This window comes from Saprospira sp. CCB-QB6 (assembly GCF_028464065.1).
Classification (GTDB): Bacteria; Bacteroidota; Bacteroidia; order Chitinophagales; family Saprospiraceae; genus Saprospira.
This window is the reverse complement of record NZ_CP116808.1, coordinates 57,672-115,342: the sequence shown is the minus strand read 5'-3', so window position 1 is coordinate 115,342 and position 57,671 is coordinate 57,672. Positions and strand designations below refer to the sequence as shown.

Genomic DNA, 57,671 nt, shown 5'->3' with positions numbered 1-57,671 from the left:
AGATAAAAATGATTTAGATGTTTTTTTGAACCTTGCAAAGGAAAAAGGTGCAAAACGGTTGCTTAAAAGATATTATAAGGATTTTCAAATTCTTGTTGAAATTGATTGTGTAGATGTAAGATTTTCAGAGTTTAAGAATGAAATGAAATCTTTGTATCCAATTTTTTTGTATAAAAAAAACAATAAGTTGTTTAGGTTTGCCCCTGTTAATGTAAAATGTAAAAAATGTAGTTTTGAAATTTATGGAGGATTAGTTTCTTCTTTTGATGTCCAATTGGGAATTGAAGATAAAAAACATTTTTTGAAACAACAGTCTGAATTAAAAGACGTATATTGTCCTAGTTGTGGGGTGGTGCTAAAAGGCATTAAATTTTTATTCTCTGACTTATGTCAGAATAATAAGCCTGTATTCTAGAGGCCTGCCGCCTTAGGCGGCCGGGCTGTTTCGCAGCTCGCTGTTCGCTCGGCCCTTCGGCGCTTTCAGCGCCTTGGTCTGGCCTAACGGCCACTGCTGCCCATCGGTTACTCCCTTTGGTCGTCGAACTGCGGCTTTCAGCCTTGTTGTGGCCAGTCGCTTCGCTCCTTCTAGACGCAGGAAATTAGCCTTTCTAGTTATGGGCCGATGGTTTTAACCTTCGGCTCATTTTATTGTGCTTAGTATGGCCGCTTTTGTTGCTGTGGGTTTCAACCTACAGGTATATATATCCATTCTACAGGCGGCGAAGCCGCCGCAGGCCTAGGGGCCTGCAAGGGTGCCGCGCAGCGGCAGACCCAGCCAGCTTGCTGGCGCAGGGCCGAGCAGCCCTGCGAGCCCTGTAAGGGCCCGGCCGCCTTAGGCGGCCGGCCCCAAAAAAAGGATAAAAAATAGTATCTTTAGACCTCGTTCTTTGAAATAAAATGAGCTGGGCCGCTACGAGCTGTCCAACCACCTAGGCAACGTCCTAGCTACGGTCAGCGATAAATCTTTGGGCCAAGACAGCAGCCAAACTGGGCAGGCGGATTATTATCTGGCGCAGGTATTTTCGGCTAGTTTGTATTATCCCTTTGGTTGGGAAATGCCTGGGCGCAAGTTTGTGAGTGGGGAGGAGTATCGTTTTGGGTTTAATGGGGTGGAGCAAGAAGATGAAATAGCCGAAGGAGTCAATTTTACCTATTTTAGGATGCAAGATAGTCGCTTGGGGCGTTGGTGGAGCCATGACCCTAAGCCTAATGTTTCTGTTTCGCCTTATGCTATGATGGAGAATAATCCAGTCATGTTTTCGGATGTTTTGGGGGATACGCTTAGAATTGAGGGGTCTAGGAAATTTAAGCGAAAAATGAGGCGTGTCATTCGAAGGGGAAGTAGACTTTCTAAAACATATAGAAAACTAGTTGGAGACTTAGCAAAATCAGAAAAACTACATATTATTCGTGAAGCTCAAACAGCACCAGAATATGCCCTAGCTAAAGGGTCTTTTGTTAAGCCAGCAGATGTTGTTCGAATCTCTAATCTTAGAGATAAAGGAATTCAAAAACTCAATGAATTGACTTTAATGGATTTTAGTTCAGATAACGAAAATCCTAATGAAGAAAGGATGCAAATAGCTTCTGAACCCTCAGGATTATTAGACCCCAAAGTTCAATTAGAACATGAACTTTCCCTACTAGAATCTGAACTTGAAGAAATTCAAAATAATAGACCAATGGATAGGATTTTGAAACCAGGACATGAAGGTGAAATCCCTACATATATAAATACGGAAAGCGGTCCAGGTATAGGTACTATAATCTACTTAGATGTATCTGCTGAATATAAAGAGAGCCTAAAGAAAGAAGGACTTGATGGAGGTCTAATAACTGATTCTGCTCATGAGTTTAAACATGCATATGATGCAGATCAAGGTCATAATTTAAATAGGTTAAATAACCATGGTGTTAGAGCTCATGATGAGGGTCGAGCTATAAATTTTGAAAATAGGGTGATAAGAGACCGGAACCAAAAAGTGTTTTTCGGAAGGAAGTGGAATAAAAGATTTCCTGATAAAAACTATAAAATAGATAATTAAGATGAAGTTATTAAAAATACTATTTTTAATATTTAGCTTTTTTTGCCTCCAATGCTGTAGGAATCCTTCAGGAATAATTTATGGTACAATACCAAACTATGTTCTTGAAATAGTTTGTGGTAATGATATTGCAATCTCCCATGGTAATGTCATTAAATTAAATCACTCCACTTGTGAGGATTGTTATATTAAAATGAAATCCAAAAAGGTTTTACAAGCCACTATCGTTAATTATGAAAAAACAGAATTACGACACTTAGTAAGTAATAATATTTTAACTAGAGGTTCTATATGGAGCTCTAAAGAGCAGAAAAAAATTTCTTTTAGAAGATTTAATGGAAACTGTAATATATATCCATATAGCGCTATTGAACTTAGTGTAGATAATTATAGCAATAGATTTTTGATAGAACATTTTGAGGATATTATTGCTTTTGATAAAGCAAGTGAAAGGGTTAAAACATATACTAAGAGTAATTTTTGTGCAAATGGACTTTTGTATTTTGTTTTGTTTGATGAACAGCTAGAAGTTTATTTAGAGAGAGTAATAAATGGTAAGAATTGTTTAATTGAAAAATATGAATTTCATAGTGCTGAGCCTAGGATTTTGATTAGTGATTATAATGTAGGAGAGTATGTAATGAATTTTTATCTTGAAGGGAAGAAAAAATATACATACCATTTCTATCTAAATGATTAGTCATTTGTCTGTAATAGTAGAGGTAGTCTATATTCAACCCGTTTATAGGTCTTTAGGTTACTCTCGTTGGTCGTCGAACTGCGGCTTTCAGCCTTGTTGTGGCCAGTCGCTTCGCTCCTTCTAGACGCAGGAAATTAGTCCTGCTAGTTATGGGCCGATGGTTTCAACCTTCGGCTCATTTTTATTGCGTTTAGTATGGCCGCTTTTGTTGCTGTGGGTTTCAACCCACTGGGATATACATCCATCCTACAGGCGGCGAAGCCGCCGCAAAGGAGCGAAGCGACTTGGCCTAGGGGCCTGTAAGGGTGGCCAACGGCCAGACCAAGGCGGCTTAGCCGCCGAAGGGCCGAGCGAATAGCGAGCCCTGCAAGGGCCCGGCCGCCGTAGGCGGCAGGCCCCAAAAAAATACAAACACAATAGCGTAAAAATTTGATATTTAGATTGATATGTATGTGAAACTGAAGAAACAGTTATTGATCTATGCAGAGAGTATTCGATGCTTTGAATTTGCATTGATGAATAAGTATATTATAAAAGGTCAGCCGTATTTCTTTCAAAAATTATTTCCTTCAAAAGGAGTAATTTCCGTACAGGGCCAAGCTGTACATTACAACTATCATGGTGCAGGCTGTAGTCTTAAATTTCCTAGTTTCGATTTAGATTATAATGTGGTAGGATTAGAGAATGGGGGCTTGTACATATCCTTATGGAGCTTTAAAGAGTTTTATAGGTCTCAAGAAACCATAGCTGAGGATATCCCATTACCTCAAATGCTTGCTTACTTAGATCTTTTTGTACAGGATGGATTATTAGTGTGTTATACTGAGAATAGTCATAGAAGCTATTTTTTTTCTGAAAATTGGTTGGATGAAAATGATATAAGCATGACTAAATTATTGAATAGAATGAACTAATGTTTATGCGCTCCTAGTTCGGGAAGGGCAAGCCCCAAAAAATCTAAACCCTCAATAGGAAGAACAGCTAAAACAATAATTTATGTATGATTTTAATGAAGTTTTAGGCTCCATAAAATGCTTGTCCATAACGGACTATAAGATTCTGTCTGAAGAAGAACTAGCCCCTATCTTAAGCCAAGTACTAGATCAGTTTACTACCTTAAAGGAGTACGAATTCTCTTTGTGGGAAAATATGGTTAGTGAGGAATCTTTTGCTATTAGAGATGCAGACAGTTGGATGTGGATGACTGATTTTCCGACAGAAGAGCCCTGTATTCTTATATTTGAGTACCAATATGAAAAAAAGGGGATTTGAGTTTCAGCGGATGGAAGATCTAGTAAATGTGCTAGGGGAGTCCTTTAATTTTGTATTTTATATCACCTCTAGAAAAATAGATTATCTCCTTAGTCAGAACGATCATGATTATTTGATTGCTGCTGGTCGGGCAAAGCCTTGGTTAATAGATTACCTAGAGCAGCCCAGAAGAGCGACTGATGATTTTGTGGAGTAGGACGCTGCAGAGACAAAAAAAAGAGCGGGCAAATCTGCCCGCTCTTTTCTATTTATTTCCGCCAAAAGTTAGTTCAACTTATCTTCAATATACTGCAGTACCTTGCGCATCAAATGCACCCGATCCTTGCCGCGCACATTATGCGGATGGCCCGGATAAACAAAGTAATCCACCTGCTTTTCGGCTTCTACAAAGGCTTGAATAAGGCTGTGGTTATGTTGCAAAACGACCACATCATCTACACTGCCATGAATCAATAAGAGGTCGCCCTGCAATTGATCTACATAATTGTGTAGGCGATTTTTGGCATAGCCTTCAGGATTCTCTTCTGGACGATCCATATAGCGCTCGCCATACATCACCTCATAAAATTTCCAGTCGGTCACTGGGCCACCAGCTACCCCAACACGGAAAACACCTGGCTGACGAAGCATTAAAGAAGTGGTCATAAAACCGCCAAAACTCCAACCATGTACCGCCATCCGATCGGCATCTACAAAGGCTTGTTGCTTGAGGTAATTTACCCCAACCAATTGGTCCTGCATTTCCACTTCGCCCAATTGGCGGTGGATGATGCTCTCAAATTCAAAACCTCGATTTGCCGAACCGCGATTGTCTAGGGTGAAGACCAAATACCCTTTTTCGGCCTGCTGTTGCATCCAGAGCGAAGCACCACCCAACCAACTATTGGTCACCATTTGGGCATGTGGACCGCCATAGACATAAACAATAACGGGATATTTTTTCTTCGGATCAAAGTCAGAGGGCTTAATCAAACGAGCCTGTAAATCAGTACCATCGGCAGCCTTGAGTGTGAGCAGCTCGGTGGTGCCTACTTTATACTCTTTCAAGGGATTTTCGGCCTTGATGAACTCCTGTTTTACTTTTCCGTTTTTGGTTGAGATTAATTGAGCAACATTAGGTGTGCTGATGTTGCTATATTCATCCAACAACCATTTGCCATCAGGACTCAATTGGCAGTGGTGCTGCCCCTCTTCCTTAGTCAGTTGCGTTTGCTTTTTGCCATCCAAAGAAAGCTTGTAGGCATACAAATTAAGGCCAGATGGATCGGTTCCCATACAAATGACAGATTTTCCGCTGCTGTCTAGACCCAAAATTTCTTCTACTTCCCAATATCCCTTGCTCACGGCATTGAGCAATTTGCCCGTTTCGGCCTCATAGCGATACAAATGTGTAAACCCATCTCGCTCACTCGCCCAAAGAAATTCCTTGGGATTGTTGGGCAAAAACCAAACGGCTTTTTCGGGCTCTACATAACGCTCATGTTTTTCCTCGAAAAGGGTTTTAATGAATTTGCCCGTTTTGGCCTCATAAACGTTCAAACGCATGGCATTTTGGTCGCGATTGATCTGCGCCAAATAAATTTTCTCACTTTTTGGCCCCCAACCCAAATTGGTCAAGTACTGATCGGCTTCATCGCCCTCAATTTTGAGGTAAACGGTTTGTCCAGATACTGGATCAAAAACCCCAACCTTAGCTTTTTCACTGGCTTGCCCGGCCATCGGATACTTAATGTTGCGCAATTTGGCGGGGGTGCTGCTAATATCAACTAAAGGATAATCCGTAACTTCTGATTCATCCTTTTGATAAAAGGCCAAATATTGTCCATTAGGGGCCCAAAATAAGCCTTGGCTAATCCCAAATTCACTGCGCGCAATAGCTTGACCCGATACAATTTCCGGATTATTAAAGAGCGTGACCGCCGTTTTTTCCTCCTGCTCCGTCGCCAAATAAATATTGTTATCTATCGTATAAGCCAAACGGCCCGTTTCTTTATGAAAGGTCATATTAGCGGCTTCCTGCGGATAAGCCACCCACTTTTTGCCCTGCTTGCTTTTGTAGTCATAACGATAATAAGCCTGCCCAAAAGAAAGGAAAATCTCTGTCTTAGACAAATAACCAAAATTGGCAATATAAGGGACCTGCTCACCAAAGGCTGCCTGCAAATCCTTGGTCGAAAATAGGGATTTTGGCGCCTTTTTGCCCTCATAATAAAATACTTCCTGATATCGAGGCCCCGATTGCGTAAAGCCTTTGCCCTCTTCTTGCCATTGCGCCACTCTCAAGTGCTCTGGCCGAAATTTTCGCCATTGTTGCATTACGGCATCTTCCAAACTTAAACTTTTTTGCGCCTGCAAGCCCAAAGGAGCCAACAATAAAAAAGCACAAACTAGAATACTGAATTTTTGCATTGCTATTTACTTATGATGATTAAATTTTTTTGGGGCCTCCCGCTACGTTTACTCCCTTCGGTCGTCGAACTGCGGCCTGAAGGCCTTGTTGTCGCAGCTCGCTGCTGTTTTGGGGCCTCCCGCCTACGGCGGGCGCTACGTTGCGCAGCTCGCTATTCGCTCGGCCCTGCGGCGGCAAAGCCGCCTTGGTCTGGCCCTTTGGGCCACTGCTGCACATCGCTAGGCCAAATTCCTATGCGCTAAAGATAAACATTGAAGGCAATTAAAACTAAGCAGAATAGCAGGCTTTGTAAGACAAATATGCTACGGAGAAAACTTTTTTTAATATTTTTGACAAATATTTAATTTCCTGCCAACTATTTGACCCCAATGATCGTTTTGTAAGAAAGGAAACGAACTAGGGGAATCGAAATATAATTTCCTCATTCCCTATAAAATTATATACCCTATGAAAAAGCTATACTTTATACTCAGCATCCTTGCCCTTCAGTTCATGTTTGTAGGGCAAATAACCGCACAGGCCCAAAAAACTTTGGTTCGCTCTATCGCTCTAGAAGGTCGTTCTGAGCTTTTGGCTAGCCTCCCTGGCCAAGTAGAACTCCAAGTTTGGGACAAAGATTTTGCCCGCCTACAAACGGTAGTGGCCGTAGAAAACTGCCAGCAAGTGATTCTAGACCGCCTAGTGGCTGTGGGCCGCTACGAAATTGCGCTAGAAGATGTGGGGACCGGCTATAAAATTATTATGCCCAAAGGCCAAAAAGTAGTCAAACTCAAAGGCGAAGCCTTAGAAGAAGAAATGAAATTCATCCTCTATGTGCCCCAAAAAGTAGCTACTGAAATTGAAAACTTGGCCATGAATAACAGCGATCTCTAAACCCTTAGAGACAGAATGAAAAAAAGAGAAAGGAGCTAGATCCTTTCTCTTTTTTTTTGCCCTCGCTCAAGCTGTAAATGGGAGAGAGGACCTAAAATAAATTCCAAATGGCCTGAATTTGTTCTGCCGTTTTTGCACTACAAATTAAGGCAGGTTCCTGTGGCAAAGCCATTAAGCGTGCTGCCAAAACATTTTCGGTTAATAAATCTTGCTTGTTGGCTAAAAAGTGAAGCTGGGCCTTGGGGTAGCGCCAAGCCAAAAAAATCAAATCCTTTTTTACTTGTCCAAAGGTTTGTGGGCGACTCAGATCAACTACATAAACAATGTGCTGAGCATTTAAAAAACGAATGGCTGGAATTTTTTCTTGCCCAACCTCTCCTCCTAGGTCCACAAAAAAGTAGTAATCATCTCCTTTCTGATACTCCAAAAAGCGGGGACCGATTGTCGTATGATATGTGGGCTGAAAGGATTCTTCTAGTAGCTGGGCCAAAATGCTACTCTTACCCGTGGCAAAACTGCCCGTGAATATAATCTTACTGTTTTTCATAATGGGGGATATTTATTCTTTATGAAAGCGTTTTGTCTAGATCTATATTTAAAAGTACGGAATAATCTCTGCCTTTTGTCTAATTTTGCAACCTAATTGCAAGAAAGCTCAGTTTTTCTGCTTAGATTTACCCCTATCTTATTTTTAGATAACACTAAAATAAATACTTTAGTATAAATCATTTTATATAATGCACGAACATTTTTGGGCAGCTTTTGGCTTAACGGTATTGGCTGGGTTGTCTACAGGGATTGGAAGCGCTATTGCTTTTTTAGTTAAAGGACGCAACTTTAATTTTTTAACGGTATCTATGGGTTTTGCTGCGGGGGTTATGCTCTACGTCTCTTTTATGGAGATTTTTCCGCATGCGTTAACCTATTTAGACAAAAGCCATAGTCGGCATTGGGGGGTAGCGGCCTTTTTTGTGGGGATGCTATTAGTGGCTCTGATTGACAAACTGATTCCACATGAGGAAAACCCTCATGAGTTGATGACTGAAGAGGAATTAGCAGAGCAGGAGCCTGGACAACTAGAGCGTCAAAATGCAAAAAATGGCAAATTGATGCGAGTAGGTTTGCTTACTGCCTTGGCTTTGGCCCTGCACAATTTTCCAGAAGGGATGGCTACTTTTGTAGCTGCTTTAGAAGATCCTGGTTTGGGATTAACTATTGGTTTTGCGATTGCTTTGCATAATATTCCAGAGGGAATAGCAGTATCTATGCCTGTTTATTATGCTACGGGCAGTAAATCTAAGGCGTTTTGGTATTCCTTTTTGTCGGGGGTGGTAGAACCGATTGGGGCTATTCTCATTTTTGCTCTCTTTGGCAATTCTTTAGATCAGACCTTGATGTCAATTTTATTGGCTGGAGTAGCTGGAATTATGGTCTTTATTTCTTTGGACCAATTGCTGCCTTCTGCTCGAGATTATGGAGAGCATCATCTCTCTATTTATGGGATGTTGGCGGGCATGGCTGTTATGGCAATTAGTTTGTTGATGTTGGGCCATGCGCACTAAGTTCGTTTAGGCTCGTATCAGGGGAGGCTGCTGTGCAGAGGCACAGCAGCCTTTTTTCGAGCGGAATTGGCCTAGCGATGCGGAGTGGGTGGCCGTCAGGCCAGACCGAGGCGGCAAAGCCGCCGAAGGGCCGAGCGAGTAGCGAGCCCCGCAGCGTAGCGCCGACGAGCGCAGCGAGGCGGAGGCCCCAAAACTTGAATTATATAATATTAAAGAGGTTTTGTGACTTTGTTTATAGACAAAAAGCAGCTGTTGAGGGGAAAAGCTTGAGGAAAGCTCGATCTAGTCTCCTTTTTACAGGCGCTTTTGCGTTAACTTACGTTTAGCAAATAGTCTTTCTAAAATATTCATCATTAAAAACGTTAATTCATGCAATCCCTGCGTTTTTTGGGCCTTGGGCTCATTTTATTTTGCTTCAACAGTACCGTTTGGAGCCAAGAAAAAGTTAGTCTATCGGGCTATCTTCGAGATGCCGAAACAGGAGAAGAACTTTTGTTTGCCAATGTGGCCATTCCTGCCCAAGCAATGGGCGTAAGCACGAATGAGTATGGTTATTATGCTTTGAGTTTGCCCAAGGGGCAGTATGTAGTTTCGTACTCTTATGTGGGGTATCAAACGATTGTAGATACGCTTGATTTGCAAGCGGACTTGGTTAAAGATGTGGAGCTTTTGCCTGAATCAACTACTGTAGATGCTGTTGTTGTGACCGATGAACGCACTGATGAAAATGTGAAAAGTACTGATATGAGTGTACTTTCGTTAGATATGAAAGAGGCGAAAAAAGTACCTGTTATTTTTGGAGAGCAGGATATTGTGAAGACCTTGCAATTGATGCCTGGTGTTAGTCCAAGTAGTGAAGGGGGGAGTGGTTTTTTTGTGCGAGGTGGAAATGCAGACCAAAACTTGATTTTACTTGATGAAGCCCCTGTATATAATGCGGCTCACCTTTTGGGCTTTTTTTCGGTCTTTAATTCGGATGCTCTTAAGGATGTAAAATTGTATAAAGGCGGAATACCTGCAGAATTTGGTGGCCGTGCTTCTTCGGTTATGGATGTTCACATGAAAAATGGAAATAGTAAAAAGTTTGCGGGTTCTGGTGGTTTGGGCCTTATTTCTTCTCGTCTTACTTTGGAGGGACCGATTGTAAAAGACAAGGGGTCTTTTATTGTTTCTGCCCGTCGTACTTATGCTGATTTGATGTTTCAGTTAGTATCCAATGATTTTGATGGGGGAGCGCTTTATTTCTACGACCTTAATGTAAAAGCCAATTATAAATTGGGCCAAAAAGATCGTCTGTATCTATCGGGCTATTTTGGTCGAGATGTCTTTGGTTTTGATGGTTCGGGCTTAGATTGGGGAAATAGAACTTTAACCCTGCGTTGGAACCACCTCTTCAATGAAAAGCTATTTGCCAATACTACTTTTGTGTATAGTGAGTATGATTATGGTTTTGCGGTGCGCACCGATAACTTTGATATTGATTTATCGGCTGGAATTAACAACCTTAATCTCAAACAAGATTACAGTTACTATCTAAATCCAAGTAATAACCTCAAATTTGGATGGCAATCGCTTTACTATAACTTCCGCCCAGGTAGTTTTCAAGCAATTGATTCAGAAGTAGATGAGGTACTTGCCACCACAAAGTTAGACCAACAGTTTGCGCTAGAAAATGCGATTTATATCAGCAATCAGCACAAAATCAATAAAAAACTGAGCATGAATTATGGCTTGCGTCTAACTTCTTTCTCTAATATTGGGGCAGCAACGGTAAAAACTTATAATGAGCAGAATGAAGCAATTGATAGCACAAGCTATGGCAGTGGCGAGTTTTATAATACTTACTTTGGCCTAGAACCTCGTGTGAATGCGGTTTATTTGCTAGATGATAAGAGCTCTATTAAGGCTTCTTACAACCGAATTTATCAATATCTGCACATTTTGTCTAATGCAAGCTCAGGCACACCTACCGATATTTGGGCGCCTTCAACTCAATTGATCAAACCACAGTATGCCGATCAAATTGCGCTGGGGTATTTCCGAAATTTCTTAGATAATAAGCTAGAATTTAGCGTAGAGGGCTACTACAAGCAACTTGGCAATCAAGTTGATTATGAGGATGGGGCCGAAACCTTCCTCAATGAAGATCTAGAAGCCGAATTGGTTTTTGGCCAAGGCCGAGCTTACGGTATGGAAGTCTTTTTGCGCAAACGCCAAGGCAAATTTACGGGCTGGGTTTCTTATACGCTCTCTAAGTCAGAACGCCAATTTGCCGATATTGCTAATGGCAGCTGGTTCTCTGCCCGACAAGATCGCCGTCACGATATCTCTCTGGTCGGAGTTTATGACATTACTAAAAAATGGTCGATCTCGGCCGCTTGGGTCTATTATACAGGCGATGCAATTACTTTCCCTTCTGGAAAATATGAGGTTGATGGCCAAATTGTCAATCTCTTTTCTAGCCGAAATGGCGATCGAATGCCTGATTACCACCGCCTAGATATTGGCGCCACTTATGTCGTTCGAGATAGCAAAAAATGGCATTCCGACATCAATATTTCTGTCTACAATGCCTATAATCGCAAAAATGCATATAGCATTTCTTTTCAAGAAAATGAAGCAGGCACAGGCACAGAAGCCGTCCGCTTAGCCCTCTTTGGAATTGTCCCCTCTATTAGCTGGAACTTCAAATTTTAATCTTATGCGCAGTTTATTATATTGCTTTTTATGCCTTTTGGCCCTTTCTTTTACCGCCTGCCAAGATGTAATTACACTCGATCTAGATGAGGCCGCTCAACAAACTGTTGTGGAGGCCAATATCTTAACCGATCTGCAGCGGGCAGAGGTCCGCCTCTCTAAATCAGGGACCTTTTATCAAAGTAACGACTTTGAACAAGTTAACGGAGCCAATATCAACCTCTATATCAACGGTCAAAATTATAGCTTCCAAAGCGATAATAACGGCTACTATTGGGCTGATAGCATCCAAATTCAAGCTGGAGATTCCGCCTTTATTAGCATTAACTTGGCCGATGGTCGCCAAATTGCAGCCGCCGCCGCTTGCCCAAATCCCGTTCTACTCGACAGTCTCAGCTATGAGGAGTTTGTCTTTCCCTTTGGCGGCCAAATTGGCTATCGCCTCTATTATCATTTTCAAGATCCCGCGGATACCGCCAATTTTTATCGCACAAAGGTCTGGACCAATAATGAACTAGAAGATAATTACATCCTGATTGAAGATGAACTTCGAGATGGCGATTATCTCGATCTCCCTTTCTTTGGCCCCCCTTTCGAAGCCGAAGATAGCATCCAATTGCAACTCCTTTCGGTCAATAAAGCCTATTACGACTACTTTGAACAAATTGCAGAAGTGGGCGAATCTGGCGCCTCGGCTAGCGTTCCCTACAACCCTAAGGGAAATTGGGATGATCCTAGCATTCTCGGCTATTTCGGAATCATCCATCGCCACCAACTTCAAATTCAAATGCCTCAATAAATGAAAAGCCCTCTGCTCTAGAGGGCTTTTTTTATAAATAATTATTTGGGGCCTCCGCAGCAAGCTGCGGCGCTACGTTTCGGGGCTCGCTATTCGCTCGGCCCTTCGCGGGCTTCGCCCACTCGGTCTGGCGCTTCGCGCCACCCCTGCACATCGCTAGGCCAAATGGACGTCCTGCAAAACGCAAAATGGACCTAGTCTACCCATTTGTAATCCCCCAAAAGAAGCTGTTCTATATAGTAGTAACCAGTTTCGCTTTTCCCCGAATGGATATAAGGCCGCCATTCTTGCCCCGCCGCTTTACGATAATAGAGCTCTGCAGATGGATTAGGCTGTTCTAAGGCTAGCTCCACAGGAACACTAGCTCCTTTTATCCGCCCTTTAATTTGCCAGTAGGCAGGGCCTTCGGCCGCTGGATAATAGGCCAAATGTAGCTGCTCATCCTGCAAACACGGCCGCTTAAAATGAACTGCTTTTATTTTGAGCAAGCCCAAGTCCTGCTCCTGATTATTCCACTCTTCAAAAAACTGATCAAATCGGGCCTGTACTAAACTTTGTTCTGGATTTATCCAAGCATAGACTACCTCTGCCGCTAGCCCTTCCCAACTCAGTTGCTGCTGCTTTTGATTAAGCAATATTTCTCGATCTACATACTCTCCATTGGCCAAAAATAGACGAACCTTTAAAGGCAGGTTCTCATAAAGGCTATCCCGCCCAATTAATTGTTGCTCAATGGTTAATTTAAAACTATTGGCCCCAATTTCTTCTTCCACAATATGCAAACTGGGCCAACCTGCCTGCCACAACCAATTTTTGAAAAAAGGCTGCATATCTCGCTCTAATTCTTTACTCAAAAACTGGCAAAAGCCCTCGGTCGATAAATTCTGATAGGCAAAACTATCCATAACGGCCTGCATTCCCTGCCGAAAAAGATCATCTCCTAAATAATGTCTTAAATTATGAGCCACCAAACTTCCCTTTTTATAAACATGCGTGCCATAGGTATGGGCCCAAGGGACTCCCGCAACAGGCCGATGTCCGCCCTCTCTCTTGGGGGCAACATATAAACTCAAAGCCAAATTTTGTTGCAAAACAGGCAGGGCTTCAGTTCTACCATAACAAGCTTCCTTAAACAGAAATTCGCAATAGCTGGCAAAACCTTCATTGATCCACATATCTTCGGCCTTGGCACAGGTAACCAAATTTCCCCACCAATGATGAGATAGTTCATGGGCCATTAAACGCTCTTGCTTCAAACTTCCATCTACTGCATAACGAGGATAGGCAATTAGACTGGCATGCTCCATAGCGCCAGACATAAAAGGAACCACACAAAAACCTACTTTGGACCAACGGTAAGGACCAAACCAATACTCAAAAGCCGAAAGCGCCTGAGGCAAATGAATAAAGGAAGCTACTGCCTTTTGACTATCTTCTTTTGGAACGACTAACGCAATAGGTATGCTTGAATTTATGCCTGCAAAAACTTGCGTTATATCACTGTAGTCCGATACAGCTATAGCCGCCAAATAGCTTGGAATAGGCTCTTTTTGTTCCCAGATTCTTTGCCGTAACCCATTGTCTAATAATAAGTCTTGAACCAAAATCCCATTAGCATAGCCTTCTAAATTGACTTTTGTAGTTAACGAAATTCTATAAGTTGATTTATCTTGAAAGTTATCAACGCAAGGAAACCAAATTCGCCCATAATTATGGGGATTATCTGAAAAGCCTACGCCCATATTATAAGCAAAACCCTCTTCAAAATAAAAGCCACCCCAGCTTTTGTCTTCTTGGGGAGCCCCTTCGTATTCTACTTCTACCGTTATAGGTTTGTCTAGATTGTATCTTTTGGGCAAGGAGATAATCAAAAGGGGATCCTTGTGTTTAAAAGGCCGTTTTTTGCCATTGATGCGTAGCTCTTGAACCTTTAATCCTTGTAGGTCCAATTCTATTTCTTTTAGGCCCAAGCGCAAAAGTTGAATTTGCAATTGGGCTTTAGCTTTTAAGAAGCGTTGGTTAGGGTCTAAGAGCTCTAAGTCTAAATCATAGGCTAGCACATCCATATCTTGTAGCCTATGTAAACTTGATTTTTGAAAGGCTTGTGCATCCCAACCCTCTTTCCATGCAGCCTCTCTAAGGGCTTGACAGTCTGGGCAATGCTGAGCTGTCACAGAAAAAAAGAATAAGGAAAATAATAGCAGGGGAAATTTTTTAATCATTTTTCATTTTTTTTGGACCAACAAGCAGCAGTTTGCTTTTATGGGCCGTTTTAAAAGAAAGAAATTACAGCAAACTGTTCGTACTATTTCTGAAATAAAGGCAAAATTATAAAAGTGATTCTGGGCAAGAGGGTCACTTTTTCTTTTTTTTAGGAGAGCTTTAAGCAAAAAAGACCCAATTGCCTGAGCAATTGGGTCTTTCTCCATAGATAAAGCGGCCAAGAAACTAGCCATTATATCCAGTCATGGGATCAGGTAATCCCATTTCTGCCAAGGCAGCCTCCTTAACGGCTTTGGCTACCTTGTAGGCAACTACCTCATTAAGTGCTGGAGGAATGATCATATCGCGAGTGGGTGGATGCACACAATCGGCAATAGCATAAGCGGCGGCCAATTTCATTTTAGGCGAAATTACTTTGGCGCGTGCATCTAGGGCACCACGGAAAATGCCAGGGAAGCCCAATACATTATTCACTTGGTTGGGAAGATCTGAGCGACCTGTTCCCACTACAGCAGCTCCTCCCTTATAAGCCTCTTCGGGCATAATTTCGGGAGTCGGGTTGGCCAAGGCAAAAATGATAGGATCCTTAGCCATGGTACGGATGTCATCAGCTGTAAGAATATTTCCTACACTTACGCCAATAAATACATCAGCTCCTACAATAGCATCTTTGATTGAACCCGATTTGTGTTTGGGGTTGGTATAGCCCAAAGTAGCTTGCTTAGAGCTGTTGAGATCTTTACGATCTCTACTGATAATTCCCTTACTATCGCAAAGAATAATTTCTTTAACAGGAATACAAGCGGTGTTGTTCTCATTGTCGATACAACGCAAAAGACGAGCAATAGCTACTCCAGCAGCCCCTGCGCCATTGATGACTACAGAAAGCTCTTCTAGAGGTTTGTCCACCAATTTGGCAGCATTGATTAAGGCGCCAAGGACCACAATTGCAGTACCGTGTTGGTCATCATGGAAAACGGGAATGCCCAAATCTTGTAGGCGCTCTTCCACCTCAAAACTCCGAGGAGCGGCAATATCTTCTAGGTTGATGCCACCAAAGACAGGAGCAATGCGACGAACCGTCTCTACGATTTCATCTACATTTTGAGTGTTCAAGCAAATGGGAAAGGCGTTGATATGGCCAAATTGGCGGAACAACATGGCCTTACCTTCCATTACGGGAATAGAGGCTTCTGCGCCAATATTTCCTAGGCCCAAAACAGCAGATCCATCAGAAACGATGGCTACAGTATTACTCTTTAAGGTATATTCCCAAACTTTCTCGGGATCTTTGGCGATTTCAATACAAGGGGCAGCTACTCCTGGAGAGTAGACCAAAGAAAGGTGCTCACTGGTGCGCACATCCATTTGATTGCGGATGCCAATTTTTCCTTTCAGTAAGCTGTGAAGTTTCAGCGATTCTTCTGAATAATTCATGAATAAACTAGCTTTTATTGTCCCAAAATAGGGTGTTGATGGTGTTGTTTAGTTGATTGTTTGGCAATCAATTGCTTAGCTACGAACAGTTGTTCGCTGATGGGCTAAGTTAAACTTATATTTCGGCAATAGTAGCTTTTTTGTTTTTTTTCTGACTTTTTGGGCCCTCGCGTCTCTTTGGACCAAACTATTTTTGGAGGAGACAGGGCCGAAGGCCCGCAGGCCTAGCGATGCGGCGGGGTGGCCGAAGGCCAGACCAAGGAGCCGAAGGCGCCGCAGGGCCGAGCAGAATTGCGAGCCCCAAAGCGTAGCGCCGCAGCTTTGCTGCGGAGGCCCCAAAACATCATCCTCTATCGGTAATGAGTTCTACTTGTCCAATAAAATCTTCTAGTTGGAGTTTGCCTGTATAGCTCATGGCAGATTGCAGGTAGCTGCGCAAATTGAAGAGGAAATCGGGTAGGCTATATTGGACCTTTTGTAGGCTGCGACGGCCTTCTACGGCTCGTCGGCCAATTAGTCCCTGTTGGGCATAAGCGGGCTTGCTATGTAGCGCTTTATATTCTTTTTTGAGGGGAAGTCCAAGGCGAAAGGCTAATTTGGCTAGCTGGCTGGGCAGGGGGATTTGGTTAAATAAATAGGCTTGGCCAGCCGATTCTAGCGATTGGTTGATTAGGCTACCCATCATGACATAATCGGCTCCGCAGGCTAGGGCCATAATGGCATTGGCATAGGAAGCGATGCCTCCATCGGCGATAATTTTGGGCGCCTGGGGCAGTTGGTTGGCTAGGGCTCGGCTTTCCATAATGAGGGAAGCGAGAGGGTAGTGAACGCCGGTAAAGCTGCTGGTGGTGCAATTTCGGCCCCCGCCAATGCCCAAGCGAAGATAATCTACCCCTGTTTCCGCTAGACGTTCAAAAGTGCGTGGATGGCCGATATTTCCAGCAATGAGCAGCATTTGCTGGCCATATTCCTTTTTGGCAGCCAGACAAAGTTCATAGACCCGTTGGAGGTGGCCGTTGGCGGTATCGATAAGAATAGCATGCTGTCGGTTGAGCTTTTTGCCCAAGACCAAAAACTCCTTATTAAACTCTTCCAGTCCCATAGAAAGGAAAAGTTGCCCATTATACTGTTCTTGTAGCTCGAAGAAATTGGAGGGGAGATTTTGGTAACGAGGAAAACAGACCTGCAGGCCTTGTTCTAAGAAAAACTGATAATTGTGCTCAGCAACCACAGTAGACATGGGGGCGGCAAAAAATGGCGATTGTCCAGACGCATAATGTGGAATGCAGTCTGTACGGCTATTTAATTGGGCCTCCAAAGCAGGGACGATCATCAAATCGTTGTAGTGGTAAGCTGTTTTAATCATATCGGTTTTGCAGATGCTATTTTCGGGCAAGCAAAAAGGCGATAAGCCCTTTAGCCTACCGCCTCTAAGTAGAAGAGATGGATTGGCAATTAGAAGTATATTTTGGTTTGGGGAAGGGCCGTTTTGAGCGCTTCTAGATCACTTTGGCTTAGCTCATTATCACTAAGGTCAAGGACCTTGAGTTGTTTGAGGGCCAAAAGTCCTTCAGGAATGCTCGTCAGTTGGTTTTCATTGAGATAGAGCTCTTCGAGCTGTTGAAAGTTGGCCAAGTTACTGGGCAAGGCTTCCAAATTGCACCAAGCAAGATTGAGCGTTTTGAGCTGCTTGCATTGGTCTAAGGCCGAAAGACTTTCTACTGCAATTCGATGATTGCCCTCCAAACTCAGCCATTCGAGTTCTTGGAGCTGGCCAAAATCTTGCGGCAGTTGATCAATCTGAATGCGATGAATAAACAATTTGCGCAAATTCTTGAGCTCGCGAACCTCTGGCCAAATCTCTTGGATAGAAAGAGCCGGGTTTTGCCCCAAATCTAATTCCTCTAACTTCTGTAGCTGCCTAAAGGTAGGCGGTAGATGCTCCAAATTATTATGCCCCAAATATAGAATGCGCAACTCTTGTAGTTCGGCAATCGCCTGAGGCAGCTGGCTGTAATCCAACTTATAATAAAGGTCCAACTTCTTTACCTGATCGGCCTGCTTGAGGGCAATCATCAAGGACTCAAAAGTCTGAAACTCATCGGCAGTTTGCTCCTTTTCTTTAACAAAGCCAAATTCTTGAGCCTGTAGGGCCGAAAGTAGACTGCAACAAAGTAGAAAACTGAAAAGTGCTCGCATCTTAACGGAATGAAAAAAAATGTTAAAAAAAGCGTTTCTTAGGGCCCTGATTCTGCTTGACCTTAGCTAAATTTACAAAAAACTACTAGGGGGAAAAGCCCGCGCTTGCCTAGCAGCCGCGCTTTTTGTAGACTTAAACTTTAGCTAAACTACAAATGCCCTATCTATCGCCCTTTTCAATTATATCTAGCTTTATAGATTTAATCTAAACTTAACAAGCCTTTCGTTATGCTTTTTAGATTCTTCCTCCTTTTTCCACTTTTTAGCTTGGGGCTATCCTTTTACTTTTGTTGGGATTATTTGGAGCAATGGAAGGGCGAGCTCTTTAGCCTACAACTTTTAGGTATCCTCCTCTTTCTTCTCTTCCAATTGCCGCTTGCGCTCTGGGCCTTTTTGCAGCGCAAACGCGAAAATTTAAGCGCAGGACAAGCCAATTGGAGCTATTGCCTTGGCATTTTACACCTGCTCCCTCTCTTGCTCTACGGTAGTTGGGCGCTGCACAGAACAGACTATATTCATCTGGTCCTGCTCAATAATGGTATGGCCGAGCTCCAAAATATACAGCTTGAAGGCTGTAGCCACAATCAACTAAAAAACCTGGCCGCAGGAGATAAACAATCTATCTGGATCCAAATCGAAACGGACTGCCACCTACAACTCTACTTTAATTGGGCCAACCAAGAGACCGATAGCCTATTGCTTGTGCCTTATACCACAAGAGGATTGGGCGAACGACTCGATATTTCTATCAGCCCAAGTTTCTAAAAAAACAAAAGCATTCTTCCTTTTTTGGGGCCCGCGGCCGGCTAGCCTTCGGCTAGGTCGGCCGCCGCTATGCTTCGCGGCTCGCAGGTCTGCTCGGCCCTGCGGGCTGCACTTCGTTTGCCCTTGGTCTGGCCTGCGGCCACCGCTGCGCAGCGCTGGGCCAAAGCTACTCAGTCTGCAAACTGGAGAAAGACAAAAAATATTTATTATTTAAATTTAGCCTAAAGAGTAACCTATTTGCAATAAGTTGCGTTTTAATAATAGATAGTTAATCTGTCACAAACCCCATTTTTTAATTCCAAAATTTCCCCGATTATGAAAAGCTTCATTATATACTTTATTTCGCTTCTTTTTCCTATATATCTAATTGGACAAAACGAGCGAACCATAGTACAAACTTTTATTGAGTCGCCAGACCAACTTACGGTACAAACAGACCATGAGATTGAAGCAGAACCTTGGCGCGAAGATTACATCCGCTTATATACTTACGTAAAAGTAGGAGAGGAGCACGGAAATGTACTCAAGAAATTATTGGTTTTAGGTCGTTACGATTGGCAGATGAAGGGTGAAATACTCTATATGCCCAAGATTGACAAACAAGTTTTATTGAACAACAGCCTTGTGGAAGAAGATATTCGCATTAAAATTCGATATCCACAAAATATGCAACTCAATCTGCCTAATAATGGCCAAACAGAATTTTAAAACAAAGGGGCTATCGGATTTTTCCGATAGCCCCTATTTTATAGTTGAGTAGCTAGACTACTGCTCTTTGTCTTCTTCTGTTTTGGCTTTAGCCGCTTTGCGCTGGGCCTCTAGCTCTTTGGCCAATAGCCCCAATTTTACTTCTAAGGACTTGACTCGACGCTCTAGCTTTTCATAAGCATCGCCCTGTGGCAAATTGAGCTTGGCCAAAACGCCATCAATCATATTTCTAAATCTTCCTTCGTAGTTCTCTCGGCTGTATTCTGTGTTTTTTACCACATCCTCCACCACTTTTTTGCCCTCTTCTTCCGATAATTTTCCTTTAGAGACTAGCTCGTCAACCACATTTTGCAAACGCTCCGTCGTGCTAGCCACAATCCCTACCGCTGTGTATAAGGTTTTGCGGACAATCTTCTCCATCATAACAAATAAACTCTAATATTAAACAAAAAAGGGCCAACCGAAGCTGGCCCACTGATTTTTGGTGATGCACTTTAAAAAAGTGCTTTGCAGCTGTTTTTATACTCGCTCGCTGCTCTCGCTTTCTTCCGCCAATTCTGTATTGGCTTTTACTAGTTCGCTAAGACGCTCTTCCAAGCGCTCAATGCGTTTTTCAATGCGCTCATGCTCATCTCCCTTGATGAAGTTGAAGCGCTCAATGGCGTTTTCTACAAGCTTGCGTAGACGGCCCTCTAGTTCTTCTAGACGATTGTGGGGCTGCTCCGGCTGAGCCTCATCCGCTACCGCTTCGCCTTCTACTGGTTCGCTTTCGCCTTCTTGGGGAGCCGCAGGGGCTTCTTTGGCCTGTACCTCTTGCTCTTCTTGGTATTGTTTCCCTTTTTCTACAAGGTCGTCAACAATGTCTTTGACCTTCTCAGTGGTAACAACCGCTAAACCAAGACCCGCTTGCATGGCCTTTTTAAATAGATCGTTCATAGGATTAGAATTTGACTTGATTTTTGGTGATCGTCAAGCTTTTATGTTGCTCAACACTACAAAGGTATTATAAAAAATCTACAATTCTAAACCCGATTTCTCAACTTTCGCCTAAAAATAGTAATTAGCATTTTGGATGAAAATATTTCTGCTAAATCCATCTATGTAGAAAAAAAGAGTTTTAAAAGAAGTTATTTTGAATTTAATTAAAAATCAACTGTTAGTTGTGACTAATTCGCAAATTTAATGGGTTTTAACATTCTTGTGCTCGCTTAAAATAGAAAAGCAGGATTCTTCCTTTAGAATCCTGCTTTTTCTTTACGTCTGTTAGTTTACTGTTTTAGCGCAAAAGCTGACCAGAAAGGAGCAATAGATCAAATTCTGTTTGTTTAGCGCTTAAGAAGGCATTTTGCACATTATTATACGCATTGATATAGTTAATCTGAATGGTCCGGTAGTCAAAAAAGTTGAGGGTGTTGGCTTTGAAGCGCTCACTCGCAATTTCTAGGTTTCGACTAGAGTTGGCTAATAGTTGCTGGCTAAGGGCATAGGTTTGTCGCTGGTTTTCATAAAGGGCCAAAACCGTATTTAAATTTTGTCCCAATTGCTGCTCTAGATTGAGAATAGTCAATTGACTAATTTCTTGATTGAGTTTGGCAATTTCAATAGCTCGTCTTTGCTTCCCGCCATTATAGATATTATAACTCAGGTTGATATTGAGTGCGCCAGAGAGTGTTGTTCCTCCTTGCCAATCACCACTTACTTGAGCTCGGTTGATTTGACTAATATTAAGCTGCTCACTAATATTAGCTCCCAAACTCACCGTAGGCAAAAGGGCCGCTTCCTGAATGGCAATGTCAATATCTGCAGTTTGTTGGCGAATGCGCTCACTCGCAATCTCCCGATTGTTTTGAAGGGCCACCTCTAATAAAGAGTCAAAGTTATAGCGCGGGAGCTCATAGCTCAACTCTCTTGGGAGTACAATCTCTTTGGCCGAAGCCCAATCTTGCCCCATGGCCAAGGCCAAGTTTTGCTGTGCATTTTCAAAAGTGGTGCGCTGAAGCATCCACTGAATAGAGTCATTGAGGTAAGCATCTCTAATTTGGAGGAGGTCAAACTCTGTTGCTTGTCCATAGGCCCTACGAGCCTCTATATAAGCAATCTTGTCCTGAGAAAGGGCCAAGAGTTCTTGCTGCGATTTGAGCCGCTCTTGCTGAATCTGCGCATTGAAATAAGCCTTGGCCACAGTTTGGCTAATGGTCTCTAAACTGCGATTGGCCTCCGAATTAGCCAATTCTTCTTGCAAACCCAAACGGTCTTTAGTCAGACGAATGCGCCCGCCCTGATAGAGTGCCCACTGCAAATCAACAGCAGCTGTTCCCCCGGTCCCCAACAATTGGGCACCATTAAGGAAAGAGGTGGGGTTTTGCACATTGCTGTAACTGTTGGCATTGCTTACCGTCGCCGTAATTTGAGGGTAACGGCCCGCCTCTCCCCAGTGATTCTGAACTTCCGCAATTTTTTTGTTGGTGGCCGCAATTTTAGCGGTATAATTTTGCGATAAAGCTTTTTCAATGGCTTCTTCTAAGGTTAATACTTCTTGAGCCTGTAAGCTCCAAGCACTTATAAATACAAGCGCCGCAGTTAAATATACTTTCACGTTAAATGAATTCGTAATGACTAAATAGGCTAATTTTCAGCCTTTGGATAGCACAAAAAAACTAAGTTCAGGCTTAGAAAACAAATGTACCGACATCTAGTTGGACTTAAGAAAGCATTAAATAATAGGAATTGGCTAATTAGTTGGCAGAACTGCCCTTTTTTATCGACTCTTTTGCGAGCGAAGCGAGCCGCCCGCTGGCCAAAGGCCAGTTTTTATGGCCTAGCGATGCGGCGGGGTGGCCGAAGGCCAGACCAAGGGCGGAACAAAGTGGAGCCCGAAGGGCCGAGCGAATAGCGAGCCCCAAAGCGTAGCGCCGACGAGCGAAGCGAGGCGGAGGCCCCAAAAAAACAGTAAAAAAAGCCTTAATCTTAGGGCAATCTTTGGGAAGCTTGTATTTTTGGCCAAAATGACAAAATGAAAGTATATATAGTTGGCGGCGGGGCTGCCGGTTTTTTTTCGGCCATACAGATTGCAGAAAACTGCCCCTCGGCGGAAGTGCATATTCTGGAAGCAGGGCAGCGTTTTTTGCAAAAAGTAAAGATTTCTGGGGGTGGGCGTTGTAATTTGACGCATGCTTGCTGGACGCCCAAGGAGTTGGTGAAGCATTATCCTAGAGGCGAAAAAGCTTTGCTCGGTCCTTTTCATCGCTTTGCTTGTGGTGATACGATGGATTGGTTTGAAAAGCGTGGCGTGCCGCTAAAAATTGAAAATGATGGTCGGGTTTTTCCCCAATCTAATAGCTCACAATCTATTGTAGATTGCCTGATGCAGGCCGCTGAGGCGGCAGGGGTGCAACTGCATTTGCAGCAGCGAGTAAGCCAAATTAAGCCTTTGGAAGAAGGCGGATATTTTTTAGCGACCAAAGGCGGGGCCGAATACAAAGCCGATAAATTGGTCTTGGCCGCAGGCAGCAGCGCCCCAATTTGGGCGATTTTGGCCGAAATGGGACTGAATATCGTTCCGGCGGTGCCCTCTCTGTTTACCTTTAATTCCAAAGATTTTCGCCTCAAGGGCTTGCCGGGCCTATCGGTTCCTCAAGCCGAGGTAGAAGTATTGGGCCAAAAGAATCTGAAGGCTCGTGGTCCGCTCTTGATTACACATTGGGGCTTGAGTGGCCCTGGCATTCTTCGCCTCTCGGCTTGGGGCGCAAGAAAATTGTTTGATATAGATTACCGCTTTAGTTTGCGTGTGAATTGGCTGGGCTGGGAGCGCCAAACCCTAGCCGAAGAATTGCAATTGCTCAAAAAGGATTGGGCCAAAAAACAATTGAGCAAAACGAGCCCTTTTAGCGAAATTCCCAACCGTCTTTGGCGGCGCTTGCTCTATGCGGCAGGGATTAAGGAAGATAAAAGCTGGGCCAACTTGTCGAAAAAAGAACTCTTGGGCTTAGAAGAAGAACTGACGGCCTGCGAAATAAAAGTAGCGGGTAAATCGACCTTCAAAGATGAGTTTGTAACTGCCGGAGGCGTCGATCTCGACCAAATAAATTTTAAAACCTTTGAAGCCAAGGACTTTAAGGGCCTTTATATCGCTGGTGAATTGCTCAATATTGATGCAATTACGGGAGGCTTTAATTTTCAGGCAGCTTGGACGGGTGGCTGGAGCATCGGACAAGATTTTCTCCCCAAATAAATAAGATTTCTTATGCGCATATTTTTTTTGCTTCTTTTTTTCTGTCTGTTTTCGAGCCTGAGTTTTGCGGCTCGCCCCCTTTCAGAATCAGCCAAATTTAGCCTAATCACCTGCTCGCCTGGAACAGAGGTCTATAGCCTGTTTGGGCATTCGGCCCTGCACCTTAGCGATCCCGATCAAGGGATTGAGCTAGTGTATAATTATGGCACTTTTGATTTTAATACGCCCAATTTTACGCTAAAATTTATTCGGGGAAAGTTGGAGTATGCTCTCAGCCGTGCGCATTTTGGTCCATTTATGCAGACCTATGTCTATGAAAATAGAGGAGCCTACGAACAAGAAATTTTACTTTCGGCTGAGAAGAAGCAGGCCTTATTTGATGCTCTAGAAGCGCGCTTCAATTCTCCAGACCGCTATTATATGTATGATTTCTTTTATGATAATTGCGCTACCCAAATCCGCGACTTGGGCCAGCTCCTTTATGCCGAAGAGTTTATCTTGCCTCAGGCCGATAGCAGCCGCTCTTTCCGAAGCTATTTGGCGGACTATACGGCTCCCTCTCCTTGGTTAGATTTGGGCATTAAGGTTATCTTGGGCAGAGGCGCAGATAAATGTCCCTCCGTTAGCGAACAAATGTTTTTGCCCGATTATCTGGCCCAACATCTTACGAATAGTCAAACGCCAGTAGGTCCCTTTCTAGGCGAGAAAAAAGAGTTGTTGCCTTGGCCAGCAGCACATCAGCCAGGCATTAAGGACCATTACCCGCTTTTGCTCTTTAGCCTTTTGGCGGCTTTCTGCTTTGCGCTATCCATTATTCGTCCCCAATATGCCTATGTTGCCGATCGCTTGCTGTTGGCTGTGGTGGGCTTGGCCGGTGCCTTCCTTTGCTTTATGTGGTGGGGAACCGATCATGCGGCCACCCAATGGAATCTCAATATTTTGTGGCTATCGCCGGTCTATTTACCCTTGCTTTTTGGTCTCCAGAAAGTCAAGACGAATAAATTTTTTGCCGCCCTTCATGCGATACTACTCCTAAGCTATGCTCTAGCTTTGCTCAATTGGTTAATAGCTTGGCAGGCTTACCCCTTGCCTTTGTTGCCAATTTTTACTTACCTTAGTTATCGCTTATATGTTTATAAATGGGCCTAGTCTGCCCTTCAAAATATCACCATGAGTAAAGAACTAAAAATCGGCAGTTTTAATCTGCTTAACCTACAATTGCCCGAGCGGCCCTATTATAATCGTAGCTATACCTATGAAGAGTTTGAGAAAAAGCAAGCTTGGATTAGCCATCAGCTCAATAGCATGAAGGCCGACATCATTGGCTTTCAAGAGGTGTTCTCGGAGGAGGCGCTAAAGACCGTGATTCGCTCGAATCCCTATTATCGAGATTATCACATTGTCATGAGTGATCGAAAAGGGGGCTCTCCCGCTGTGGCTATCGCTAGCCGCTATCCAATTAAGGATTACGAAGTGATCCGAGAGTTTCCCGAGCAGTTGGAGGTCGATGGGCTGCTGATTCCCTTCAAGGAGTTTTCTCGCCCTTTGCTCAAATGCCAAATTGAGTACGATGATGGCCAAGATTTTCATGTAGTGGTGGCCCACCTCAAGTCAAAACGCCCCATGCTAGAAGATGGAGAGGATCGAGATGATCCCTTGGCACAGGCCAAAGGCCAAGCCAGAGCCTTGCTTTTGCGGGCAGCAGAGTCGGCAGCGGTACGGGCCGTTTTGATGGAGGTCTTGGAAAATCGCGATTCGCCTGTGGTGGTAATTGGCGATCTAAACGATACACATACTTCGGTCACTACCCGAATTATTTCTGGCGAGGCCCCTTTCCGCTACCTGCCTATGCACAAGAAGCGCAAAATCTGGGATGTTTTGCTCTATCATGCCAAGGATATTCAGGCCCGAAATTCTTATACCGATACCTATTATACGCATTTGCATAATGGACATCATGAGGCGCTAGACCATATTATGGTCAGCCAGGAGCTGGTCCGAGAGAATCCCAATCACATTGGCCGAGTGACTATGGTCCGCACCTTTAATGACCATTTACTGGACGAAACTATCTCGGAGGAACGCATTCCCAATTGGCAGTCAGATCATGCTCAGGTGGTCGTGCATATTGAAATGCAATAACCCCATAAGAAAGGGTTGAACTAGCAAACTGTCTAGTTCGACCCTTTTTTTATTGTTGTTTTGGGGCCTCCGCTGCGGCTTCGCCTTGCGGCGCTACGTTTCGGGGCTCGCTGCTCGCTCGGCCCTTCGCTTTTTCGCTTTGCTCAAAAGCTCGGTCTGGCCCTCGGCCACCCCTGCACATCGCTAGGCCGCTCAACGGTCTTTTTTCTTTGGGCGTTCTTCTTCGGCAGCCAATTCACGAGGGTTTTAACCCTCATTCATAGATAATCCCATTGTTGCTATAGGTTTCAAGCTGCAGCAACAGATAGCAGAAGGCGAAGCGGCCAGCGCTTCAGGATTTTATGTATCCGAATAAAATTTGGGCCTTTAGCCTAGTGCTCAAAAGCAGAATTCAGCCAATAATCGCCTAGGGACAAGCCCCTAGGCTAATCAAATGGAGTCAGCCCTAAAGGGCCTCAAAGGCTGATATACAGGTTATTGCAGAGCAGGTCCTTATCCAAAGGCCCTCTTTAGAGGGCTGTCTGAAAAAGCTAGCCTAGGGGCTTGTCCCTAGGCGCAGGAAAGGGCTTAAACAGTCTCGAAGGGGGAGAGGTAGACAAAAAAAGGGCAGAAAAACAATTGTTTTTCTGCCCTTTCAATAATCCTAAGCGCTACTTAGAGACTCGCCAAAATTGCATCTAGGTCCAACTCTTTTTTCAGTTGGTCTACCGCTTTTTGGGCAGCTTCCATGCCTGCTTTCAACTCTTCTAAACTGAGGTTAGCTGTAGCATCTGCTGCATTGGCGCCAGAAGATTGACTGCCTAGACGCTCGGCTAATTTCTCTAGCTTGGGCAACTGGGCCGCAATCATGTCTTTATGGCCCTGCAAACGCTCCTGAATAGGCTTTTTGCTGTTGTGGAAGGCATTGACAAATTGATTAACTTTCTCAATAACCTCTTTTGTAAAACTCAAATCAGTTTGCTGACTTTCTCCTTTCTTGAGACGAGCAGCTAGTTCCTTGACTTTGTCAAAATCTGCTTTAATTTCTTTAGAGCTATCTACTAAGGTTTTAAGCTCTTCTTTAAGCGCTTCTTTTTTACCTGCTTGTGCATTGTCTTCTGTTTGCTCCTTAGCGGCTTGTTGCTCTTCCATAGCGGCTAAGTCTACAGAAGCAGAGGCCGCATTAGAGGCTTCTGCCGCACCAGCAGCTAGCTTAAAGCCCAATTTAGCCATATTGAACATCTGCTTACCCATTTTTTGGATCTGCGCCACTTTGGCCATCCCCTGTTTGGGCATTACATTGATCTCTTCCTGACCATCAGTTTCACTTACAAAACAATGGCCTACCAAGACATCTTTTTTATTTTCTTTGAGACGAGCTTTAATTTCTTTCTTCCACTCAGGCGTTTGTTTACCGGGCAAAATAATCATGGTCTTTTTCCCCTTTTTGTCGGCAAACTCAAAGTTGGTCAATACCACAAATTCTACGGGCTGCTCTGGCCCCTTGTGCAATTTCTTTAAGCCATTAAAAAGGAGACGCACTACCTTTTTATAATCGTTAAAGGTGAGGGTCTTTAAATCCTCGGGCTTGATTTTACTAATTTTCAACATAGGCTCTTAACTATTAGGTATTTTGGCTCGGAATTTCATCTTTAAATTCCTGCCCTAAATATACAGGAAAAGGGGCTAAAATCAAACCTTTTTATTAGGCACAAAAAAAGAGGCTGTTCCTATTCGGAACAGCCTCCCCTAAAAACCCAAACAAATAAACACAAAGACAATACAAATGTACGGATCAGATTTTAATATGCAAACTATGGCTAGTTTTTTTTCAGATTTTAACAGTTTTTAGACTAAATCTATTCCTGATTATACTAGTAGACAAGTAGTTAAGCTTTTTAAAGTTCCTGTTTGTGCTATTTAGCTATGTCATTTTATTAAAAAGCGGCAACAGGAGTTCTTCTCCTATTGCCGCGTTAGTCTTGTTTATCGATAAATTTTTTGTTGGTTTAACCAACGTTGATAGCTTCGGGCATTTCTACCATGCTCTGCCGAGTTTCGAGCAAAAGCATGTTGGGCTGGCTGTCCTTCTTCTGGCGGCTTGGCACAGAAAAACCAGTAATTGTGTTTTTCGGCTTGTAAGACCGCATCAATCGCTTGGCGAGAAGCCATGCGAATGGGCCCTGGAGGCAAGCCCGCATACATATAGGTATTATAGGGCGAATCTGTGGCAAGCATATCTCTGGTCACTCGGCGAATAGAAAAATCGCCTTGGGCAAAGACAACTGTGGGATCTGCTTCTAGCTTCCAGCTTTTGCTTTGCAATCTATTGAGATAAACACCCGCAATTCGAGCCTTTTCTGGTCCATAATTACTTTCGGCATCAACAATAGAGGCTAAGGTATAGACTTCGGCTGGGCTAAGCCCCAAACTATCAGCTAGGGCCAGGCGGTTTTTGCTGGACCAAAATTTATCGTGCTCTTTTTTCATTCGCTGCATGAATTCCTCTGGCGAAATATTCCAGTACAATTCATAAGTATTGGGAATAAAGAGGGTCATTAGCGTTTGTGGGTTAAGCTGATTTTGCGCCATGAAATCAGCTTTTTGCATGGCTTCCCAGTAGGCCAAAGAATCATAAGCTAACTCTTGGCCCAAAACGCCAGCCAGCTGTTGAGGCAAACGCAAATTATTAAAGGTAAAGCGAATTGGCGATTGTCCTTTTCGCAAACGAGCAAAGAGTTCGTAATAACTTTTTAGCGTATCCTCTAAGATGTAGCGGCCTGCGGCCCCCTTGAATTTCATCTTTTCACCTACCCAAATAAAGTTGCTTTTATCTTTGAGCCAGCCCTTTTCGCTTAGACTGTCGGCTAGGCTAGTGAGGCTAGGGGCCTCTTTGAGATAAAGCGTAATTTGTTCCTTTTCTTTGGGAAAAGATGGACCAAAAATAATTTGATAGTAATAATAGGCTCCGCCAAGCGCAGCAGCGGCTCCCAAAAAAACAATCAATAAACTAATGCGGATAATCCGAGCAAGAGATTTTTTTTCCATGATAACTTTAGATGAAAAAATTCAATTTTGGCGTTTTGCAGGCCCGAAGGGCCGCAGGCTGAGGGATAGATAGCAGTGGCCGTAGGCCAGACCCAGGCGGCGAAGCCGCCGCAGGGCCGAGCGAGTAGCGAGCTGCGATACAGCCCGACCCGAGCCGATAGGCGAGGGGCAGCCCCAAAAAATACTTAGTATTGTTCTTTCTCGTTGGGGAAGTCTTGCGTTTTGACATCCTTGATATAGCGTTGGGTGGCTTCCTTCATCATTTCATACATATTGAGGTAGCGGCGCAAAAAGCGGGGATGAAAATCTTTGGTCATGCCCAGCATATCGTGCACCACCAGCACCTGTCCGTCTACATGCGGGCCAGCGCCAATGCCGATAATGGGAATGCTAACTGATTCGGCCACTTCTTTGGCAAGTTTTGCGGGAATTTTTTCCAGTACAATAGCAAAACAGCCCAACTCTTCTAGTAATTTGGCATCTTCTAGTAGCTTTTTGGCTTCAGCTTCTTTTTTGGCGCGCACGCTATAAGTTCCAAACTTATAAATAGACTGAGGAGTGAGGCCCAAATGGCCCATAACAGGAACGCCAGCAGACAAAATGCGGCTGATAGAATCGGCAATTTCGCTACCGCCTTCTAGTTTTACAGCATGTCCGCCAGTTTCTTTCATAATACGGATTGTTGAGTTGAGGGCCGCCTTAGAATCGCCTTGATAGCAACCAAAAGGAAGGTCAACGACCACAAAAGCGCGGTCTACGCCACGCACAACAGATTGTGCATGATAGATAATCTGGTCGAGTGTAATGGGGAGGGTGGTTTCATAGCCCGCCATTACGTTAGCGGCGCTATCTCCGACCAGTAGAACATCAATTCCAGCTTCATCGAGGATGCGAGCCATAGAAAAATCATAGGCGGTAAGCATGGAAATCTTCTCGCCACGCTGTTTCATACTGTGCAAAACATGGGTGGTTACTTTCTTGATTGGCTGATGTACAGACATAATTTGTATTCCTAGTTGATGAATCCCAAAAATGAGCTTTTTTAAAAGGATTACAAAGAAGTTGGGCCTTTGATTTATCTATAAAACCCTATATAGGGACAAAAAAAAGGAGGAAAGCACTGGCTTTCCTCCTTTTTTGAGCTAGATAGATCAGGCCCTAGGCATTTTGGTAAACGGCGGCATATCGGGCCACGTATTTTCCTAAAATATCAAACTCTAGATTGACCGTATCGCCTACTTTTAGTTGCTTGAAGCTGGTGTGTTCGTAGGTGTAGGGAATGATAGCGACCGAAAATTCATTTTGGCTGGGGTTGACAACGGTCAAGCTTACGCCATTGATGCAAATAGAGCCTTTATCGACCAAAAGATGCTCGGGAGCAATTTCATAGCTAAAGCGGAAATACCAGCTACCGTCTACTTCTTCAATAGAGAGACATTGGCCCGTTTTGTCTACATGCCCTTGGACAATATGGCCATCTAGGCGGCCATTATAAGGCATAGCGCGTTCTAGATTGACAATATCGCCAACTTGGAGTTGGCCCAAATTGGTCCGAATTAAGGTCTCTTCAATGGCCGTAACGGTATAGTTCTCCTGATTGCAGGCCACTACGGTCAAACAAACGCCATTATGGGCCAAGCTCTGATCAATTTTTAGCTCAGGGGCTAGGCTAGAGGCTAGCTTTAGATGAAGGTTGCTGCCTTCTTTTTCTAGGCCAATAATTTGGCCCGCATCTTCTATAATTCCAGTAAACATAATTGTTGTTTTAATGGGTGTTGTAACAGCTCAAAACCGAATAGGTTTAGTCTTCGGCCTTTTGCTGCTTTTCAACTTCTTCCTGTAGTTTAGAAATAAAGATCGAGAGGGGCTTTAGCTCATAATCCTTAAACTGCAAGAAGTGCACAAATTGGTTTTCAAAGCGATTGATTAAAGGCTTTTCGATAATTTCTTCATTTTCGAGCAAGGGACGCTCTTCAATCATTTCCTCAATGTAAAAACGGCCCTGCAAACCAATATAGGGCGCTTTGTGAAACTGTTCGGGAAAGCCCGTACCATACTTTTCTAGCATTTCGGCCAAATATAAGGTGGCATCATAGCCCATATAAGCAAATTCTCTGGGCGCAATGCCGTAGCGCTCTTTGTATTTTTTGATAAAGGCCTTGGCCTCTCGGCTGTTTTCTTGCACAAAAAAGGCATCGCTAAAATGTAGACGAAGATTTTCGTAATAATCGTAGTTGATGCGCTCGTAATATTTCCACTGTGGCATACCAATCACTAAAAACTCATAACCTTTGTGCTTCTCCACCCGATCCACCAAACTATGCAGCTCTCTCAAAGCCGCAAATACAAAGGCTTCTGATCGATAACTGGGAATAACCACAATATTTAGGGCATCTTTGCTCAAATGCTTTTTGATGCTCTCAATGCTCAAACCATTATTGGGCGAAAGATAGAAGGGCAATTTGGCCGTCAGGTCATTTTTCCCTTTTTGGTAGGCTGCCGTGATTTCCTCCACAGCTGTGCTGTCTTTTTCTTGCCCCACAATTAAGACTTTCTGCGTTTTGAGGCGATATTTTAACTCGGCTGGGGTTTGAATGCCCTCGGCCAAAAATTTCCCCATATGCTGATAATGTACAGGATAACCCGGATTGAGCTGCAAATAGAAAATGTTATTTTCTGTCACGCTAGGGTTGTTGTTAAAGGGAGAAACAACCATAATGCCGCTGTCCCGACCAAAATTTGCCGTCTTCTGAAGCAGTTTAGAACTCACTGGTCCCAAAATTACATCCGATTTCGCCAAGGCCTTACTCTTGAGTAAGCTATCTACTTTGCTCTCTTTGGCCTCGGTATCAAATACTTGTACCTTTAACGCCAACTTGCGCTTCTGCAAACTATCCAAAGCCAATTCTACTCCCTCATAATATTCTACGGCCCGCAAAGAACGCAGCGGAATCTCCGTTTTATAGTAGTTGTTGGCCAAAAAAGGCAACATAATCGTCAAGGTATATTGCTCCTTAAACTGGGCTTTTCGCATCTGATTGGGACTGCCCTCATAGATTTTTCCCGTATAATCAATCCAGCCCAAGGTGTCTTTCTGTATAGGCTGCAGCCCAATTTTGCGATACTCTACAATGATTTGCTTAAACTGAGATTCTTGCAAAGTGTCCTGCCAAACAATGGTGTCGGGCTTGAGCTTGCGCAAGCTGTCTCGGTTCGTAATTTCTGGCTTATAGCCATTCTCTACAGTGGTTTTAACGGTATCCTTATTGGTCCGAACTGTTTCTAATTCATCCGTTCCGCCCCCTCCTTTCAATAAGTGACAACTATCCAAAACCAATAAAAGGCTTATAGACGCCAGGAGTAGTCCTATTTGCTTAAAGTTCATAAACGTTATTATAAATAATCAATAGTTTGATGGGCCAAAGGTACAATTTTTTGCTGTTTTTTGGGCCTCCGCAGCAAAGCTGCGGCGCTACGCTTTGGGGCTCGCAGGTCTGCTCGGCCCTTCGCCAGCAAGCTGGCTCGGTCTGGCCTTCGGCCACCCCGCCGCATCGCTAGGCCAGTCGCTTCGCTCCTTCTAGATCCCTGTAAAGAATTTTACTTCAAACGAATTAAAAAATAATATATAGTTAAACAGTTTGCGATTAAAGCTTTAACTTCATCAGGAATAATAGTTAAACCCCTTAATTATGATGCAAGAACTAAATTCCCCTGAAGTTATTTTAAATAGCTGCCGCCTGTATTGGGCCTCCTCTGGTATTGTGACCATGTACCTAAATCCCATAGAACTAGATTTAGCCAGCGCTCAAGAAATTAAATGGACCATGAGAGATATGGCCGACCTGCGTGGCGCTCCTATCTATACTATTTTCGACGTCCGAAAGATTAAGCGCTTTACCAAAGAAGCCCGAGATTTCTTCTCTCATGATCCCTCTCCCAGAACAAAAGCCGCAGCTATTATTGTGGGTTCGGGTTTCTCTAAATTAGCCGCCAATTTTATGCTGGGCCTCAATCGCCCAAAGTTTCCCATGAAGGCCTTTAATAGTGAAGAAAAAGCCGAGGCTTTTTTACTCAGCCTTATGGATTAAAGCCGCAGACCATTCTGTAGGGCCAAAAGCAGTAAACTCTGCCCCAATTGCTTGTTCAATTGCCCATTTTGGACCAAAGGAACTTCCAATAGTCTCGCGCGCCCTTTGCCACTGGCAAAGGGCGCGCTTTTCATTTTAGCCCGCCCCAAGGGCGCTGGATAAACTAACCAGCCCTCTTCAGCGGACCACTCTTGCTGATAGGTGTATATCTGCCGTAAGTCTTGTTCGCTGGGCAAGTTCTGCTCTAACAATTTCCATTTGACCTCAATCAGAATGCGTTTCCCATAAGCATCTTCCCAACAGCAATCGGCCCGCAACTGACGGCTTTCCCAAAAGGGCTTTTGGGCCTGTAGCGATAAGGTCCAGCTTTGGGGACTAATAGCGCCTAAACTAACCGCTAAATATTGCTCAAATAATTGCGGCATGGGCAATAAAAAACTCCATAGCCAATTTTTTCCCTTTTGGGTAGAGGGCCGCAAACCCGCTAAGAACAAGCGGGCCAATTCAAAAAGTAGTTGGCCTTTGGGATTCCTAGGCGCATAGGCCACCCAATTGATTTGCAGGGGCCGAGTAGGAGCCATTGGCAATTGTTCCAAAAGGCTTTGTATCAGCTGTTTTTCTTTGGGCGCTAAGCCCTGCGCCCACATCTCTTCTAAGGTCCAAACCAATAGGAACAAAAAAGGGGGAGCTTGCTTGACAGATCGCCTCAAATAGGGCCAAAGCTGAACAGGGGGCTGCAATTTGGAAAAATCGATTTGGCCCTGCCAGCTTTTGTTGCGCCCTGCTTGATCTAACTGTTTATACTCTTGGGGGCCCTGCCAAAAGCGTTGTAATTCTGCTAAAAACTTCTGGCGATAATGGCTTAACCAAGGACCTTTTTCGCTGTCCTGTCGAGCCCAGTTTTGCCAATGGGCCAAATTCTCGGCTTGGCTGTAGGCCAAAAGCTCATGTAAAATTTGGCGGTGTTGCTGTTGATTTTTGGGAACGGCCTTTTCCAATTTGGGCAAAATTTCTACACAAAGGCTTTCGGTTTCTACCAAACCTACAAAATTGCCCCAACGCAAGCCCTGATGAATGGGGAAAACATAAGGAGAACCCAACTGCAAAAGGCTTTGTAGTTGAGCTTCATCTAAGTCAGGACCAAGATAAAGGCGGTCCTGCTCAAAAATTTGGATCTGCTTTTTGGTTTGCATATAAAGCTATTTCAATAGCTGTAGCACCTCTTCTTTATCCAATTGGAGGCAATCGCTAGGCTGCATATTTTCGGGCATGCTCCACTGGCCAATTTGCTGCCGCACCAAACGGAGAGTCGGAAAGCCAATGGCTGCCGTCATTTTCCGCACTTGGCGGTTTTTCCCCTCTTTTAACCCTAGGCGCAACCAACTGGTTGGAATATTGGCCCGAAAGCGAACAGGGGGATCCCGCTCTGGAAGAATAGGTGGCTGAGCTAAAAGCTCGGCCTTGGCGGGCAGGCAAGCATAGCGCTTTTTAGAGGGCAGCTTTATGGATAAACCGCCTGCCCGCAACTTTTCTAGATCCTCCTCCTGAGGCTGACCTTCTACTTGGACCCAATAGTAGCGCCAATGGCTATTTTTAGGATTGAGCAAACGAGTTTTTAAGCCATTGTCATTGCTTAATAGTAAGAGGCCCTCGCTATCGGCATCTAGGCGGCCAACGGGATAAACATCCTTGGGGAAAGCTAGGTCTAAATGGGCCAAAGTAATATGATTGGGTTGCTCCTGCGTAAATTGCGAGAGCATGCGATAAGGTTTATATATTATATAATAATAATGGTCCATAGTTTTGAGCGGATATTTTGCGGTGGACAGGCCCGATAGTGCCGCTGGCTGAGGGATGGAGAGGGTGGCCGAAGGCCAGACCGAGCCAGCTTGCTGGCGAAGGGCCGAGCAGACCTGCGAGCCCTGAAACAGCCCGACCCGCCCGTAGGGCGGGGCAGCCCCAAAATGATCTTGAATTGTATATGTTAAAGAAAGGCTTTGGGCTGCATACTTTTTGCTCGATTCTCTTTTAGGCTATTGTAGCGCATCAGTTGTTGAAGGAGAAACCAAGCCATAGAAAATAGGCCAATTAGGCTATTTTTGGGGCTTTTGGGCAAAAATTTTAGCTGACTGGCCGTTTGATAACTAGCTTTTAAAAAAGCGCTTGCCAAACTATGTTGGGGGTTGAGTAAATTGGCCAGCAAGTTAATCTGTTGGAGCTTTAGTTGTTTATTTTCGGCTGTGGATTGTGGCCGATTATGAAAAATGAGGCTCTTTGTCGTGATAAAAATTTTTCCGTTTTGGGCCAAAAAACGATGGCAAAAATTCAAGTCTTCGCCATAATGTGGAAATAGGGGATTGAAGCCGCCGATTTGTTTAAAGGTGCTTGCTTTTAGCCACCAAGCCGCAGCATTGACAAATTGACTTTCCTTGCAGTTGGGGTAGGAACTCGGATTGGCCGCAGCATAATATCTTTGAAAACCAAAGTCTAAATCCTTTTCGTTTCCAGCATATTGCAGAGGGCTAAGTAGCTGCATATCTGGAAGTTCAGCGCTACATTTGACCAATTCTTCAATGCTGTTTGGGCGAATCCAAGTATCTTGATTGAGCAAAAATATATAGTCTGCATTTTGTTCTAAGGCGTATTGAATACCTAAATTATTGGCTTGGCCAAAGCCTAGATTTTCTTTGGATAAAATCAACTTAGCTAGGGCATATTCTTGTAGAATTTGGACCGATTGATCGTTAGAACAGTTGTCTATAACCACCACTTTTAGTGGAATATTGGACAGGGCCAGCGAGTCTAAACAAGGTTTTAGATGTTTTTCTCCATTATAAGAGACAATGATGACAAAGATATTTTGCTGTATACTCATTTTTAACCGTTTAGAGGAGGATTAAATCGAGACCTTGGCCTTAATATGGGGGTGAGGATCGTAATTTTCCAGTTGGAAGTCCTCATAGACAAAGCTAAAGAGATCGGTTTTTTCTGGATTGATCTTCATCTTGGGCAAGGGGCGGGGTGTTCTTTCTAGCTGCGTTTTGGCCTGTTCCAAATGGTTTTGGTAAAGGTGCAAATCGCCAAAAGTATGAACAAAATCACCAGCTTCTAGGCCAGTCACCTGAGCCATCATGAGGGTCAGCAGGGCATAGGAGGCAATATTGAAGGGAACGCCCAAAAAGGCGTCGGCGCTGCGTTGATAGAGCTGGCAAGAGAGCTTGCCATTGGCCACATAAAATTGAAATAGACAGTGGCAGGGAGAGAGCGCCATATCGGGCAAATCGGCCACATTCCAGGCCGAAACAATAATTCGACGAGAATCGGGCTGCTGCTTAATGAGATTTAGGGCCTCCTGAATTTGGTCAATGCTCTGCCCCTGCTTGTCGCTCCAGCTTCGCCATTGTTTGCCATAAACGGGACCCAATTCTCCATGCTCATCGGCCCATTCGTTCCAGATGCGCACCCCATGTTCCTGCAAATAAGCCACATTAGTATCGCCTTTTAAGAACCAGAGGAGCTCGTGAATGATCGATTTGAGATGGAGCTTTTTGGTAGTGAGTAAGGGAAAGCCTTCTTGTAGGTTAAAGCGCATTTGGTAGCCAAAAACGGAGCGGGTACCCGTACCCGTTCTATCCCCTTTGTCTACCCCCTCATTCAAAATATGAGTTAATAAATCGAGATAAGCTTGCATAGTGGAAAGCAGAATGAAAAAGCTAGAAAAAAAAGGCAGGACCAATCGAGATCCTGCCTTTAAGAGAATAAGTTTGTCGATTTAGAGAATCAACATAGCATCTCCGTAGCTATAGAAGCGATATTTTTGCTCTACGGCCTGACGGTAAGCTTCCATCATCAGGTCATAGCCACCAAAGGCACAAATCATAATCACAAGACTAGATTTAGGCAGGTGGAAGTTGGTAATCATACAGTTAGCAATGCTAAAATCGTAAGGAGGATAGATGAAGCGATTGGTCCAACCCTCTGCTGGCTTGAGCAAGTTCTGTGCAGAAACAGAAGACTCAATAGAACGCATAGAAGTTGTTCCCAAAGCACAACGACGATTGCCTTTTTCAATGGCATTATTAACAGTGTCGCAAACCTTTTCGCTAATCTTGAAGTACTCGGCATCCATCTTATGCTTAGACAAGTCCTCTACCTCAATGTTGCGGAAGGTACCCAAACCGACATGCAAGGTCAATTCAGCAAATTCTACCCCTTTCAATTCCAAACGCTTCATGACCTCGTGGCTCATGTGCAAACCTGCAGTAGGAGCCGCTACAGCACCCACTTCCTTGGCATAAATAGTTTGGTAACGCTCTGTATCTAGGTCCTCTAGATCGCGCTTGATATACTTGGGCAAAGGCGTCTGTCCCAATTTATAAAGCTGTGCACGGAACTCCTCATTAGGGCCATCATACAAAAAGCGAATGGTCCGCCCTCTAGATGTAGTGTTGTCGACTACCTCGGCAACCAATAGCTCTACACCATCTTCATCATTGAAATACAGTTTGTTACCTACCCGAATTTTACGAGCGGGATCCACAAGTACATCCCAAAGTTTTTGCTCCTCATTGAGCTCTCTCAACAAGAATACCTCAATCTTGGCGCCTGTCTTTTCCTTCTGTCCATACAAACGAGCAGGAAAAACCTTGGTGTTGTTCATGATAAACACATCGCCATCATCAAAATACTCAATGATATCTCTAAACTGACGGTGTTCAATTTTTCCGCTATCGCGGTGCACAACCATTAGGCGAGACTCATCGCGGTTCTCTACGGGATATTGTGCAATTAGCTCCTGTGGGAGGTCAAAGTTAAACTGTGATAGTTTCATAGTCGTTACGGCTCCTATAAAATGATAAAATAAAAAAAGGGGCAGCAGCCCAAAGCGCAAAGATATAAATCTATCTCGCTTTCTAATTGCCCTGATCGACTATTTTTTTTGTGCGAGAATGATTTGGGGCCCGCGGCCGGCTAGGCTATGGCCTAGCTCGGCCGCCGCTATGCTCCGCAGCTCGCTAGTCGCTCGGCCCTGCGCAGGCTGCGCCTGCTGGGTCTGCGGCTGCGCCGCCCCCCTCCGCAGCGCTGGGCCTTTAGTGCTTAGCTAAAGTATGGGCCTTGGGGCTGCTCGCTATCCCCTTAGCGAGTAGCGAATGGACCAAAAGAGTTGCATTGGCCTATTATTTTTCCAAGAAATGCTTAGATAGGATTTCCCAGCCCATTGGCTAGAAAAAAAATGGTCTGAAAGGCTTGTATTGGCCTATTATTTTTCCAGCGAATGCTTAGATGGGATTTCCCAGCCCATTGGCTAGAAAAAAAATGGTCTGAAAGGGTTGTATTGCCCTATTATTTTTCCAGCGAATGCTTAGATGGGATTTCCCAGCCCATTAGCTAGAAAAAAAATGGTCTGAAAGGGTTGTATTGGCCTATTATTTTTCCAGCGAATGCTTAGGTAGGATTTCCCAGCCCATTAGCTAGAAAAAAAATGGTCTGAAAGAGTTGCATTGCCCTATTATTTTTCCAGCCAATGCTTGCCAACAGTTGTCAAGGACCTATTGTTGGGAAAAAACTGCTTCTTGACCATTATTTGCTTATTCTCTTTCTGCTGGGAAGAGGGCAGGGGGCTTGAACAAAAAAAATCAGTCTCCTAGGATAGCAGGAGACTGATTCAAATAGAAAGTTAGTTAGGTGAACAGCCTTTAGCAACTTTCAGGATATAGTATTTGGCTTAGAGGTAGCCATATTGTTTAGCTCGGTCGGGATATTTGGCAATACAAAGTTGTCGAACAGATTTACCAAAAGTCATTTGGAAGTGGGGCTTATCGACAAAGTTTTTCCAATCGCCGCCCCATTCAAAGCCAAAGCGTTTGCCTACGGCAGAAATTTTGGGCCAATCGCAATTCCAGATGGCTTGTCCGTTCTTAATTTCCACTACATCAATGGCCAGACCGTAGTTGTGGTAACTTTGGCCACCTCTGGCTTTGGTCACATTGCCTTTGGCATAAAGTGCATCTTGTTCGGCTACCGTGCGTAGGGCAGAGGTCACTCGAAGTTTAATGCCCAATTCTTTTTCGACGGTATTGATAAAGCCATAGGCGGCTTTTTGCACGCGGGAGTCGAGGGTGGGAATTCTTTTGTTGGTATGTTTATCCCAAGTGGTATTATCTCCGTGATATTCTTCTGCTACGGTCGTATTATCTGTGGTTTCTTGGGTGCCAGTATCTGCTGCGGTGCCGGCTCCAGCGGGCGTATTGAGTTTTTGGCCAACTTGTAATTTGGTCCAAACTACGCCTTTATTTGCAGCAGAGAGGGCGTCGAAGCTAATGCCTAGTTTTCCAGCAATTTTGTAGCCTGTATCTCCGCTAACTACGGTATAGCTCCCCATTTTTGGGGTTTCTTCTTTTGGCGTTTCGGGGCTTGTGCTTTGGCTGCTAGGGAGCTGTAATTTTTGACCAACTTGTAGCTTGGTCCAAACTACGCCTTTATTTGCAGCAGAGAGGGCGTCGAAGCTAATGCCAAGTTTTGCGGCAATCTTGTAGCCTGTATCTCCGGCAACAACTGTGTAATTTCCACTAGTCGTAGGCGTTTGTGCTTCTTCGCTAGAGGTATTATTTTCTGTTGTTGTATTTTCTGTGGTATTGTTATCGGTCTCCTCCTGAGAGGGTGTTTCTTCGTTATGGCTTGTTGTTCCTCCTTGGATTGCGGCAATATCTTCAATTGTTTCAGATAGCGTGTCTTGTTTTTCTAAGAAGGTATCTACCTTGGGACCATAAGCGGATACCTCTTTATATTTAAGGTCGATAGCTTCTGATTTGGAGCCAGAGGTATTGCGGCTTTTTCCACTTCCAGTCAAGTAATACTTATAAATACCACCTCTTTCAATAGCGGGCTTCATGTATTCGGGCTGAATAAAATCTACTGTGGGTTGGCTACTTCCTCCTTTTTCGGCATTTTCAATGGCCCATTTTACTGTGCCTTGACCGGCGTTATAGGCTGTAACGGCAATAGTTGTAAAATTGGGGTCATCGGTACTAACGCCCATAGATTTGGCTTTTGACTTGAGTACTGCGGCTCCAAAAAGCGTATTGATTTCTGGATCTTTCCAGTAGGTATCAAAATCGTACTTTTGCAGGTCTGCATTATTCTTTTGGGTGTCTTCCCAGGTGCTTTTGGTAATTTGCATAAGGCCAAAAGCGGCTCCGCTAGATGCATCGGGCACGCCTCCTGACTCTACGGCCATAATAGCTTTTAGGTGGTCGACCTTCATGCCGTATTTTTCAGCGGCTTTTTCAATATGGGGGCTATATTCTTCTACTTTGAGGACTTTTTTCTCGTAGCTGTCTAGTGCTTTGCCTGTGAGCAGGTGGAACCAGGTTCCCTTACCTACATCTATGCGGCCATCGGGGGAGGCAACGCCCATTTTTGATTTTTGATAATCTTTAATGGCGGCTTTACAGTCGCTATCACAATCGCCATTTAGGCTAAGTTTATAGCCTCTTTTATTGAGTAATTGTTTGACGGTGATTACGTCTTCTGGGGCATTTTGTCCACCATCATCGCCAACTGACCCTTTAATAGGGTAGTTGCCTTGAATACTGGGCGTTTCAGTTGTGGGAACGGATGTTTCTTCCTTAGGGCTGTTATCCTCAGTAGTCGTTGTTGGTTCTTGGCTGGCGCTACTGAGTTGTCCCTGAATTTTACTGATGAGTTGTCCAATTTTGTCTAGAACGCTTTGTTCTTCTTGGTCAATTTTTCCATCATCGCTTGTGAAAAGTGTTTGTAGGCCTTTTAGGTTGCTATTGTACTTGTCTAAAAGGGCTTGTAGTTCTGCTTTCTTCATAATAGGTAGGAATATAGAACTTGGCTGAAGACAAAAGCCTGTTTTCGGCCAGTTCAGGGTTTATATTTGGCTAGCCCAAGATATAAAAAAAGCAAAGAATAACTGACTATACAGTTAACTTATTAGAAATAGAAATCGGCCCTTTTAACAGATTAAAAGGGCCGAAGAAAATGGCTGGCCTGAAAAAGGCAGATGAGCGGCTGAGGGATGGATAGCAGTGGCGCAAAGCGCCAGACCCAGCGGGCAAAGCCCGCGCAGGGCCGAGCGACTAGCGAGCTGCGGAGCGGAGCGACCTGAGCGAAGCGAGGGGCAGCCCCAAAAAAAACTAAATAGCGATTAACTTTCCTGCTTGCAATTGATAGTTTTCGCCTGTTTCGGGGCAGCTGGCTTGCCCCTCTTCATTGAGTTCTAGGCGGTGGCCAGCTCTAGACATCCAGCCAACATGTTTGGCGGGATTGCCCAGCCAGAGGGAATAGGCGGGGGCATTTTTAGTGAGAACGGCTCCAGCGCCCACAAAGGCATATTGGCCCAAACGGAGGCCGCAAACGATGGTGGCATTGGCGCCAATGCTCACGCCTTTTTCTAGATAAGTGGTTTTATATTCGGCTTTGCGGACGATGCCCGCTCTGGGGTTGAGCACATTGGTGAAGACCATAGAAGGGCCTAAAAAAACCTCCTCTTCACAGATCACGCCCGTATAAATAGAGACATTATTTTGGACCTTACAGCCTTGACCAAGTTGGACCTCATTGGCCACAAAAACATTTTGGCCTAGGCTGCAATTTTTGCCAATAATAGCGCCGGGCATAAGGTGGCAAAAATGCCAAATCTTGCTGCCTTCGCCAATTTGAGCGCCGGGGTCTACAATGGCGCTAGGGTGGATAAATGTAGACATTACCATCTGCGTTTTTCGACGGAAAGCTGGCTGGCCAGCAAAAAGATCCCGATAATACTGAGGAAATAAAGGAGGTCGCGGCTATCGACTAGGCCACGGCTAATAGAGGCGTAATGAAAGCTAATGCCAAGTGATTCTACGATGGCATCGGTTTGTCCAAAGAAAATGGGCAATTTGCTAATGCTGCCAAAAGCATCGTAGAAAAAGGCCGAGAGAAAGAGGCCCAAGATAAAGGCGACAATTTGGTTTTTGCTCAGGGTAGAGGCAAAAAGGCCAATAGCGGCAAAGCAGGCGCCGAGGAAAAATAGGCCTAAATAAGAGCCCATACTTGCGCCAATGTCTAAATTTCCTTTGGGATCGCCCAGCTCATAAATCGAAAAGAAATAAATGAGGGTAGGCAAGATCGAGAAAAAGACCAGGAAGAGGGCTGCAAAATATTTGCCCAGCAAAATCTCCCAATCTTTAAGGGGGCGAGTAACCAATAACTCGATGGTTCCCGTTTGAATTTCCTCTGAAAAAGAACGCATCGTAATGGCGGGAATCAGGAAGAGGAAAATATAGGGAGCCATGCTAAAAAAGCTATCTAGGCTAGCATAGCCGTAGCTAATGACGCTATAATCTGGAAACACCCAGACAAAAAGGCCGGTGCCCAGCAAAAAAACGGCAATAGCAATGTAAGCAATCAGGGAGCTGAGAAAAAGGTTAACTTCCTTCTTAAAAATGGTCCACATAAATTAAGGTTGTTGAATATAAACAGCTTTGCGGTCGTTGTAAATGAGCAAAATTTTAAACAATTTATCTTCGTATTCTTCGGCTTTGAGGGCCTCTAAAGATTGCAAAAGACCAGGGTCATCTTGAATCCAAGCACGTAGATTTTCATAGTTAAAATCTGTCTGCTCGCCCGTTTCAAATTGCAAAATTCGCTCTTTAGAACTGGGTTCTTTATTGATGATTGTTTTTTGCCCAACGGCCTGGCCCGAAAAAGGGTCATAAATCGTCATGGGCAGCTCGTGCTCTTTAAAATAGCGGTAATAATAGTAAGAAATTTTGCCAACTACATGCAAATGGACCAAATAAGCTGGGCCCTTGGGTTGGTCCACTCGGATATAAGGCTGCTCGCGGAAGCTTAGCCCCCAAATAGGTCCTTGAGCATCAAGGACTTCCCAGCTGGCCTCCGATAAAAGCAATAAATTTCCATCTGGAGAAAGAGATTTGGCCCAACTACTGGTGTCGGGCAAGGGCTGTTTGGGTTGATTTTGCTTAAAATCTTCCCATTGGCGATATACGCCCGCCTTAAAGACGGTATTCTGACTCAATCGCTGAGCGGCCAACTGCTGACCCGCAAAGAGTAAAAGCAATAAAAGGAATCTATACATATTATATAAGCGTTTTTTGTTTTGAAAATTTGGGGCTGCCCCTCGCTTCGCTCAGGTCGGGCTGGGTCGCAGCTCGCTGTTCGCTCGGCCCTGCGCGGGCTTTGCCCGCTGGTTCTGGCGCTTTGCGCCACTGCTATCCATCCCTCAGCCGCTTCGCTTCGCTCGCCTGCGGCGGCTTTGCCGCCTGCTAGGACCAAGAAAAATCCTTGCCTATTTCAAAACGGCCGTAAATTACAAAAAGAAGATAAAAGGACCAATTTCGGATGAGTTTGGGAAAATTGTGACTGATTACTCTTTTGGTATACAGAAAATTTTATTATTTGAATAGATATACTAACTTTGTTGGATGCGAAATATAATTCTATTTTTTCCCTGCATTTGCCCATAGATATTAGGCCTTGTTTGTTAATTAACAATAAGCTAATAATGTAGATCAAAAATAAATAGCAGTAAAACTTATTTTCGCAGCCCAAATATGTACTTAATCTAACACCTTTTCGCAAATTATTTGACTACTTATGCGACATCTCTACTTAGCACTTTTGTGCTTTATTAGCTGGCAGTTATCGGCCCAGACAACAATTGCAACTTATGATTTTGAGGCTAGCCCAGCTGCACCAGCTATGACATTTAGTCCGACAGGAGGTGGCGTGGCCACGGCTACAGGGCCATTCCCTGCTGGAGAGCCTAGATATGTAAGCGGCACACAAGGCTATGAGTACATCAACGAATCAGGAACAGCCTTGTTTTCAGGCATGAATACCACGGGCTATACCAATATTGACTTTAGTATTCGTTTGGCCTCTTTTGCAGGAACTTCTGGAAATGGGGCAGATGGTTCGGACTATGTAGTTGTTGCAATCAGTACTGATGGAGGGGCGACATGGAGTGAGGAACTTCAATTGGATGGTTTTAGTAACTCTCAGTGGTCATTTTCTGGTGTAGATCAGGCTACTGTTGCCTATGATGGCGACAATTCTGCAGTAGGCTTTTCCTCTTCTGGAGGTTTGGATTATTCTACTTTACAAATTACAGGACTTCCTTCTGTCAGTGATTTGCAAATTCGTTTAGAGCTTGTAAACAATAGCGGAAATGAAATCTGGGTTATTGAAGATGCCTTACTAGAAGGAGATCTCGCTGTGGTTTGTCCGCATACGGTAAGTGCTTTTGCCCCAACTTCGGGTCCTGCTGGCACAGAAGTAATTATTACTGGAACTGGTTTTACCGCGGCTACTAGCGTGAGCTTTGCTGGCGTTGCTGCTGCCAATACAACCTTCGTTGATGCCACCACACTTATTGCTACTGTACCCACAGCAGCAAATGATGGCCAACTGACGCTTAGCGAATCGGCTTGTGATATTAGCACCCCTTATAGCTTTACGTACTTAGAAGAGGTGGGAAGCTGTGCAGGTACACCCATTTTTACAGACCTGATCATCTCTGAGGTTTACGATAATAATGGCGGCTCTTTGGGCTATATCGAGGTTTACAATGGTACCGCTAGCCCTATTGATCTTTCAGATTATGAGATTCGCCGTTATGGTGATTTGACGACAACAACAGTTTCTTTTACTTTCGACTTTCCTGCAATCACCATCAACCCCGGCCAAGTATTGGTTGGCCGCGCAAGTAGTGCTACAGGAGGAGTAGAAGATTTTATTTTTGCAGGTACAACAAGTGGATATAATGATGATGACCGCTTAGAACTTGTTCATGTTCCCTCTGGAACTGTGGTAGACGATTTTGAAGATCAAGTTGTAGGTGCAGTTGGCTACCTATATCGTAGAAATACTACAGTAACAGGCCCCAACCCCAATTTTGATGCTTCAGAATGGACCACAGGAACCTCTGGCGATGTTTCTGATTTGGGAACTTTTGCTGCGCCCTCTGGTCCCCCCCTCACGCCTCCAACCTTTAGTGTTCAACCTTCAGATGTAAATAGTTGCGAACTCTTGATGGGCGTAACCGCTAGCGCAAATAATGGTGGAACCCTAACTTACCAATGGTATTTTAATGAAAATGATGGCGTTGCTACGGGCTGGACAGCCGTAAGTGCAGCCGCTTTTCCCAATGCAACTACAGTAAGCGGAGAAACTTCTGATGTATTGTTGATTCAAGGCAATTTGGTGGATTATGATGGCTACCAATTCTACTGCGAAGTCATTGAAGACGGAAGCTGTGGAAGCCTAACTGAAGCCGCTCAATTTAATATTGGTGCAGAACGTTTCTATCGCTCAGCAACTATTGGTTATTGGACCGATGTAAGCAGTTGGGAAATGGCTTCTTCTGCAGCTGGACCTTGGGTGGCCGCTTGCGACTATCCTCGCTTCGATAATAGCGATTATGTACATATTCTTAATGGTCACCTCATCGAGTTGGACCAAGATATCGAGATCGACCAATTGGTGGTAGAAGCTGGTGGAGAACTAGTTATTCCCGCAAGCCTACAACTCCGCATCCAAGAAGATACAGGTATTGATTTCCTCCTAGAAGGTACGCTGGAAGATCATGGTGCAGGCGGAGGAAATGGTATTAACTTCCAAACTGGCGCAAGCTGGGAAATGGGGGCTAATGCAACAATTATTAAAACAGGAAGCAGTACCGTTGCCGCATATAGAGATAATTATGAAAATGGTATCTCTACTATTCCCGCTACAGCCCACTGGCATTTCCGCTATGCCAATAATGGTTCGGTTAGCGTGATTACAAATAATATGTATTATCCTAACCTCTATATGGAGTCCGTAAGCGGAGATTATAGCTTTACTGGATTATCAGAGGTGTTTAGCGGTAGTGGTGGATTTATGACCGTTAAAGGAGATATGTTGGTTGGAAATACTGGAACCGGGGCCGTAGAGGTTTTCAATAGCAATACCAATGCTAGCCCAATGCAGATCTTGGGAGACCTTATCATCGGTGGAAACCCCAGCGCTTCGGTCTCTAAACTAGAAAATAACGATGGCACTACTGCTGGTACAGGTATGGAGGTTTTCGGTAGCCTTCTAATTAACAATAATGGCCTTCTCGATTATGACGATCCCAATGCTAGCGCAATTGGCCTTTTCCGCCTACATGGCGATTGGCTAGATGATGCAGCCAATAATGGCTTTGATGAAACTCATGCTGTAGTCGAGTTTGTTGGAAGCACCGACCAAACGGTCATCAAAACAAATGCTGGAGCCGTAGAAAACTTCCGCTTTGTTCGCTTAATCAAACCCGCAGGTTTCCTCATCAATAACTGTAGCGATATTTATATTGATGAAGAGATGGATTTCCAACAAGGTATCGTTTTGGGCTCTGCCTCAGAAAGAGTTTACTTTGATGTAGATGCCACAGCTATCAATGCCTCAGATATTAGCCATGTTGATGGTCCTGTACTTAAAGAAACTTCAGGAACTGGAATCGATGCCTTTACTTATCCCACTGGTGATAATGGTATCTATGGCGCAATTGGTATCGAAACTGCTGTCAATACAGGCGAATTCTTTGTGGCACAATACTTTAACCAAGGCTACGGAACTTACAACCTTAATGCTGCAGAGCTAGACCATGTTTCTGTACTCGAATACTGGACCCTAGATGAGGTATTTACTGGAACTGGCGCCTCTCTATTTGTTACGCTACACTGGGGCCCTCATAGCCAAGTACTCGATCCCAATGATTTGTTGGTGGGGCATTACTTCACCCAAGCGCCTAGCACAAGCAACCAATGGGAGTCAGAAGGCAATACTTTCCTAACGGGAACGGCAACTTCAGGTAGCATTACTTCTAATGTAGTAACTAGCTTTAGCCCCTTCACTTTGGCCGATGTTGTTGGCCAATTGTCACTTCCTCTAGAGTTGTTGGATTTCACGGCCCAAAAAGTAGAAGGACAAGCTTTGCTTTCTGCCACTGTAGCCAACGAACACGCTGGCGATGAGTACTGCTTCGAGCGCAGCCTAGATGGCGTCAATTTTGAAACTATCGCTTGCTTTACCGCCCAAGAAGATTTGGCCCAAAATACTTACAATACCCTAGACGAGCAGCCTGCTGCTGGCTATAATTACTACCGCCTCCGCCAAAATGATGTAGATGGTAGCCAAAGCTATAGCGATGTCAAAGTGCTTTATTTTGGAGAAGCTAGCGGAGAAACTAAACTTTTCCCCATCCCCGCCAACAACCAAATTCAACTAGAATTGCCAAGCAATATTGCAGGCTATCAAGCCGAAATTATCGATGCTTTGGGCCGCGTTTTGCAAACTCAAAACATCGCTCCTCTTCGCTTGCAACAACAATTTGACCTCAGTAATTTGGCCGCTGGTCAATATATCCTACGCCTACAAGCCCCCAATGGTTTGGGCCAAAGCCATAAGTTTACGGTAGAAAAATAAGCCTTAACTTTAGCTAAAATGAAAAGGAGTCAGTGCAAGATCGTGCTGACTCCTTTTTTCTTTTGGGGCTGCCCCGCCCTTTGGGCGGGTCGGGCTGTGTCAGGGCTCGCAGTTCTGCTCGGCCCTTCGCTTTTTTCGCTTTGCTCAAAAAGCTCGGTCTGGCCTGCGGCCACCCTTATCCATCCCTCAGCCGCGGCGCTGCGCGCCTTTGCGGCGGCTTCGCCGCCTGTCTACCGCAAAAAAATAGCCGAGGCAACTGCCTCGGCTATTTTATAAGGACCAATTTATTGTTGTTTTCTCTTTTGCTCCAACAACCACTCAATCGCTTCCACCCGATCAGTAAACAATCGACTTGGAATACTAGACTGGTTGAGTCGGATAAAAAAGTTCCCTAATAACTTAGATCGCCCACCAGCAGCCAAAATTGCTATTGCTTTTATAGAAGGAGGAAGCGGCTCCTTAAAATGCTGATGGGCCTCACTACTTCCAGCTTGTATCTGTCGGATATCTGCCATAAAATAAACATCCTGATTTCTCGCTGCTGCCATTCGCTCAATAGTTAGATCAATTTCATTGGCATCTTCTAATTGCATAGTATAGTTGTCATGAACGATTTGCTCTAATACAGGGCTGTCATAGGGCCAATAAATGGCACAAGAGGCTAATTCTATTCGCTCTTTCTGATAATTTGTAGCTTGCATATGCTTGCTTGTACTTGTTTTGTTAAGCTTGTTTCAACCAATTTAAATGCCTGTTAAGGCATTCTGCATAAAGACAAGTCGAGCAAAAACTGGTTTAGCGGCTAGCTCTAAAATTTTCCTAAAAAAAACAAAGAAGGCCTTAATAGATAAGGGGGGAAAAGGCCAAAATAAGAGCATCAAATCCCTATTTCCGCTCAAAAAATAATCCTACTCAAATACTTATAGTCTCAGTTGCTAGTTGAAGCAGTTGTTAGCAAAAACAAAAAAGTCCTACTCAGGCAGGACCATTTTATAAAGTTCTTTATTCTTCCACTTGAGAGAGCAACCAGTCAATCGCTTCTTCTCGATCAACAAATAGACGAATGGGTACATGGGCATGATTTAATTGAATCAGGAAATTGCCCAACAATCTAGAGACGGCCCCTGAAACCAAAACAGCCGAAGCTTTAACGCAAGCTGGAGGCCCTTCATTAAAATGTTTGCGGGCCTCAGAACTCCCGCCTTTAATTTCACGAATGTCGGCAAGATGATAAACTGCTTGGCCACGAGCAGCAGCCATTCGTTCTATCGTCTGATCAATCTCATTGGCATCCTGAGTTCCTACTGTATAATTTTTGCTTACGACCTGCTCCAGAATCGGCTCCCCATGGGGCCAGTAGATATAGCCAGAGGCCAAGGCTATTTTTTCCTTCTTATAATTTGTAGCTTGCATACCTTGAGCTTTTATCTGATAAATTAAGCGTAGGCTATTGCCTTTTTCTTTGCTTACAGACTATTACTCAAGGAGAAGGTTTAGTAGTGCTTAACAAAAAGTTAGGAAGAGCAAAAGAACCCTTTTGGAGACCAAGAGCTTCTCCAAAAAAATATTTCCCTTAAAGTTGTGATTATTGCTAGAATAGTAGATCTTTGCAAGGCATTTTTTAAATGCACCTATATTTTTTTATTTTCAACCTAAACCAAGGGGGTTTTTATGCTAATTATCAATGTAAAAGATAGCGAGACTATCGACCGCGCCCTACGCCGTTACAAGCGTAAAGTAAGAGACACCAAATTGATGCGTGAAGTTCGTACACGCAAACACTTTGAAAAGCCTTCTGTGGTGCGTCGTACAGAGAAGCTTAAAGCGGTTTACCGCGATGTTCGCGAACGCAAGCTTGATCTCTAGATCGCTGCTTTTTTGACATTAGCTAAGGCTCTACCCCCACAGGTAGGGTCTTTTTTTATGCCCATTGGTCCATATGGCCCAGCGCTAACCGAAGGCTAGCCGGCCGCGGGCCCAAAAAAAACCACCCCAAAAAGGAGTGGTTCAAATCTTAAGCTAACTTCATTTCTGGACAATCATCGGAGGCAATTAAAGCCCCAGCTGTTTTTTCCCGAATCTCTTGGACCGAAACGCCAGGCGCCCGCTCCAACAAATGGAAAGCATTGTCCTTGATCTCGAATACCCCCAGATCAGTGACCACTTTTTTGATGCAGCCCACACCCGTAAGCGGCAGGCTACAGCTAGCCAACAACTTTGACTCGCCTTTGCGGTTGGTATGTTGCATGGCCACAATGATGTTTTTGGCCGAAGCAACTAGGTCCATGGCGCCGCCCATGCCCTTAACCATTTTTCCTGGGATTTTCCAGTTGGCAATATCGCCATTTTGAGCCACTTCCATGGCGCCCAAAACGGTCAAATCAATATGTCCTCCCCGAATCATCTCAAAGCTTTCGGCCGAGCTAAACAAAGAAGCGCCAGGCAGGGCAGTTACGGTTTGTTTGCCCGCATTGATGAGGTCAGCATCTACATTTTCTTCGGTAGGGAAGGGGCCCATACCGAGCAAACCGTTTTCAGATTGTAGAAAAACCTGCATGTTTTCTGGAATATAATTGGCAACCAAAGTGGGAATCCCGATCCCCAAATTGACATAATAGCCATCTTGTAGTTCTTGGGCAATGCGCTGCGCAATGCCATATTTATCTAGTGCCATAAGGTTATTTTTTAAGGGTTAGGCTTGGCGAACAGTGCGCTGCTCAATACGTTTTTCATAATTGACACCTTGGAAGATGCGCTGCACATAAACGCCAGGAATGTGAATCTCATTGGGATGAAGTTCGCCAGGCTCGAGTAATTCTTCTACCTCAACCACCGTGATTTTACCCGCTTTGGCCATCATGGGATTGAAGTTTCGGGCCGTTCCCTTAAATACTAAATTACCGTGTTTGTCGCCTTTCCAAGCCTTTACCAAAGCAAAATCTGCAGAAAGAGCCGTTTCCATGATATACATGCGGCCATCAAATTCTCTGCATTCTTTGCCCTCTGCCACCTCGGTGCCATAGCCCGTAGGCGTATAAAAGGCAGGAATTCCCGCTCCACCAGCACGGATGCGCTCGGCCAAGGTGCCTTGAGGAACCAAATCGACCTCTAGTTCGCCAGAAAGAAGCTGCCGCTCAAATTCGGCATTTTCGCCAACATAAGAAGAAATCATCTTTTTGACCTGTCGCTGCTGAAGCATTAGGCCAATGCCGAAATCATCGACGCCAGCATTATTAGAAATACAAGTAAGGCCCTGAATACCTGCTTGGACCAAGGCCGAAATGGCATTTTCTGGAATGCCACAAAGACCAAAGCCACCAAGCATCAAGGTCATGTTGTCCGTTATGCCCTGAATCGCTTCCTGGGCGTTTGCCACAACTTTGTTCATAATGGGTTATGCTATTGTTTGTTAGTAAATTACTTGAGCTTGCCCCCTAAAATCTCACGGGCAATGTTTTTTACCTGCACCGGAAATTCTCGATCAATGATCCAGCGCAAAGTGTTGGGGTGTTTGTAGGCCGGCTGCCCCTTCTGATTGCCAAAATTAAAGAGGATAATTCCCTCCTCATTGCGAACAAAACGCCCGCCTAAATCCACTTTCCGATTGGCTTGCTGAATAAAATCATGTAGGGCCTGCATATCATTTTTAACAGGCTGTTCATAGACTTTTTCCGTTTTGGGATCCTGCCAATTGCTCTCCGCATAGCGCTCAATTTGCCCCTTGAGGACCTCCGCCGTAGCCCGAGTATCTGCCAACGCATCATGAGCATTTTCCAAATTTTGCCCGCAATAAAAACGCAAGGCCGCCTTGAGCGTACGAGGTTCCATCTTATAAAAAATCTGCATGGCATCAATCAAGCGACGCCCCTCAATCGAAAACTCAAAACCCGCTCTCGAAAATTCTTCCATCAAAACGGGAATGTCAAAACGATTAGAATTATAACCCGCCAAATCCGCATCACCAATAAAATCAAGCAACTCAATGGCCAATAACTTAAAGGGAGGTGCATCTTTTAGCTCCTGCTCACCAAGACCATGAATCGCCAAGGCCTCGGCCGAACTCGGCTGCCCCGGATTAACCAAATAAGAGCGCTCAATGGCAGCCCCCCCATCTTTAGGGTACTTAATTAGTGCAATTTGCACAATGCGGTCTTTCATAATATCACCGCCTGTGGTCTCTAAATCTAAAAAGCAGAGATCTTTATCCAATTGAAATTGCATTCGCCGTTTTTCTAATTACTTTTTAAAATAAAAGGCCGTCATTTGGCCAGACTCAAGATAATCAAATCTTAGAATAACTAAAGGATTTAGGCATTTTTTGGGGCCTCCGCCTCGCTTCGCTCGTCGGCGCTACGTTTCGCAGCTCGCTATTCGCTCGGCCCTGCGGCGCTTGTAGCGCCTTGGTCTGGCCTAACGGCCACTGCTGCACATCGCTAGGCCAGCCAGCGCTAAACCTATTCCTTTTCCTTAAAGCCATTTTTCCAGCGCCAACGGCCATAAGCCACTAAAGCCAACCAACCAAAAAAGGGAATAAAATAAAGGATGCAAATGGGGTTGCGCAAAAGCAAATAGAGAGAGGACCCAAAACCTTTGTAGACCTTGACCTCTTCCCCTTTTTTGCCCTTTTGATGCCATTGCTTCTCAAATTCATGAAAAAGCATGGGCCAGCCCAAAGGCGTATTCAGCGGAAAACCCTTAAAGATGACTTTGAGCAGTTCTCGACTGCGGTAGGGATGCCGACCATATCGGGCAAGGGCCAGCTCTAGCTCCTCTTGGCATTTGTCCTGCACCCTTTGGCGAATATCCTCAATCTCAGCCTCGGTCAATTCCTCAAAGGCTTTGTCGGTCCACTCATAGGGCCGAATCCGAGAACCCCGAACAAAAGTCATTTTGCTGGGAAAAGAGAGAAAGAAAGCGGCCGGAAAGAGCAAAAGCGGAGTCAAAGGGCCCAAAGGTAAAAAAGGCACCCCAATTTTATTGATCGCCTTATTTACCCCCTGATGGCTATACATCAAAGGGGCCACGTATTCGGCATTGATGGTGGAATACCAGACAATATCCGTTTTATATTTTAAACTCATTCGAATGAAAGAGCTAGAAAAGCGCTGCAATTGATATCGACGATTAAAGCCTTTGCCAATACCAGGTACCCCTTCTGGATAAATCAATAGTTGGCCGTCGGGATAATGCATCATGGTCTCAAAGTTCAGAAAGCTGGCATCTATACCGCCCGCCATCTTCCAGGCATGCAGCATAAAATAAGGATGCATGGCCGGCGTCTGAGAAAGCATAGGCGCTGTCAGTACTCTAAGCTGCTTTTTGGGATCAAATTCATGCATCTTTGCTAGGCCCGAACCAAAAATCATGGCATCCCAAGGGAAGGCCATGCCCGAATGATTACTAGCAAAAATAATGGGATGTTTGGGGTCATTGCGCTCTGGCAACTCCTCAAAGCCAATAAATTCAGGCCGAAAATAGTTTTGGTCCATCAAGCTATAAACCTCTCGATTGAATTGGCGGACAAAACCTATCCGAAAATGGTCATCGTAAATATGTTTGTTGGCCTCAATTTGTGCAGGCGTGCAAGGCTCTCTCTTTTTCATTTTGGGGAGCGTTCGTTCTTTGGTCTTTCTCTCGTTCATGGAGTTGTTTCTTTTGAGTTAAATTTAGGAAATTTTAAGGAGATCTTTACTTCTCTTGCTTTTTGGGCCAAAAAAGCGCTAGATTCAAAGGCTTTTCTCTTTGTTCGTCGTATTTTTGCGCCAAACAGAACATAAAACTATTATGGTTAAAATTGGAGATGTTGCTTTGGGTGAATTCCCTTTTTTGCTAGCCCCTATGGAGGACGTTAGCGATCCCCCTTTCCGTGCACTTTGTAAGGAACAGGGCTGCGATATGATGTACACTGAATTTATTTCAGTGGAAGGGCTGATCCGAGATGCAAAGAAAAGTGTAGTCAAATTAGATATTTACCCAGAAGAGCGCCCTATTGGAGTGCAAATTTTTGGGGCCGAATTAGATTCTATGATGCGGGCCGCCGAAATCGTAGAAGAAGCTCAACCAGAAGTTTTAGATATTAACTTTGGCTGTCCCGTGAAAAAAGTAGTTTGCAAAATGGCCGGTGCGGGCATTTTGCAAGATGTAGACCGTATGGTCGAATTGACAGAGGCGGTGGTGAAATCGACCAAACTGCCTGTGACCGTTAAAACTCGCTTGGGCTGGGACCACAACAGCATTAAAATTGAAGAAGTGGCCGAACGTCTACAAGATGTAGGGATTAAGGCCCTAAGCATTCATGGTCGTACTCGGGCCCAGATGTATAAAGGAGAGGCCGATTGGTCTCATATTGCCAAAGTGAAAGAAAATCCCCGCATTCATATCCCCATTTTTGGTAATGGCGATATTGATAGCCCCGAAAAAGCGAAATTGTATAAAGAACGCTATGGAGTAGATGGAATCATGATTGGCCGTGCAGCAATTGGCTATCCATGGATTTTTAGAGAAATTAAGCACTATTTTGAAACAGGAGAATTGATGGCCCCACCCACAATTCACGAGCGAGTAGATGCCGCTCGTCGCCACCTTATCCGTGCGGTGGAATGGAAAGGTCCCGTTCTAGGTGTTTTGGAAACGCGCCGTCATTATACCAATTATTTTCGGGGGATGCCAGGCGTGAAAGAATACCGCAAAAAGCTGGTTAGCTTAATGGAATTGCCCGATTTGCTAGCCGTTTTGGAAGAAATTGAGGCCCGCTATGCCGATTATGTCTTTAGCTAAGGCCCTTTTTTGCGTTGCACAGGCGGCGAAGCCGCCGCAGGCTTAGGGACATGAAGTGGTGCGGCGCAGCCGCAGACCTAGGGGCTGGAGCGAAGCGAAAGCCCCGCAGGGCCGAGCAGAGCTGCGAGCCACGGAATGGCCCGGCCGCCACAGGCGGCAAGCCCCTAAAAAACAGACAGAATAGCCCCTTAGCGGTTCAAGTCCTGTTGGGATCATAAGCATGACAAGCCCCCAAAAACATAGAAGAACAAGCCTAATCAGAGCTCTTTGGAGCAAAAACACACACTATATGAAAGCACTTTTTACCCTATTTTTTGGCCTCATTAGCTGCTTTTGGGGCAGCTTATGGGCACAGGAACAAATTGAATTACTGGACCAAAAACTGGAGGTCCGCAACTTTAAATTTGAACAAAATATTCAGATGTCCGATAAGGGGACCAAGGGAATTATGTTCAGCTTTGAGTGCCGATACCCCAGTAATAGCCGATATTTGCTTACCTATAAGCAGCAACTTAGCGCCCGGAAATATGGGCAAGAGGTGTTTAGCGATAGCAGTAGCTATTTGGTCCTCAAACCCAATGATTGGCAGAAACGCCGCCGATTTGTAGCCTATCGAGATTTGGCCGTGGCGGCTGGACCACAGGAGGAAATTGAGTTTATTTATGAGGTGCCTGGCTTGTTGAAATATCGTAATGCCATTGCTTATACACAGCCGCAGACCTACAGCATTTTGTTCCAAATGGAGCAGGCAGAAGTGAAACAAACGGCTCGTTTGCTTGATCCAGGTTCGCCCAAAGAAGGGGCGCCCGATGTTTATTGGACCATCAGTAGTAATGGAAGTGATTATCCCGTTTACAGCTCTAAATTGCAGCCGAATAGCTATGAAGTTCCCGCCGAGGAAGCGCAATTTTTTGCTCTGGAAGGAGAGGAGCTTTATATCAATTTTTATGATGAAGATGGACTAGAAGATGATTTTTTAGGCCGAATGCCTTTGGCCGCGGCCAGCAAAGATTTGCGCAAATCGCAAAAAGGAGAAATGTTTGGCCAAATTAAGCGGCTGAATTATACGATTGGGCTAAGCAAAAGAAGCCGACAACCTATCAGTACCTATGTGCAAGACGATTTTATTTATGAAGGTCGCAGAGGAGTAAAATTGGTCCTCGAATACTTTTTGCCCAAAAGCCTAAAGGGCCAAAAAATGCGTCCCGATTTCGTCTTTTCTGATGTGGAAGGTAAAAAGGTGAAAATTCCACTTTTCTACTCTTTGGTTGAGGGCCAAGTGCAACCCACTGAACTAATGGAATTGCCCGAAAATGGTCGCTTGAGCTATTTTATCCCCCATTATGCCTGGAATTCCTCAATCAAAAAGATCGAGTTTTACTTTGATGGAGGAGGACAAAATATTGTGGAAGCAGCCCCCTATATTTTCCTTAAACCTCTGGAGTTTCCCAAGTATATGTACTATTCTGCCACTTTTGTAGAGGAAGAAGTGGAATATGAAGGGGCCCAAGGCGTGAAAATTAGTTTTGCTTATGCCGTAAAAGATATGGACCAATATTCTAAACTGCGAATTGCTTTCCAAAACATGGAAGGCCAGCCGCTGGTCCAAACGGTTTACCCTATGCAGACCTTGCCCGAAGATAGTTTGCCTACGGCCTTATTATATGGCCTTTATGAACAGGAAAAAATGAAGGCCACAGATAGTCTCGCCTTTTTTATCCCTTATCTAGACCTAGATGATTCTCAGATTCGCTTGCAAATGAGTTTGGTCCCCGATCTGGAAATTCCCATTATCGATGAACCAAGCCCAGTGATTGAGCGACCCGATACGCTGAGAGATTTGCTTTTGGAGGAGGAGTTGGCTATGGACCGAGTACAAAATAATGATTTTGGCTATGTGGTGACCCTCAAAGCAAAATTGCCCCGCCTATATCGCCAAAGAGCAATCCTTTTGCTCGATGGACAACGTAATGGCGTCGATTTTATCGGCTATAATACCTTAGGCGAAGGCGTAGTAGAAATGGGTCAAGATAGTTTCTTGCTGACCGTTGACTCTAGCCAAATCCATGTACTCTTTCCCCACCGTCGCCTTTTGGCCAATGAAAAAGTAGCCCTCAGCTATCAGTTTATTGACCGCAAAACAGGAGAGGTTTTGCTGGCCGAACAAAAAAGCGAAAGCAAATTGCCCAAAAGCTTACATAATGTAAGCTTCCAAATTGATTTGGAGTCCCTCAAATGGATAACAGATAGCCTTGAACTGGACTCTACAGAGACAAAAACCAACTGGAAGTATGAAATTATGGTGGGTAGTGAGGTTAAAATGAGCAAAACCTTACCCATTCTCTTTAAAGGGAAAGCCGTGAAGGAACAGTTTAAACGCTCTTTACGCGCCCACAGAGAAGACCGTATTCAGGTTTATTTGGAAGAAAAAACAGGCGAAAATCCCTTGCGTATTCCTATTTGGAGCGGAGATTTGGGCCAGTTTCTCCAAGCTAAAGGCCATAGCAAAGCTGTGGATCAAAACCCTGTAAAAAAGGCGAAGATTAAACTTCTACTTAAGCGTGCAGAACGAAAAGTAGTGAAAATGAAACGCTAAGGCTTGGTCCTAAACACGAAAAAAGCAGCTCCTAAGAGCTGCTTTTTTTATGCTATCCTTGAGCTGAAATTAACGCAAGGCTATTTTGAGTACATCTTCCATGCGCTTCACATAGTGAAACTCTAGGCCTTTGATGTATTCCTCTTTAACTTCCATAACATGCGGACGATTGTCCTCGCAAAGAATCAATTCTTTGACACCAGCCCGCTTAGCTGCCAAGATTTTCTCTTTGATGCCACCTACCCGAAGCACTCGACCTCTTAAAGAGATTTCTCCAGTCATGGCCAAATGAGAGCGTAGGGCTTTGCCTTTAAAGGCAGAGGCTAAGGCTGAAAGCATGGTAATTCCCGCAGAAGGACCATCTTTGGGCACCGCTCCAGCAGGAACGTGCAAATGCACATCTCGCTGCTCAAAAAGACTGGCCTCAATGCCAAACTCTTCCGCATGGCTCTTCAGATAAGAAAGGGCTAAGGCCGCAGATTCTTTCATTACATCGCCCAGGTTCCCCGTCAATTGAAGCTTGCCCTTACCTGGGCTTAGACTGGCCTCAATAAAGAGAATTTCGCCCCCCACTTGGGTCCAAGCCAAACCAACAGCTACACCCGCAGGCAACTTTTCTTCATAAATATCCTTAATGGTGGT

At 44.4% G+C, this 57,671-nt stretch carries 50 protein-coding genes (2 of these 50 cut by a window edge); 20 read left to right on the top strand and 30 right to left on the bottom strand.

Annotated elements, in window-relative coordinates:
• The 6 genes from PPO43_RS00485 to PPO43_RS00460 form a co-directional block, all read left to right on the top strand.
• Positions 1–415, top strand: partial view of a hypothetical protein gene (locus PPO43_RS00485; protein ID WP_272619817.1) — the 3' portion only. 59 nt of this gene lie to the left of the window's left edge; only the last 415 of its 474 coding nucleotides appear in the window; the start codon falls outside the window, past its left edge; it ends in the stop codon at positions 413–415.
• A 550-nt stretch (positions 416–965) separates the two neighbouring features.
• Positions 966–2,045, top strand: coding sequence for an RHS repeat domain-containing protein (locus PPO43_RS00480; RefSeq protein WP_272619815.1), 1,080 nt, complete (start codon positions 966–968; stop codon positions 2,043–2,045).
• A gap of 1 nt (position 2,046) precedes the next feature.
• On the top strand, positions 2,047–2,745 hold the full coding sequence (locus tag PPO43_RS00475; protein ID WP_272619814.1) for a hypothetical protein: 699 nt from the start codon (positions 2,047–2,049) through the stop codon (positions 2,743–2,745).
• A 446-nt stretch (positions 2,746–3,191) separates the two neighbouring features.
• On the top strand, positions 3,192–3,659 hold the full coding sequence (locus tag PPO43_RS00470) for a DUF6896 domain-containing protein (protein WP_442985428.1): 468 nt from the start codon (positions 3,192–3,194) through the stop codon (positions 3,657–3,659).
• An 82-nt stretch (positions 3,660–3,741) separates the two neighbouring features.
• On the top strand, positions 3,742–4,017 hold the full coding sequence (locus PPO43_RS00465) for a hypothetical protein (protein WP_272619810.1): 276 nt from the start codon (positions 3,742–3,744) through the stop codon (positions 4,015–4,017).
• Positions 3,998–4,213, top strand: coding sequence for a hypothetical protein (locus PPO43_RS00460; protein ID WP_272619808.1), 216 nt, complete (start codon positions 3,998–4,000; stop codon positions 4,211–4,213). Before PPO43_RS00465 ends, PPO43_RS00460 begins: the two co-directional genes overlap by 20 nt.
• A 68-nt stretch (positions 4,214–4,281) precedes the next feature.
• Here the strand turns inward: PPO43_RS00460 and PPO43_RS00455 are convergent, their stop codons facing one another.
• Positions 4,282–6,426: a S9 family peptidase gene (locus PPO43_RS00455; protein WP_272619807.1), complete on the bottom strand. Its 2,145-nt coding sequence runs from the start codon at positions 6,424–6,426 to the stop codon at positions 4,282–4,284.
• Between the two features lie 448 nt (positions 6,427–6,874).
• Here PPO43_RS00455 and PPO43_RS00450 point away from each other — a divergent pair, with 448 nt between their 5' ends.
• Positions 6,875–7,300: a hypothetical protein gene (locus PPO43_RS00450; protein WP_272619805.1), complete on the top strand. Its 426-nt coding sequence runs from the start codon at positions 6,875–6,877 to the stop codon at positions 7,298–7,300.
• A 91-nt stretch (positions 7,301–7,391) separates the two neighbouring features.
• Here PPO43_RS00450 and PPO43_RS00445 read toward each other — a convergent pair whose 3' ends face one another.
• Positions 7,392–7,847, bottom strand: coding sequence for a Rab family GTPase (locus tag PPO43_RS00445; RefSeq protein ID WP_272619803.1), 456 nt, complete (start codon positions 7,845–7,847; stop codon positions 7,392–7,394).
• A gap of 190 nt (positions 7,848–8,037) precedes the next feature.
• Between PPO43_RS00445 and zupT the strand changes: the two genes are divergently transcribed.
• The 3 genes from zupT to PPO43_RS00430 all read left to right on the top strand — a co-directional run bounded on the left by zupT (position 8,038) and on the right by PPO43_RS00430 (position 12,358).
• Positions 8,038–8,862 carry a zinc transporter ZupT gene (gene zupT, locus PPO43_RS00440; RefSeq protein WP_272619801.1) on the top strand — a complete coding sequence of 275 codons (825 nt, stop codon included), beginning with the start codon at positions 8,038–8,040 and terminating at the stop codon, positions 8,860–8,862.
• Between the two features lie 369 nt (positions 8,863–9,231).
• Positions 9,232–11,559 (top strand): TonB-dependent receptor, encoded by a 2,328-nt coding sequence (locus tag PPO43_RS00435; RefSeq protein WP_272619799.1) that lies wholly within the window; start codon positions 9,232–9,234, stop codon positions 11,557–11,559.
• A 4-nt stretch (positions 11,560–11,563) separates the two neighbouring features.
• The gene (locus tag PPO43_RS00430) at positions 11,564–12,358 is read left to right on the top strand and encodes a DUF4249 domain-containing protein (protein ID WP_272619797.1); all 795 of its coding nucleotides are present in this window, start codon (positions 11,564–11,566) and stop codon (positions 12,356–12,358) included.
• Positions 12,359–12,552: 194 nt separating this feature from the next.
• On the opposite strand, the gene PPO43_RS00425 is transcribed toward PPO43_RS00430, so the two are convergent.
• The 4 genes from PPO43_RS00425 to PPO43_RS00410 form a co-directional block, all read right to left on the bottom strand.
• The gene (locus PPO43_RS00425; RefSeq protein WP_272619795.1) at positions 12,553–14,580 is read right to left on the bottom strand and encodes a M1 family metallopeptidase; all 2,028 of its coding nucleotides are present in this window, start codon (positions 14,578–14,580) and stop codon (positions 12,553–12,555) included.
• A gap of 226 nt (positions 14,581–14,806) precedes the next feature.
• Entirely contained in the window at positions 14,807–16,018 is a 1,212-nt protein-coding gene (locus tag PPO43_RS00420; protein ID WP_272619793.1) for an NAD(P)-dependent malic enzyme, read from the bottom strand.
• A 343-nt stretch (positions 16,019–16,361) separates the two neighbouring features.
• Positions 16,362–17,384: an IMP dehydrogenase gene (locus PPO43_RS00415; RefSeq protein ID WP_272619791.1), complete on the bottom strand. Its 1,023-nt coding sequence runs from the start codon at positions 17,382–17,384 to the stop codon at positions 16,362–16,364.
• An 89-nt stretch (positions 17,385–17,473) separates the two neighbouring features.
• Complete coding sequence (locus tag PPO43_RS00410; protein WP_272619789.1) at positions 17,474–18,217, bottom strand: leucine-rich repeat domain-containing protein; 744 nt, start codon at positions 18,215–18,217, stop codon at positions 17,474–17,476.
• A 228-nt stretch (positions 18,218–18,445) separates the two neighbouring features.
• Between PPO43_RS00410 and PPO43_RS00405 the strand changes: the two genes are divergently transcribed.
• Both PPO43_RS00405 and PPO43_RS00400 read left to right on the top strand, forming a co-directional pair.
• The gene (locus PPO43_RS00405; protein ID WP_272619788.1) at positions 18,446–18,982 is read left to right on the top strand and encodes a hypothetical protein; all 537 of its coding nucleotides are present in this window, start codon (positions 18,446–18,448) and stop codon (positions 18,980–18,982) included.
• A gap of 315 nt (positions 18,983–19,297) precedes the next feature.
• Complete coding sequence (locus PPO43_RS00400; protein WP_272619786.1) at positions 19,298–19,690, top strand: hypothetical protein; 393 nt, start codon at positions 19,298–19,300, stop codon at positions 19,688–19,690.
• A gap of 57 nt (positions 19,691–19,747) precedes the next feature.
• Here the strand turns inward: PPO43_RS00400 and PPO43_RS00395 are convergent, their stop codons facing one another.
• The 3 genes from PPO43_RS00395 to PPO43_RS00385 form a co-directional block, all read right to left on the bottom strand.
• A complete protein-coding gene (locus tag PPO43_RS00395) occupies positions 19,748–20,113 on the bottom strand; it encodes a phasin family protein (RefSeq protein ID WP_050981184.1) in 366 nt (121 codons plus the stop codon).
• A gap of 96 nt (positions 20,114–20,209) precedes the next feature.
• Positions 20,210–20,626, bottom strand: a complete 417-nt coding sequence (locus PPO43_RS00390) for a phasin family protein (protein ID WP_272619782.1) — start codon at positions 20,624–20,626, stop codon at positions 20,210–20,212.
• 340 nt (positions 20,627–20,966) lie between these two features.
• Positions 20,967–22,286 (bottom strand): TolC family protein, encoded by a 1,320-nt coding sequence (locus tag PPO43_RS00385; protein WP_272619780.1) that lies wholly within the window; start codon positions 22,284–22,286, stop codon positions 20,967–20,969.
• A gap of 417 nt (positions 22,287–22,703) precedes the next feature.
• On the opposite strand from PPO43_RS00385, the gene PPO43_RS00380 reads away from it, so the two are divergent.
• Genes PPO43_RS00380 through PPO43_RS00370 form a run of 3 tightly spaced genes read left to right on the top strand, consistent with a single transcriptional unit; the run spans position 22,704 to position 26,063 of the window.
• On the top strand, positions 22,704–23,921 hold the full coding sequence (locus tag PPO43_RS00380; protein WP_272619778.1) for an NAD(P)/FAD-dependent oxidoreductase: 1,218 nt from the start codon (positions 22,704–22,706) through the stop codon (positions 23,919–23,921).
• A 12-nt stretch (positions 23,922–23,933) separates the two neighbouring features.
• A complete protein-coding gene (locus PPO43_RS00375; RefSeq protein ID WP_272619776.1) occupies positions 23,934–25,070 on the top strand; it encodes a lipoprotein N-acyltransferase Lnb domain-containing protein in 1,137 nt (378 codons plus the stop codon).
• 21 nt (positions 25,071–25,091) lie between these two features.
• Positions 25,092–26,063, top strand: coding sequence for an endonuclease/exonuclease/phosphatase family protein (locus PPO43_RS00370; RefSeq protein WP_272619774.1), 972 nt, complete (start codon positions 25,092–25,094; stop codon positions 26,061–26,063).
• Positions 26,064–26,717: 654 nt separating this feature from the next.
• On the opposite strand, the gene PPO43_RS00365 is transcribed toward PPO43_RS00370, so the two are convergent.
• From PPO43_RS00365 to PPO43_RS00345, 5 genes are all read right to left on the bottom strand, one after another.
• Positions 26,718–27,653 carry a hypothetical protein gene (locus PPO43_RS00365; RefSeq protein WP_272619772.1) on the bottom strand — a complete coding sequence of 312 codons (936 nt, stop codon included), beginning with the start codon at positions 27,651–27,653 and terminating at the stop codon, positions 26,718–26,720.
• A 375-nt stretch (positions 27,654–28,028) separates the two neighbouring features.
• Positions 28,029–29,090, bottom strand: coding sequence for an endolytic transglycosylase MltG (gene mltG, locus PPO43_RS00360; protein WP_272619770.1), 1,062 nt, complete (start codon positions 29,088–29,090; stop codon positions 28,029–28,031).
• Positions 29,091–29,275: 185 nt separating this feature from the next.
• Positions 29,276–30,091 carry a 3-methyl-2-oxobutanoate hydroxymethyltransferase gene (gene panB / locus PPO43_RS00355; protein ID WP_272619768.1) on the bottom strand — a complete coding sequence of 272 codons (816 nt, stop codon included), beginning with the start codon at positions 30,089–30,091 and terminating at the stop codon, positions 29,276–29,278.
• Positions 30,092–30,248: 157 nt separating this feature from the next.
• Positions 30,249–30,845: a riboflavin synthase gene (locus PPO43_RS00350; protein ID WP_272619767.1), complete on the bottom strand. Its 597-nt coding sequence runs from the start codon at positions 30,843–30,845 to the stop codon at positions 30,249–30,251.
• Between the two features lie 46 nt (positions 30,846–30,891).
• Positions 30,892–32,475 (bottom strand): amino acid ABC transporter substrate-binding protein, encoded by a 1,584-nt coding sequence (locus tag PPO43_RS00345; RefSeq protein WP_272619766.1) that lies wholly within the window; start codon positions 32,473–32,475, stop codon positions 30,892–30,894.
• Positions 32,476–32,779: 304 nt separating this feature from the next.
• On the opposite strand from PPO43_RS00345, the gene PPO43_RS00340 reads away from it, so the two are divergent.
• The gene (locus PPO43_RS00340; protein ID WP_272619764.1) at positions 32,780–33,178 is read left to right on the top strand and encodes a DUF7793 family protein; all 399 of its coding nucleotides are present in this window, start codon (positions 32,780–32,782) and stop codon (positions 33,176–33,178) included.
• On the opposite strand, the gene PPO43_RS00335 is transcribed toward PPO43_RS00340, so the two are convergent.
• The 9 genes from PPO43_RS00335 to PPO43_RS00295 form a co-directional block, all read right to left on the bottom strand.
• Positions 33,175–34,371, bottom strand: a complete 1,197-nt coding sequence (locus tag PPO43_RS00335) for a 5-methylcytosine restriction system specificity protein McrC (protein WP_272619762.1) — start codon at positions 34,369–34,371, stop codon at positions 33,175–33,177. The two genes, PPO43_RS00340 and PPO43_RS00335, sit on opposite strands and share 4 nt — an antisense overlap.
• A 6-nt stretch (positions 34,372–34,377) precedes the next feature.
• A complete protein-coding gene (locus PPO43_RS00330) occupies positions 34,378–34,977 on the bottom strand; it encodes a pseudouridine synthase (RefSeq protein WP_272619760.1) in 600 nt (199 codons plus the stop codon).
• A 185-nt stretch (positions 34,978–35,162) separates the two neighbouring features.
• A complete protein-coding gene (locus PPO43_RS00325; RefSeq protein WP_272619758.1) occupies positions 35,163–36,053 on the bottom strand; it encodes a glycosyltransferase family 2 protein in 891 nt (296 codons plus the stop codon).
• Positions 36,054–36,074: 21 nt separating this feature from the next.
• Positions 36,075–36,869 (bottom strand): thymidylate synthase, encoded by a 795-nt coding sequence (locus PPO43_RS00320; RefSeq protein WP_272619756.1) that lies wholly within the window; start codon positions 36,867–36,869, stop codon positions 36,075–36,077.
• Positions 36,870–36,950: 81 nt separating this feature from the next.
• A complete protein-coding gene (queA, locus tag PPO43_RS00315) occupies positions 36,951–38,009 on the bottom strand; it encodes a tRNA preQ1(34) S-adenosylmethionine ribosyltransferase-isomerase QueA (protein ID WP_272619754.1) in 1,059 nt (352 codons plus the stop codon).
• Between the two features lie 894 nt (positions 38,010–38,903).
• Positions 38,904–41,015 carry a LysM peptidoglycan-binding domain-containing protein gene (locus PPO43_RS00310; protein WP_272619752.1) on the bottom strand — a complete coding sequence of 704 codons (2,112 nt, stop codon included), beginning with the start codon at positions 41,013–41,015 and terminating at the stop codon, positions 38,904–38,906.
• Positions 41,016–41,340: 325 nt separating this feature from the next.
• Positions 41,341–41,910 (bottom strand): acyltransferase, encoded by a 570-nt coding sequence (locus PPO43_RS00305; RefSeq protein WP_272619750.1) that lies wholly within the window; start codon positions 41,908–41,910, stop codon positions 41,341–41,343.
• Positions 41,910–42,641 (bottom strand): gliding motility-associated ABC transporter permease subunit GldF, encoded by a 732-nt coding sequence (gene gldF, locus PPO43_RS00300; protein WP_014373086.1) that lies wholly within the window; start codon positions 42,639–42,641, stop codon positions 41,910–41,912. The genes PPO43_RS00305 and gldF overlap by 1 nt, the downstream gene beginning before the upstream one ends.
• A 3-nt stretch (positions 42,642–42,644) precedes the next feature.
• Entirely contained in the window at positions 42,645–43,286 is a 642-nt protein-coding gene (locus tag PPO43_RS00295; protein WP_272619748.1) for a hypothetical protein, read from the bottom strand.
• Positions 43,287–43,804: 518 nt separating this feature from the next.
• Between PPO43_RS00295 and PPO43_RS00290 the strand changes: the two genes are divergently transcribed.
• Complete coding sequence (locus PPO43_RS00290; RefSeq protein WP_272619746.1) at positions 43,805–47,656, top strand: lamin tail domain-containing protein; 3,852 nt, start codon at positions 43,805–43,807, stop codon at positions 47,654–47,656.
• Positions 47,657–47,940: 284 nt separating this feature from the next.
• On the opposite strand, the gene PPO43_RS00285 is transcribed toward PPO43_RS00290, so the two are convergent.
• Both PPO43_RS00285 and PPO43_RS00280 read right to left on the bottom strand, forming a co-directional pair.
• Positions 47,941–48,357 carry a DUF7793 family protein gene (locus PPO43_RS00285; RefSeq protein WP_272619744.1) on the bottom strand — a complete coding sequence of 139 codons (417 nt, stop codon included), beginning with the start codon at positions 48,355–48,357 and terminating at the stop codon, positions 47,941–47,943.
• Positions 48,358–48,658: 301 nt separating this feature from the next.
• The gene (locus PPO43_RS00280) at positions 48,659–49,069 is read right to left on the bottom strand and encodes a DUF7793 family protein (RefSeq protein ID WP_272619742.1); all 411 of its coding nucleotides are present in this window, start codon (positions 49,067–49,069) and stop codon (positions 48,659–48,661) included.
• Between the two features lie 258 nt (positions 49,070–49,327).
• Here PPO43_RS00280 and rpsU point away from each other — a divergent pair, with 258 nt between their 5' ends.
• Positions 49,328–49,522, top strand: a complete 195-nt coding sequence (gene rpsU, locus PPO43_RS00275; RefSeq protein ID WP_014373077.1) for a 30S ribosomal protein S21 — start codon at positions 49,328–49,330, stop codon at positions 49,520–49,522.
• A 148-nt stretch (positions 49,523–49,670) separates the two neighbouring features.
• Here rpsU and PPO43_RS00270 read toward each other — a convergent pair whose 3' ends face one another.
• The 4 genes from PPO43_RS00270 to PPO43_RS00255 form a co-directional block, all read right to left on the bottom strand.
• A complete protein-coding gene (locus PPO43_RS00270) occupies positions 49,671–50,330 on the bottom strand; it encodes a CoA transferase subunit B (RefSeq protein ID WP_272619738.1) in 660 nt (219 codons plus the stop codon).
• An 18-nt stretch (positions 50,331–50,348) separates the two neighbouring features.
• On the bottom strand, positions 50,349–51,044 hold the full coding sequence (locus tag PPO43_RS00265) for a CoA transferase subunit A (RefSeq protein WP_272619736.1): 696 nt from the start codon (positions 51,042–51,044) through the stop codon (positions 50,349–50,351).
• A gap of 29 nt (positions 51,045–51,073) precedes the next feature.
• Complete coding sequence (locus PPO43_RS00260; RefSeq protein WP_272619734.1) at positions 51,074–51,877, bottom strand: 3'-5' exonuclease; 804 nt, start codon at positions 51,875–51,877, stop codon at positions 51,074–51,076.
• A 233-nt stretch (positions 51,878–52,110) separates the two neighbouring features.
• Entirely contained in the window at positions 52,111–53,298 is a 1,188-nt protein-coding gene (locus tag PPO43_RS00255; protein ID WP_272619732.1) for a glycerol acyltransferase, read from the bottom strand.
• 142 nt (positions 53,299–53,440) lie between these two features.
• Here PPO43_RS00255 and dusB point away from each other — a divergent pair, with 142 nt between their 5' ends.
• Together dusB and PPO43_RS00245 are read left to right on the top strand one after the other, a co-directional pair.
• A complete protein-coding gene (gene dusB / locus PPO43_RS00250) occupies positions 53,441–54,433 on the top strand; it encodes a tRNA dihydrouridine synthase DusB (protein ID WP_272619731.1) in 993 nt (330 codons plus the stop codon).
• 289 nt (positions 54,434–54,722) lie between these two features.
• Positions 54,723–57,029: a hypothetical protein gene (locus PPO43_RS00245; protein ID WP_272619730.1), complete on the top strand. Its 2,307-nt coding sequence runs from the start codon at positions 54,723–54,725 to the stop codon at positions 57,027–57,029.
• Positions 57,030–57,098: 69 nt separating this feature from the next.
• Here PPO43_RS00245 and lon read toward each other — a convergent pair whose 3' ends face one another.
• A protein-coding gene (gene lon / locus PPO43_RS00240; RefSeq protein WP_272619728.1) for an endopeptidase La crosses the window boundary here: on the bottom strand, positions 57,099–57,671 show its final stretch. Its footprint extends 1,842 nt past the window's final position; 573 of the gene's 2,415 nt are visible here — the last part of the coding sequence; the start codon falls outside the window, past its right edge; the stop codon is at positions 57,099–57,101.

Bases quoted from the DNA above. Each gene is read 5' to 3' on its own strand.
- PPO43_RS00475 (WP_272619814.1), top strand. From the start codon at position 2,047: ATGAAGTTATTAAAAATACTATTTTTAATATTTAGCTTTTTTTGCCTC.
- PPO43_RS00470 (WP_442985428.1), top strand. From the start codon at position 3,192: ATGTATGTGAAACTGAAGAAACAGTTATTGATCTATGCAGAGAGTATT.
- PPO43_RS00465 (WP_272619810.1), top strand. From the start codon at position 3,742: ATGTATGATTTTAATGAAGTTTTAGGCTCCATAAAATGCTTGTCCATA.
- PPO43_RS00460 (WP_272619808.1), top strand. From the start codon at position 3,998: ATGAAAAAAAGGGGATTTGAGTTTCAGCGGATGGAAGATCTAGTAAAT.
- PPO43_RS00455 (WP_272619807.1), bottom strand. From the start codon at position 6,426: ATGCAAAAATTCAGTATTCTAGTTTGTGCTTTTTTATTGTTGGCTCCT.
- PPO43_RS00450 (WP_272619805.1), top strand. From the start codon at position 6,875: ATGAAAAAGCTATACTTTATACTCAGCATCCTTGCCCTTCAGTTCATG.
- PPO43_RS00445 (WP_272619803.1), bottom strand. From the start codon at position 7,847: ATGAAAAACAGTAAGATTATATTCACGGGCAGTTTTGCCACGGGTAAG.
- zupT (WP_272619801.1), top strand. From the start codon at position 8,038: ATGCACGAACATTTTTGGGCAGCTTTTGGCTTAACGGTATTGGCTGGG.
- PPO43_RS00435 (WP_272619799.1), top strand. From the start codon at position 9,232: ATGCAATCCCTGCGTTTTTTGGGCCTTGGGCTCATTTTATTTTGCTTC.
- PPO43_RS00430 (WP_272619797.1), top strand. From the start codon at position 11,564: ATGCGCAGTTTATTATATTGCTTTTTATGCCTTTTGGCCCTTTCTTTT.
- PPO43_RS00425 (WP_272619795.1), bottom strand. From the start codon at position 14,580: ATGATTAAAAAATTTCCCCTGCTATTATTTTCCTTATTCTTTTTTTCT.
- PPO43_RS00420 (WP_272619793.1), bottom strand. From the start codon at position 16,018: ATGAATTATTCAGAAGAATCGCTGAAACTTCACAGCTTACTGAAAGGA.
- PPO43_RS00415 (WP_272619791.1), bottom strand. From the start codon at position 17,384: ATGATTAAAACAGCTTACCACTACAACGATTTGATGATCGTCCCTGCT.
- PPO43_RS00410 (WP_272619789.1), bottom strand. From the start codon at position 18,217: ATGCGAGCACTTTTCAGTTTTCTACTTTGTTGCAGTCTACTTTCGGCC.
- PPO43_RS00405 (WP_272619788.1), top strand. From the start codon at position 18,446: ATGCTTTTTAGATTCTTCCTCCTTTTTCCACTTTTTAGCTTGGGGCTA.
- PPO43_RS00400 (WP_272619786.1), top strand. From the start codon at position 19,298: ATGAAAAGCTTCATTATATACTTTATTTCGCTTCTTTTTCCTATATAT.
- PPO43_RS00395 (WP_050981184.1), bottom strand. From the start codon at position 20,113: ATGATGGAGAAGATTGTCCGCAAAACCTTATACACAGCGGTAGGGATT.
- PPO43_RS00390 (WP_272619782.1), bottom strand. From the start codon at position 20,626: ATGAACGATCTATTTAAAAAGGCCATGCAAGCGGGTCTTGGTTTAGCG.
- PPO43_RS00380 (WP_272619778.1), top strand. From the start codon at position 22,704: ATGAAAGTATATATAGTTGGCGGCGGGGCTGCCGGTTTTTTTTCGGCC.
- PPO43_RS00375 (WP_272619776.1), top strand. From the start codon at position 23,934: ATGCGCATATTTTTTTTGCTTCTTTTTTTCTGTCTGTTTTCGAGCCTG.
- PPO43_RS00370 (WP_272619774.1), top strand. From the start codon at position 25,092: ATGAGTAAAGAACTAAAAATCGGCAGTTTTAATCTGCTTAACCTACAA.
- PPO43_RS00365 (WP_272619772.1), bottom strand. From the start codon at position 27,653: ATGTTGAAAATTAGTAAAATCAAGCCCGAGGATTTAAAGACCCTCACC.
- mltG (WP_272619770.1), bottom strand. From the start codon at position 29,090: ATGGAAAAAAAATCTCTTGCTCGGATTATCCGCATTAGTTTATTGATT.
- panB (WP_272619768.1), bottom strand. From the start codon at position 30,091: ATGTCTGTACATCAGCCAATCAAGAAAGTAACCACCCATGTTTTGCAC.
- PPO43_RS00350 (WP_272619767.1), bottom strand. From the start codon at position 30,845: ATGTTTACTGGAATTATAGAAGATGCGGGCCAAATTATTGGCCTAGAA.
- PPO43_RS00345 (WP_272619766.1), bottom strand. From the start codon at position 32,475: ATGAACTTTAAGCAAATAGGACTACTCCTGGCGTCTATAAGCCTTTTA.
- PPO43_RS00340 (WP_272619764.1), top strand. From the start codon at position 32,780: ATGATGCAAGAACTAAATTCCCCTGAAGTTATTTTAAATAGCTGCCGC.
- PPO43_RS00335 (WP_272619762.1), bottom strand. From the start codon at position 34,371: ATGCAAACCAAAAAGCAGATCCAAATTTTTGAGCAGGACCGCCTTTAT.
- PPO43_RS00330 (WP_272619760.1), bottom strand. From the start codon at position 34,977: ATGGACCATTATTATTATATAATATATAAACCTTATCGCATGCTCTCG.
- PPO43_RS00325 (WP_272619758.1), bottom strand. From the start codon at position 36,053: ATGAGTATACAGCAAAATATCTTTGTCATCATTGTCTCTTATAATGGA.
- PPO43_RS00320 (WP_272619756.1), bottom strand. From the start codon at position 36,869: ATGCAAGCTTATCTCGATTTATTAACTCATATTTTGAATGAGGGGGTA.
- queA (WP_272619754.1), bottom strand. From the start codon at position 38,009: ATGAAACTATCACAGTTTAACTTTGACCTCCCACAGGAGCTAATTGCA.
- PPO43_RS00310 (WP_272619752.1), bottom strand. From the start codon at position 41,015: ATGAAGAAAGCAGAACTACAAGCCCTTTTAGACAAGTACAATAGCAAC.
- PPO43_RS00305 (WP_272619750.1), bottom strand. From the start codon at position 41,910: ATGTCTACATTTATCCACCCTAGCGCCATTGTAGACCCCGGCGCTCAA.
- gldF (WP_014373086.1), bottom strand. From the start codon at position 42,641: ATGTGGACCATTTTTAAGAAGGAAGTTAACCTTTTTCTCAGCTCCCTG.
- PPO43_RS00295 (WP_272619748.1), bottom strand. From the start codon at position 43,286: ATGTATAGATTCCTTTTATTGCTTTTACTCTTTGCGGGTCAGCAGTTG.
- PPO43_RS00290 (WP_272619746.1), top strand. From the start codon at position 43,805: ATGCGACATCTCTACTTAGCACTTTTGTGCTTTATTAGCTGGCAGTTA.
- PPO43_RS00285 (WP_272619744.1), bottom strand. From the start codon at position 48,357: ATGCAAGCTACAAATTATCAGAAAGAGCGAATAGAATTAGCCTCTTGT.
- PPO43_RS00280 (WP_272619742.1), bottom strand. From the start codon at position 49,069: ATGCAAGCTACAAATTATAAGAAGGAAAAAATAGCCTTGGCCTCTGGC.
- rpsU (WP_014373077.1), top strand. From the start codon at position 49,328: ATGCTAATTATCAATGTAAAAGATAGCGAGACTATCGACCGCGCCCTA.
- PPO43_RS00270 (WP_272619738.1), bottom strand. From the start codon at position 50,330: ATGGCACTAGATAAATATGGCATTGCGCAGCGCATTGCCCAAGAACTA.
- PPO43_RS00265 (WP_272619736.1), bottom strand. From the start codon at position 51,044: ATGAACAAAGTTGTGGCAAACGCCCAGGAAGCGATTCAGGGCATAACG.
- PPO43_RS00260 (WP_272619734.1), bottom strand. From the start codon at position 51,877: ATGCAATTTCAATTGGATAAAGATCTCTGCTTTTTAGATTTAGAGACC.
- PPO43_RS00255 (WP_272619732.1), bottom strand. From the start codon at position 53,298: ATGAACGAGAGAAAGACCAAAGAACGAACGCTCCCCAAAATGAAAAAG.
- dusB (WP_272619731.1), top strand. From the start codon at position 53,441: ATGGTTAAAATTGGAGATGTTGCTTTGGGTGAATTCCCTTTTTTGCTA.
- PPO43_RS00245 (WP_272619730.1), top strand. From the start codon at position 54,723: ATGAAAGCACTTTTTACCCTATTTTTTGGCCTCATTAGCTGCTTTTGG.